The organism is Thermosulfurimonas dismutans, assembly GCF_001652585.1.
Taxonomy (GTDB): domain Bacteria; phylum Desulfobacterota; class Thermodesulfobacteria; order Thermodesulfobacteriales; family Thermodesulfobacteriaceae; genus Thermosulfurimonas; species Thermosulfurimonas dismutans.
Genome location: NZ_LWLG01000013.1, coordinates 1 through 54309, shown reverse-complemented (window position 1 = coordinate 54309; position 54309 = coordinate 1). Strand labels below are relative to the sequence as shown.

Annotated in this window: 62 protein-coding genes and 2 pseudogenes (1 of these 64 only partly in view); 37 read left to right on the top strand and 27 right to left on the bottom strand. The window is 52.0% G+C overall.

The window, feature by feature from the left end:
- The 4 genes and pseudogenes from TDIS_RS08235 to TDIS_RS10875 form a co-directional block, all read left to right on the top strand.
- On the top strand, positions 1-140 hold the 3' portion of the coding sequence (locus tag TDIS_RS08235; RefSeq protein ID WP_068671195.1) for a hypothetical protein. Its footprint begins 97 nt before the window's first position; the window shows 140 of its 237 coding nt (coding positions 98-237); its start codon lies off the left edge, out of view; its stop codon occupies positions 138-140.
- Between the two features lie 27 nt (positions 141-167).
- Entirely contained in the window at positions 168-1331 is a 1164-nt protein-coding gene (locus TDIS_RS08230; RefSeq protein WP_068671193.1) for an IS256 family transposase, read from the top strand.
- Positions 1331-3193: a phospholipase D family protein gene (locus tag TDIS_RS08225; RefSeq protein ID WP_068671191.1), complete on the top strand. Its 1863-nt coding sequence runs from the start codon at positions 1331-1333 to the stop codon at positions 3191-3193. Before TDIS_RS08230 ends, TDIS_RS08225 begins: the two co-directional genes overlap by 1 nt.
- Before the next feature lie 194 nt (positions 3194-3387).
- Positions 3388-3546: pseudogene (locus tag TDIS_RS10875) on the top strand (transposase); the annotation flags it as partial.
- A gap of 38 nt (positions 3547-3584) precedes the next feature.
- On the opposite strand, the pseudogene TDIS_RS08220 reads toward TDIS_RS10875, so the two are convergent.
- Positions 3585-3802: pseudogene (locus tag TDIS_RS08220) on the bottom strand (IS256 family transposase); the annotation flags it as partial.
- Between the two features lie 35 nt (positions 3803-3837).
- On the opposite strand from TDIS_RS08220, the gene TDIS_RS08215 reads away from it, so the two are divergent.
- From TDIS_RS08215 to TDIS_RS08195, 5 genes are all read left to right on the top strand, one after another.
- Positions 3838-4038: a hypothetical protein gene (locus tag TDIS_RS08215; protein ID WP_068671187.1), complete on the top strand. Its 201-nt coding sequence runs from the start codon at positions 3838-3840 to the stop codon at positions 4036-4038.
- A gap of 75 nt (positions 4039-4113) precedes the next feature.
- On the top strand, positions 4114-4332 hold the full coding sequence (locus TDIS_RS08210) for a type II toxin-antitoxin system HicB family antitoxin (protein WP_068671185.1): 219 nt from the start codon (positions 4114-4116) through the stop codon (positions 4330-4332).
- Positions 4313-4543: a type II toxin-antitoxin system HicA family toxin gene (locus tag TDIS_RS08205; RefSeq protein ID WP_068671183.1), complete on the top strand. Its 231-nt coding sequence runs from the start codon at positions 4313-4315 to the stop codon at positions 4541-4543. Before TDIS_RS08210 ends, TDIS_RS08205 begins: the two co-directional genes overlap by 20 nt.
- Positions 4544-4734: 191 nt before the next feature.
- Positions 4735-6099, top strand: coding sequence for a B12-binding domain-containing radical SAM protein (locus TDIS_RS08200; protein ID WP_084271032.1), 1365 nt, complete (start codon positions 4735-4737; stop codon positions 6097-6099).
- Entirely contained in the window at positions 6096-6848 is a 753-nt protein-coding gene (locus tag TDIS_RS08195; protein WP_068671181.1) for a lipopolysaccharide kinase InaA family protein, read from the top strand. Before TDIS_RS08200 ends, TDIS_RS08195 begins: the two co-directional genes overlap by 4 nt.
- A gap of 161 nt (positions 6849-7009) precedes the next feature.
- Here the strand turns inward: TDIS_RS08195 and rsmG are convergent, their stop codons facing one another.
- The 7 genes from rsmG to TDIS_RS08160 are packed head-to-tail and all read right to left on the bottom strand — an operon-like array spanning position 7010 to position 11108.
- Positions 7010-7645 (bottom strand): 16S rRNA (guanine(527)-N(7))-methyltransferase RsmG, encoded by a 636-nt coding sequence (gene rsmG, locus TDIS_RS08190; RefSeq protein WP_068671179.1) that lies wholly within the window; start codon positions 7643-7645, stop codon positions 7010-7012.
- Positions 7642-8637, bottom strand: coding sequence for a galactose-1-phosphate uridylyltransferase (galT, locus tag TDIS_RS08185; protein ID WP_068671177.1), 996 nt, complete (start codon positions 8635-8637; stop codon positions 7642-7644). Before galT ends, rsmG begins: the two co-directional genes overlap by 4 nt.
- Before the next feature lie 6 nt (positions 8638-8643).
- On the bottom strand, positions 8644-9006 hold the full coding sequence (gene dksA, locus TDIS_RS08180; RefSeq protein WP_068671175.1) for an RNA polymerase-binding protein DksA: 363 nt from the start codon (positions 9004-9006) through the stop codon (positions 8644-8646).
- A complete protein-coding gene (gene moaC / locus TDIS_RS08175) occupies positions 8987-9490 on the bottom strand; it encodes a cyclic pyranopterin monophosphate synthase MoaC (protein ID WP_068671173.1) in 504 nt (167 codons plus the stop codon). Before moaC ends, dksA begins: the two co-directional genes overlap by 20 nt.
- Positions 9490-10611, bottom strand: coding sequence for a molecular chaperone DnaJ (gene dnaJ, locus TDIS_RS08170; protein WP_068671171.1), 1122 nt, complete (start codon positions 10609-10611; stop codon positions 9490-9492). Before dnaJ ends, moaC begins: the two co-directional genes overlap by 1 nt.
- Positions 10608-10871 (bottom strand): DNA-directed RNA polymerase subunit omega, encoded by a 264-nt coding sequence (gene rpoZ, locus TDIS_RS08165; protein WP_068671169.1) that lies wholly within the window; start codon positions 10869-10871, stop codon positions 10608-10610. Before rpoZ ends, dnaJ begins: the two co-directional genes overlap by 4 nt.
- Positions 10872-10883: 12 nt before the next feature.
- A complete protein-coding gene (locus tag TDIS_RS08160; protein WP_068671167.1) occupies positions 10884-11108 on the bottom strand; it encodes a NifU family protein in 225 nt (74 codons plus the stop codon).
- A gap of 109 nt (positions 11109-11217) precedes the next feature.
- Here TDIS_RS08160 and ilvD point away from each other — a divergent pair, with 109 nt between their 5' ends.
- From ilvD to TDIS_RS08130, 6 genes are read left to right on the top strand one after another with little or no spacing between them, the layout of a single operon-like run.
- Positions 11218-12876, top strand: coding sequence for a dihydroxy-acid dehydratase (gene ilvD / locus TDIS_RS08155; protein ID WP_068671164.1), 1659 nt, complete (start codon positions 11218-11220; stop codon positions 12874-12876).
- Entirely contained in the window at positions 12877-13725 is an 849-nt protein-coding gene (locus TDIS_RS08150) for a PfkB family carbohydrate kinase (RefSeq protein ID WP_068671162.1), read from the top strand.
- A gap of 31 nt (positions 13726-13756) precedes the next feature.
- Entirely contained in the window at positions 13757-14527 is a 771-nt protein-coding gene (locus TDIS_RS08145) for an MlaE family ABC transporter permease (RefSeq protein WP_068671160.1), read from the top strand.
- Between the two features lie 2 nt (positions 14528-14529).
- The gene (locus tag TDIS_RS08140) at positions 14530-15306 is read left to right on the top strand and encodes an ABC transporter ATP-binding protein (protein WP_068671158.1); all 777 of its coding nucleotides are present in this window, start codon (positions 14530-14532) and stop codon (positions 15304-15306) included.
- Entirely contained in the window at positions 15281-16357 is a 1077-nt protein-coding gene (locus TDIS_RS08135) for an MlaD family protein (protein WP_068671156.1), read from the top strand. The genes TDIS_RS08140 and TDIS_RS08135 overlap by 26 nt, the downstream gene beginning before the upstream one ends.
- Positions 16358-16372: 15 nt before the next feature.
- Entirely contained in the window at positions 16373-17764 is a 1392-nt protein-coding gene (locus TDIS_RS08130) for a hypothetical protein (protein WP_068671154.1), read from the top strand.
- Here TDIS_RS08130 and TDIS_RS08125 read toward each other — a convergent pair.
- From TDIS_RS08125 to TDIS_RS08105, 5 genes are read right to left on the bottom strand one after another with little or no spacing between them, the layout of a single operon-like run.
- The gene (locus TDIS_RS08125) at positions 17756-19108 is read right to left on the bottom strand and encodes a sigma-54-dependent transcriptional regulator (protein WP_068671152.1); all 1353 of its coding nucleotides are present in this window, start codon (positions 19106-19108) and stop codon (positions 17756-17758) included. The two genes, TDIS_RS08130 and TDIS_RS08125, sit on opposite strands and share 9 nt — an antisense overlap.
- Complete coding sequence (locus tag TDIS_RS08120) at positions 19098-20060, bottom strand: sensor histidine kinase (RefSeq protein ID WP_068671150.1); 963 nt, start codon at positions 20058-20060, stop codon at positions 19098-19100. The genes TDIS_RS08125 and TDIS_RS08120 overlap by 11 nt, the downstream gene beginning before the upstream one ends.
- Complete coding sequence (locus tag TDIS_RS08115; protein WP_068671148.1) at positions 20060-20704, bottom strand: histidine phosphatase family protein; 645 nt, start codon at positions 20702-20704, stop codon at positions 20060-20062. Before TDIS_RS08115 ends, TDIS_RS08120 begins: the two co-directional genes overlap by 1 nt.
- Entirely contained in the window at positions 20691-21452 is a 762-nt protein-coding gene (locus TDIS_RS08110) for a YkgJ family cysteine cluster protein (RefSeq protein ID WP_068671146.1), read from the bottom strand. The genes TDIS_RS08115 and TDIS_RS08110 overlap by 14 nt, the downstream gene beginning before the upstream one ends.
- Entirely contained in the window at positions 21449-21745 is a 297-nt protein-coding gene (locus tag TDIS_RS08105) for a LapA family protein (RefSeq protein ID WP_068671224.1), read from the bottom strand. The genes TDIS_RS08110 and TDIS_RS08105 overlap by 4 nt, the downstream gene beginning before the upstream one ends.
- On the opposite strand from TDIS_RS08105, the gene TDIS_RS08100 reads away from it, so the two are divergent.
- The 10 genes from TDIS_RS08100 (at position 21744) to TDIS_RS08060 (ending at position 29570) form a co-directional block, all read left to right on the top strand.
- Positions 21744-22505, top strand: coding sequence for an RluA family pseudouridine synthase (locus TDIS_RS08100; protein WP_084271030.1), 762 nt, complete (start codon positions 21744-21746; stop codon positions 22503-22505). The genes TDIS_RS08105 and TDIS_RS08100 overlap by 2 nt on opposite strands.
- A gap of 36 nt (positions 22506-22541) precedes the next feature.
- Complete coding sequence (locus TDIS_RS08095) at positions 22542-22733, top strand: CooT family nickel-binding protein (protein ID WP_068671141.1); 192 nt, start codon at positions 22542-22544, stop codon at positions 22731-22733.
- Positions 22730-22906 (top strand): hypothetical protein, encoded by a 177-nt coding sequence (locus TDIS_RS11255; RefSeq protein WP_153303809.1) that lies wholly within the window; start codon positions 22730-22732, stop codon positions 22904-22906. Before TDIS_RS08095 ends, TDIS_RS11255 begins: the two co-directional genes overlap by 4 nt.
- Positions 22872-24506, top strand: a complete 1635-nt coding sequence (gene argS / locus TDIS_RS08090) for an arginine--tRNA ligase (protein ID WP_068671139.1) — start codon at positions 22872-22874, stop codon at positions 24504-24506. Before TDIS_RS11255 ends, argS begins: the two co-directional genes overlap by 35 nt.
- Before the next feature lie 3 nt (positions 24507-24509).
- Positions 24510-25145 carry an SPOR domain-containing protein gene (locus tag TDIS_RS08085; protein WP_068671137.1) on the top strand — a complete coding sequence of 212 codons (636 nt, stop codon included), beginning with the start codon at positions 24510-24512 and terminating at the stop codon, positions 25143-25145.
- 6 nt (positions 25146-25151) lie between these two features.
- Positions 25152-25619 (top strand): N-acetyltransferase, encoded by a 468-nt coding sequence (locus TDIS_RS08080; protein ID WP_068671135.1) that lies wholly within the window; start codon positions 25152-25154, stop codon positions 25617-25619.
- Positions 25603-26550 carry a radical SAM protein gene (locus TDIS_RS08075; RefSeq protein ID WP_068671134.1) on the top strand — a complete coding sequence of 316 codons (948 nt, stop codon included), beginning with the start codon at positions 25603-25605 and terminating at the stop codon, positions 26548-26550. Before TDIS_RS08080 ends, TDIS_RS08075 begins: the two co-directional genes overlap by 17 nt.
- 45 nt (positions 26551-26595) lie before the next feature.
- Positions 26596-26916: a TusE/DsrC/DsvC family sulfur relay protein gene (locus tag TDIS_RS08070; protein ID WP_068671132.1), complete on the top strand. Its 321-nt coding sequence runs from the start codon at positions 26596-26598 to the stop codon at positions 26914-26916.
- Positions 26917-27060: 144 nt separating this feature from the next.
- Entirely contained in the window at positions 27061-28578 is a 1518-nt protein-coding gene (locus TDIS_RS08065; RefSeq protein WP_068671130.1) for an alginate export family protein, read from the top strand.
- 122 nt (positions 28579-28700) lie between these two features.
- On the top strand, positions 28701-29570 hold the full coding sequence (locus TDIS_RS08060) for a helix-hairpin-helix domain-containing protein (protein ID WP_068671128.1): 870 nt from the start codon (positions 28701-28703) through the stop codon (positions 29568-29570).
- On the opposite strand, the gene TDIS_RS08055 is transcribed toward TDIS_RS08060, so the two are convergent.
- Genes TDIS_RS08055 through ccsB form a run of 6 tightly spaced genes read right to left on the bottom strand, consistent with a single transcriptional unit; the run spans position 29554 to position 37174 of the window.
- Positions 29554-30630: a pyridoxal phosphate-dependent aminotransferase gene (locus tag TDIS_RS08055; protein ID WP_068671126.1), complete on the bottom strand. Its 1077-nt coding sequence runs from the start codon at positions 30628-30630 to the stop codon at positions 29554-29556. The genes TDIS_RS08060 and TDIS_RS08055 overlap by 17 nt on opposite strands.
- Positions 30627-31418: a phosphoribosylglycinamide formyltransferase gene (purN, locus tag TDIS_RS08050; RefSeq protein WP_068671124.1), complete on the bottom strand. Its 792-nt coding sequence runs from the start codon at positions 31416-31418 to the stop codon at positions 30627-30629. The genes TDIS_RS08055 and purN overlap by 4 nt, the downstream gene beginning before the upstream one ends.
- On the bottom strand, positions 31418-32482 hold the full coding sequence (locus TDIS_RS08045; protein WP_244147503.1) for a deoxyguanosinetriphosphate triphosphohydrolase: 1065 nt from the start codon (positions 32480-32482) through the stop codon (positions 31418-31420). Before TDIS_RS08045 ends, purN begins: the two co-directional genes overlap by 1 nt.
- The gene (gene queA / locus TDIS_RS08040; RefSeq protein WP_084271027.1) at positions 32479-33567 is read right to left on the bottom strand and encodes a tRNA preQ1(34) S-adenosylmethionine ribosyltransferase-isomerase QueA; all 1089 of its coding nucleotides are present in this window, start codon (positions 33565-33567) and stop codon (positions 32479-32481) included. The genes TDIS_RS08045 and queA overlap by 4 nt, the downstream gene beginning before the upstream one ends.
- The gene (locus TDIS_RS08035) at positions 33509-36256 is read right to left on the bottom strand and encodes a [protein-PII] uridylyltransferase family protein (RefSeq protein ID WP_068671120.1); all 2748 of its coding nucleotides are present in this window, start codon (positions 36254-36256) and stop codon (positions 33509-33511) included. The genes queA and TDIS_RS08035 overlap by 59 nt, the downstream gene beginning before the upstream one ends.
- Positions 36257-37174, bottom strand: coding sequence for a c-type cytochrome biogenesis protein CcsB (gene ccsB / locus TDIS_RS08030; protein ID WP_084271026.1), 918 nt, complete (start codon positions 37172-37174; stop codon positions 36257-36259). It abuts the gene before it with no gap.
- A gap of 97 nt (positions 37175-37271) precedes the next feature.
- Between ccsB and TDIS_RS08025 the strand changes: the two genes are divergently transcribed.
- Positions 37272-37769, top strand: a complete 498-nt coding sequence (locus TDIS_RS08025) for an HIT family protein (protein WP_068671218.1) — start codon at positions 37272-37274, stop codon at positions 37767-37769.
- Here the strand turns inward: TDIS_RS08025 and TDIS_RS08020 are convergent.
- On the bottom strand, positions 37766-38287 hold the full coding sequence (locus TDIS_RS08020; protein ID WP_068671117.1) for a DUF488 domain-containing protein: 522 nt from the start codon (positions 38285-38287) through the stop codon (positions 37766-37768). The genes TDIS_RS08025 and TDIS_RS08020 overlap by 4 nt on opposite strands.
- A 9-nt stretch (positions 38288-38296) precedes the next feature.
- Between TDIS_RS08020 and TDIS_RS08015 the strand changes: the two genes are divergently transcribed.
- The 11 genes from TDIS_RS08015 to TDIS_RS07965 all read left to right on the top strand — a co-directional run bounded on the left by TDIS_RS08015 (position 38297) and on the right by TDIS_RS07965 (position 48562).
- Positions 38297-39151 carry an ABC transporter ATP-binding protein gene (locus tag TDIS_RS08015; protein WP_068671115.1) on the top strand — a complete coding sequence of 285 codons (855 nt, stop codon included), beginning with the start codon at positions 38297-38299 and terminating at the stop codon, positions 39149-39151.
- Positions 39148-39882, top strand: a complete 735-nt coding sequence (locus tag TDIS_RS08010; RefSeq protein ID WP_068671113.1) for an ABC transporter permease — start codon at positions 39148-39150, stop codon at positions 39880-39882. Before TDIS_RS08015 ends, TDIS_RS08010 begins: the two co-directional genes overlap by 4 nt.
- A gap of 166 nt (positions 39883-40048) precedes the next feature.
- Positions 40049-41263, top strand: a complete 1215-nt coding sequence (locus TDIS_RS08005) for an ammonium transporter (RefSeq protein WP_068671110.1) — start codon at positions 40049-40051, stop codon at positions 41261-41263.
- Between the two features lie 218 nt (positions 41264-41481).
- Positions 41482-42657, top strand: coding sequence for an ammonium transporter (locus TDIS_RS08000; protein WP_068671108.1), 1176 nt, complete (start codon positions 41482-41484; stop codon positions 42655-42657).
- Positions 42658-42802: 145 nt separating this feature from the next.
- On the top strand, positions 42803-43123 hold the full coding sequence (locus TDIS_RS07995; RefSeq protein ID WP_068671106.1) for an FtsB family cell division protein: 321 nt from the start codon (positions 42803-42805) through the stop codon (positions 43121-43123).
- Between the two features lie 2 nt (positions 43124-43125).
- Positions 43126-43689, top strand: a complete 564-nt coding sequence (efp, locus tag TDIS_RS07990) for an elongation factor P (protein WP_068671104.1) — start codon at positions 43126-43128, stop codon at positions 43687-43689.
- Complete coding sequence (locus TDIS_RS07985) at positions 43690-43899, top strand: hypothetical protein (RefSeq protein ID WP_068671102.1); 210 nt, start codon at positions 43690-43692, stop codon at positions 43897-43899.
- A gap of 6 nt (positions 43900-43905) precedes the next feature.
- Positions 43906-44283: a hypothetical protein gene (locus TDIS_RS07980; protein WP_068671100.1), complete on the top strand. Its 378-nt coding sequence runs from the start codon at positions 43906-43908 to the stop codon at positions 44281-44283.
- Positions 44265-45332, top strand: coding sequence for a tetraacyldisaccharide 4'-kinase (gene lpxK / locus TDIS_RS07975; RefSeq protein WP_068671098.1), 1068 nt, complete (start codon positions 44265-44267; stop codon positions 45330-45332). The genes TDIS_RS07980 and lpxK overlap by 19 nt, the downstream gene beginning before the upstream one ends.
- A gap of 54 nt (positions 45333-45386) precedes the next feature.
- On the top strand, positions 45387-46436 hold the full coding sequence (locus tag TDIS_RS07970) for a glycosyltransferase family 4 protein (protein WP_068671096.1): 1050 nt from the start codon (positions 45387-45389) through the stop codon (positions 46434-46436).
- Positions 46418-48562 (top strand): amylo-alpha-1,6-glucosidase, encoded by a 2145-nt coding sequence (locus TDIS_RS07965; protein ID WP_068671095.1) that lies wholly within the window; start codon positions 46418-46420, stop codon positions 48560-48562. The genes TDIS_RS07970 and TDIS_RS07965 overlap by 19 nt, the downstream gene beginning before the upstream one ends.
- Here TDIS_RS07965 and lpxB read toward each other — a convergent pair.
- The 7 genes from lpxB to TDIS_RS07930 all read right to left on the bottom strand — a co-directional run bounded on the left by lpxB (position 48522) and on the right by TDIS_RS07930 (position 54241).
- Positions 48522-49661: a lipid-A-disaccharide synthase gene (lpxB, locus tag TDIS_RS07960; RefSeq protein ID WP_161939502.1), complete on the bottom strand. Its 1140-nt coding sequence runs from the start codon at positions 49659-49661 to the stop codon at positions 48522-48524. The genes TDIS_RS07965 and lpxB overlap by 41 nt on opposite strands.
- A 39-nt stretch (positions 49662-49700) precedes the next feature.
- Complete coding sequence (locus tag TDIS_RS07955; protein ID WP_068671093.1) at positions 49701-50645, bottom strand: Gfo/Idh/MocA family protein; 945 nt, start codon at positions 50643-50645, stop codon at positions 49701-49703.
- The gene (locus TDIS_RS07950; protein ID WP_068671092.1) at positions 50642-51448 is read right to left on the bottom strand and encodes an LpxI family protein; all 807 of its coding nucleotides are present in this window, start codon (positions 51446-51448) and stop codon (positions 50642-50644) included. Before TDIS_RS07950 ends, TDIS_RS07955 begins: the two co-directional genes overlap by 4 nt.
- Positions 51449-51451: 3 nt before the next feature.
- Positions 51452-52261, bottom strand: coding sequence for an acyl-ACP--UDP-N-acetylglucosamine O-acyltransferase (gene lpxA / locus TDIS_RS07945; RefSeq protein ID WP_068671091.1), 810 nt, complete (start codon positions 52259-52261; stop codon positions 51452-51454).
- A 3-nt stretch (positions 52262-52264) separates the two neighbouring features.
- A complete protein-coding gene (gene fabZ, locus TDIS_RS07940; protein ID WP_068671215.1) occupies positions 52265-52672 on the bottom strand; it encodes a 3-hydroxyacyl-ACP dehydratase FabZ in 408 nt (135 codons plus the stop codon).
- A 29-nt stretch (positions 52673-52701) separates the two neighbouring features.
- Positions 52702-53733: a UDP-3-O-(3-hydroxymyristoyl)glucosamine N-acyltransferase gene (lpxD, locus tag TDIS_RS07935; protein WP_068671090.1), complete on the bottom strand. Its 1032-nt coding sequence runs from the start codon at positions 53731-53733 to the stop codon at positions 52702-52704.
- A 160-nt stretch (positions 53734-53893) separates the two neighbouring features.
- On the bottom strand, positions 53894-54241 hold the full coding sequence (locus TDIS_RS07930) for an endonuclease domain-containing protein (RefSeq protein WP_068671089.1): 348 nt from the start codon (positions 54239-54241) through the stop codon (positions 53894-53896).
- Between the last annotated feature and the right edge of the window lie 68 nt (positions 54242-54309).

Sequence of the window (54309 nt, the reverse complement as noted above, 5' to 3'; positions counted from 1 at the left end):
TGGCAGGCTATCAGGAGGCCCTGGTGCTCACCTATTCGGCCTCCATAAGAAAGGCCTTGGAGTTCTTCCTGAATCTTGGTTTCGAAAAATTGTGTTTCATAGTAGGGAGTGTCCACCCAACTGTGGAGATTTTAGAATAAGCAAATTACAAAAGGAGGGTGGACACTATGGCAAGAGCCAAGAAGGCACCTCAGCCCGAAGAAGTGCAGGCCACCATTAAGGAACTTGTCCGGCGTACTTTGAGGGAAGCCCTTGAGGCCGAACTAGAGGAGTTTTTGGGCTACGGGAGATACGAGCGCTCGGATACCGACAATTCCCGGAACGGCTACAGTTCCAAGACGATTAAGACCTCTTCCGGGGCCCTGGAGATCAAGGTTCCCAGGGATCGGAAGGGCGAATTTGAGCCTCAAATAGTCAGGAAGCGCCAGACTATGCTGGATGAGATCGAAAACCAGATTGTAGCCCTTTACGCCAAAGGTATGAGTACCAGGGATATCCAGGAGATCCTTTCGGAGATGTATGGTTTTGACGTAAGTCCTTCTTTGATTTCCAAGATTACGGATCGGCTACTTCCGGAGATAGAGGAATGGCGTTCGAGGCCGCTCAAGGAGAAGTATTTTTTGATTTGGATAGACTGTATTTTCTATAAAGCCAGGGAGGAGGGGCAGGTAAGGAACAAGGCGGTATATGTGGCGATAGGACTCGATCTTGAGGGTTATAAGGAGATTTTAGGTTTTTGGATAAACGGGACAGAATCGAGCCGATTTTGGCTTGGTGTATTGAACGACCTAAAGTCTCGAGGGGTGAAGGATGTTTTCATTTTCAGCGTGGATGGGCTTTCTGGGCTTGAGAAGGCCATAGGGGCGGTTTACCCGAGGGCGGATATCCAGAGATGCATAGTGCATCAGATCAGGAATTCCTTGAGGTATGTGGCTTGGAAAGAGAGACGTGAAATAGCTCGGGATCTCAAGAGGATCTATGGGGCGGCCACGCTTGAGGCGGCGGAGAGGGAGCTGGAGGCTTTTTCGGAGAAATGGGGGAGTAAATACCCTCACGTAGTGAAGAGCTGGCAGGCGAACTGGGAGGCTCTTACAGCCTTTTTCAGGTATCCTGTGGAGATTAGGCGAGTAATGTACACGACAAATATTATAGAGAGCGTAAATAGTAAATTTCGTAAGGCTACGGCCGGAAGACGGGTATTTCCGACGGAAGAATCCCTGTTAAAGTGCTTGTACATGGCAGCTATGGAGCTTGAGCGGAAATGGGCCCAGATCAAGGGCTGGCCTCAGATATACGGCCAGATAGCAATTCTCTTCGAGGACCGGCTATAATGAAATTTACACAAACGGGTGGACAGTCCCTCATAGTAGGTTTCCCGGAATCGGCGCGAGGACTTGCGGCCTTTTTTGAACCGGAGGAAAATCGCCGACTCTTTGAAGAAGTTTCGGCCAACGCCCAAATTCTCGAAAAACTCTCCAAAGGAGATTACCAAGTATTGGTACCCTTTGAAGCCAGTCATGCCAAAATCTTTCTCTTAAAAGGTGAGACTGGGCGCAGGCTTATCTGGGGAAGCGCCAACCTCACCGAGAGAGCCCTTGGCGGACGCCAATGGGAGATCCTCGAAGTCTTTGATGAAGAAGAGAATCCGTCCAAATTTGCCCTCTTTGAAAAGGTACTAAGACATTTAAAGAAATCTTCTCGTCCCCTATTCCCTAAAGATTTTCTCCAAAAGAAAAAGAAACTCCCTGAAGCCTTATTGGTCAAAGACAAGGAAACCCTGGAGTTTTTTGCCGACCGTATCGGGGAGGTGAAAACCCTCCTTGTGGAAGCTCACTTAAAAGACTCTCTGGAAGAGATGGAAAAGAAGATCAAAGAAAAAGAGGAAAACGTCCGCGAACAAAGAAAGCTCCTTGAGGTTTTTCGGGTCATAACCAAGCGCACGGAATCCGGGGCCATCCTTATCTCCCCCAGAGAGGTTTATGCGAAAAAAGAGGCCCTTTTCCGGGTGCTCAAGCGAACCGTCCAGGAGACCAGGGAATTCGAGGACGATAGGCCTAGATTCCAATGGCGTGAGGAAGGACTTTTCAGAAATGGCGAGCCTCTGGGAAGGGAGCTTCCTCTGGAGAGGCTCCAGACGGTTTTTCAGGGACTTAATGAGTTTTTGAGCTCCTACTCCGAGCTTACCGGCGAAGAGCGGGCTAGCCGCATTGCCTTCGAGGCCGTCCTTTACGCCTTCATGTCGCCCTTTCTGTGGCTCATTCGCAAAGAGGCTTCCCTTCTGGGGGAAGAGTATCTAGCGGAAGTACCCATCTTCCTTTATATCGCAGGGGCGGCCGGCTCCGGAAAGACCTTTCTTCTGCGTGCCATAAGTCGTCTTCTGGGAAACCACGGCCTTCATTACCATTATACTCCCAAGGCCAAATTCCCGGCCGGAAAAATCAACTCGCGCGGTATTTATCTTCTTCTTACCAACGGAAATCTCTTTCCCGTCCTGGTGGACGAGGTTAAACGGCAGTACTTCACCACCACTTCGGAAAGATCATACGAAGGCGTGCAGTTCATCAAAGAGATGGCCAACACCTTCTCCGGCCCCCATGCCTGTTTCCTGGCCACCGGAAACGAGAAGGACTTCCACGCCCCTCCGGAGGTCATGCGCCGAATCTACTATCTTCCACTTTCCGTCCCGTTTCCTCAGAGAGTAAAACGGGAATACCGTCTTGAAGAGGACCTCTTCCGAGATTTCGTTTTCAGACTCGAACGAAGATTCCGGCAGAAAGAAATCTTTTTCCCCGAAGACTTCTTAAAACCTGCCAGGGAAATCTTTCTGGAGTATTTTGAGGAATTGGATCTGGATCGGCCGAGGTGGTTTACGGAGGAAAGGCTTGTAGATCTTTACTATCGGGAGCGAGCCCGCCGGGCCTGGTTTACCTTTTACCACGCCCACCAGGAACTGTTTGCAAAGACTATAAAAATTGACGGTCGGGAGTACTTTGATATCACCCGGGCCTTCTTGGAACATTCCCGGCCGGATAAGGATTCGCTGGTAAACTATCTTCCCTCGGGCGTGGTGGTGGAAACCAAAGGGGTAGTCCTCTTGGACGCCCAAAGATTTAAGAACTTTCTGGATCTGGAGGATGAGAAGAAAGGCTTTCGCTGGTGGAAAAGGCTTACTCAGAGGCTTTCGAGCGGCTAAAAAACGCAAAGCACAATCAATGAGGGTGTTCGAAAAAACTAGATATTGACGTTGGGGGAGCCTAGAATTAACTCCCCCAACATGAGAAGAAGCAAACTGCGTCTCAAGAGAAGTGGACCCCAAATTTTGGACAGCATGGTAAGGTGAAAAAAGTAGACTAAGGAGGGGTCCAAATGTAAAGAAAGAAGCCAAAGAGGTATTCGCCGGAATTTAAAGCCAAGGTAGCCTTAGAAGCTTTGAAGGAAGAGAAAAGTCTTTCGGAGCTTGCGGCCCAGTTTGACCTGCATCCCAATCTTATTCCCTGGTGGAAGAGACAGGCTCTTGAGGGACTGGTTTCCCTTTGGGGCCTATAGGGAATTTTGCATAAAGGTTAGCGAGCTTCTTTTCCATTTTAGGCTACCCCTTCAAGCTCATAGGTCAAGACGAACTTCTGCTGGAGCTCATAGCTTACGGTCTGCACGGTGGACATGGGTTTTTGCCACCATTTGTCCTTGAGATTGGTCATCTGGATGAAAAGGTTCACCTCTAGAGCTCTTTCCGAAGGGAAATAGTTTCCGAGCTCCATAGCCATTTTTCGAGTCCAGCGTTGATGCTTTCCACAGGGAAGGAATTCAAAATGAAACGGATCATCAAGGTCTCAAGCCATGAGTAAGATCGCCCTTTGCATCAAAAACCAGGGCTATGAGCTTTCTCTCGAAAAGTGGAAAGTTTATCCCGTCCTCGGAGAGGAATACGGCCTCCTCAAAGTCATAGACGAAAGTGGAGAACCTTACCTCTACCCAAAAGATTTTTTTGCCTTTATTGACCTGCCTGCGCACTTGCTCCGGGAAATCGATACCGGATGAGCAAATTCAAACTTCAAATCCGTCTGAATTTTATCTAAAATGATAAAACGAATCCCAAAAACAGGAGAAGAGAAGATGACACTTCGTTATAAAATTGTGATCGAGCCCAATGAAGAAGGCGGCTTCACGGTCACGGTCCCGGATCTTCCGGGATGCGTCACTCAGGGAGACACTATCGAAGAAGCCATAGGAAATGCCAAAGAAGCCATCGAAGGACACCTTGAAGCCCTGACAGAACTCAGAAAGTCTTTTCAGGCCGAAATAGAGGTCGAATTTGAGCAGAAAGCTGCCTAGGATCACCGGGAAAGACCTAGTAAAAGCTTTACAGCGAGCAGATTTCCGAATAGTCCGAATCAAAGGAAGCCACTACCATCTCTATCATGACGAGAAAGAAGTCTTGGTTACCATACCGGTTCATAGCGGAAAAATTCTAGCTCCCAAAACCCTCAAATGTATTCTTAAAGCCGCTGGAATAAGCCTTGATGAGCTTGATAACCTTCTATAAAATGTCAAACCAGATTCCGGCCGATTATTTTCGCTTAACTGAAAATCACTTCAAGACCACAAAGCCTTGATACTTAAAAGTTCCGGGCTTGGTGTCCATATTGGTGGCCGTAAAATGGAATTTTATAACCACCATGGCGATTAGCACCCGTTAAAATCGCAAGATTGAATGAGATTGATTAAGATTGAGAAATGCGAATCCTACTCTCACGCCAGAGACCCGGGTTCGAGTCCCGGTGGGGCCGCCAGTGGTTTCCTGTGGATGTTCTGTTAGTCAATCCTTGGATCTATGACTTTGCGGCCTACGATTTCTGGCTGAGACCCTACGGGCTTTTAAGACTTGGTGGTCTTCTCAGGAAAGAAGGGTATCGAGTAGAATTTCTGGATCTTCTGGATCCCTTCCACCCCGAGCTTCCCCGAAAGCCGAAACGCCGGGCCTATGGTACCGGCCATTTCTGGCGAGAGGAGGTCCCCAAGCCGATCTTCTTCGAAGACGTGCCCCGGCGTTTGGCCCGCTACGGGCTTCCCAGAAAATTGGCCGAGAAAGAAGTGGCCGGTCTCAAACCCCCGAAAGTCATCCTCATCACCTGTCTGCTCACCTACTGGTATCCTGGGACCCTTGAGGCCTTCCGGCTGCTCAGGAGCCGTTTCCCAGATACTCCCGTGCTTCTTGGAGGAGTTTACGCTCGCCTCTGCCCGGAACACGCCAGGGAGATCTTTCCCGGGGCTGAGATCATAACCGAGCACGCCGAGGAAAGGATCTTGAAGAGGATCTCTGAACTTTGCGATCCTACAGGTGAGCCTAATTCCCATTCCTTTCCAATCTTTGATCTCCAGCGGCAAATACCCTATGTTGTCCTTCTTACTGGAAGGGGCTGTCCCTTTCGGTGTCCCTATTGTGCCTCGACGAGACTATTTCCGGATTTTGAGAGGCGGTCTCCGGAGGAGGTTGTCTCTGAGATCCTTTACTGGCACGAGCATTACGGGGTAGTGGATTTTGCCTTTTACGACGATGCCCTTCTTCTTGACTTTGAGAACCATCTGGCAGTCATCCTGGAGGGCGTCCTTTCAGCCGGAATTAGAGTCCGCTTCCATACGCCCAATGCCCTGCATGCGCGGTTCATCAACCGAGAGGTGGCGGGGTTTCTCAAGCAGTCCGGATTTGTTACCCTGCGGCTAGGACTTGAGACCGTGGGGCAGAGGCTCGATCGTAAAGTGAACGAGGAGGAGTTTGGGCAGGCGGTGGCCTATTTAAGGGAGGCCGGTTTTACGGCCAGGGAGTTAGGGGCCTATCTCCTCTTCGGTCTTCCGGGGCAAACCCTTGCGGAGGTAAAGAAGGCCGCGGAGTTCGTGGCTCAGGCCGGGGCCAGACCCGTACTTGCGGAATTTTCCCCTATTCCGGGGACACCTCTTTTCGAGGAGACCGAAAGGATTTCGCGATATCCTCTTTCCGAGGACCCTATCTTTCACAATAACTCCGTCTTTCCGGCCTTCAAAAGTCCGGACTGGGAGGCTATAGAGGAGCTCAAAAGATATGTCCGGGAGTTGTCGGCATGACGATATTTGAGATCAGCCCGCGCTGGCAAGAATTACTTAAAGGTCAGGGATTGGTCACCTTTGAAGCTCTCTGGAAGGCTCCCACCAAGCCCTTCAAATCCAAGAAGGATCGGGAGATAGCCCTACTTGAGCTTGGAGACGATCGCTTTTTTTTGAAGCGGTATTTTCGATTTCCACTCTTTGGCTTTCTCAAGAGTGGAGCCGAGAGGGAATGGTGGGCGGCCAGGGAACTTTCTGCCCATGGTTTTCATGTGCCGGAGCCCGTCGCCTTTGGCCTTGAGCGCGGCCTGAGGCGTCATCGGGCCTTGAGCCTGTTTCGCGAGGTCCCCGGAAGACGTCTTGAGGACCTCTTTAAAGAGAGTCCGGAGCTCTTCCGCAAACTCCTTCCGCCCCTGGTGGAGACCGCGGCCCGTTTTCATGCCCTGGGGTTTTCCCACCAAGATTTCTATCTTTGTCATCTGTTTTGGGACGGAAAAAGACTCTTTATGATCGATCTCCAGCGAGTGCGTAGAGCCCGCAAAATCAAACCCTACTGGGTCATTAAGGACCTCGCCGAACTTTTTTATTCTGCCAGGCAGATTCTAGGGCCGGGAACCCGAGAGTTTGAAAAAGCGTTTCTGGAGGCCTATTTTCGTTATCACCCCTGGCTTTCGGAGGAAAAAAGACTTATTAAGTTAGAAAAAAAGATCGCCAAGATTGCGGCTCACGATGCCAAACTCAAAGCCAGGCGCAAAGATGCGAGCCTTTAGAAGGACTAAATACGGGGCTGGGAAATGTGAGTTCTGCGGCCAGGAGATGCCCCTGGTTTGGCGCTGCCGGAAGTGCGGTTTTACGGTTTGTCAGCGATGTCTATCCCAGGATCAGAAGCACTTTTCTTGTAACGCCATCACTTGGGTTTGTCCCAACTGTCTTAACTGGGAGACGATTTGAGCACCTCCACCACCGTTCCGGGTCTTCCGCAAGGGAGCTCGTAGGGATGACTCCGGATGGGAAGCTTCGGATGTCTTTCCTGTAAGGCCTCTACCTCTTCTCTTCCACGCGGGCCCTTTAAGGCCAGAAGTTTTCCTCCGGGTCTCAGGAGGGGGTAGGCCAAATCCCAGAGTTCGGAGAGGGCGGTCACCGCTCGGGAGACCACAGCGGCGAAGTATTCGCGGGGCACCTCGGGGGCCTCGACCCGGGCTTTTAGGATCTCCAATCTTTCGAGACCTAGTCTTGCTGCGGCGTACTCCAAAAAGGACACGGCCTTCCGGCGGGAGTCTACCAGATAGACCTCGGTTTCGGGGCGGACGATCTTTAGGGGTATTCCCGGAAGCCCGGCGCCACTTCCAAGATCACAGAAGGGACCTTCCGGTAGATGGGGAAGTAGCATGAGGCTGTCGAGGAGGTGTTTTTCGAGGATGTCCGCTTCTCGAGACAAATTGCTGAGGCCTAGGGCGTAGGCTACCTCTTGCAGGAGTTCGGCATAAAGGAAGAGCTTCTCTAGTTGAGTCTCGTTAAGCTCGGGGACAATTTTTCGGATTTCGTTTTGGAATAATTTGCGATTCATGGAGAGATATCACGCAAAAAGGCCGCGGCCTCCTCGGGAAGCAAGGGCACGATATAGGCCCCGGTACCCCATTCAAAGCCCGCCACCCGGGTTAGACAAGGAATGATTTCAAAGTGCCAGTGATAGTAGGGCAGGGGAGCGCTTCCGAGGGGGGCAGTGTGCAGTACAAAATTGTAAGGCAACCCCGGAAGAATGGCCTCAAGCTTTCCGAAGACCTTGAGAAAAATATCACACAATGCCTCGAGGTTTTCGTCGAAATGGTCTAGGAAGTCGCTGCGGTGCTTTTTAGGCATAATCCAGGTCTCAAGTGGTTGTCTGGGGGCGTAGGCCATAAAGGCCAAAAAACGTTCGTTTTCGCAAATCCGCCGGGGGCCATTCTGTTCACTTTTGACGAGCTTACAGAAAAGGCATTCTCCATTCCTTTCATGATAGATCCGGCTTCTTTCGAGTTCAATTTTTACCAACTCCGGGATCAGGGGCAGAGCCACGAGCTGGCTGTGATCGTGACTCAGAGAGGCTCCAGCCCGGGCACCTCGATTCTTGAAGATAAGTACATATCGCCATCGCCCGTCTCGAGCCAGCTCCTCAAGTCTCAAACGGTAGGCCTCGAAGACCAGGGCCAGCTCGTTGGGACTGAACCTGACCAGAGACTTTCCGTGTTCCGGGGTTTCTACGATGACCTCGTGAACCCCCGCCCCGGAAAACCTTTCATAAAGCCCCTCCGTTTCTTTTTCTATTTCTCCGGGTATGAGGGCCGGATATTTGTTAGGGACAACCCTTACCTTCCATCCGGGGCTATTAGGTGGGGCTTCTTCAGGTCTTCCAAGGGCTAGCACTTCCGGAGGAGTGAGGTCTTCACTCCCAGGGCATAGAGGACAACGTCCCTCTTTGGTATTTTCTTCAGGGAGAAGGAAATCAGTAGGCCTTTTTCCTCTCTCGGGGGCGATGATGGCCCAGCGACCGCTTACAGGGTCTCGCCGGAATTCCGGCACTTTAGGCTATTCTCCGCGAAGTTTCTCCAGACGCTCCTGCTCTCGTTTGCAGCGGATGCAGAGAGTGGCCTCCGGACGGGCCATGAGACGCTTTTCCTCAATCTCCTCTCCGCAGGCCTCACAGATCCCGTAAGACCCTTCTTCAATCTTCTGCAGGGCCTTGTCTATCTTCCTGATAAGTTTGCGCTCCCGGTCACGAATGCGGAGTTCAAAACCAAGATCACTTTCCTTGGAGGCGATATCCGTAGGATCAGCCAGGCGTTCGCTCCCCCCTTCAAGAGAATGAAAGGTGCGATCGGCTTCCTGAACTAGTTTTTGCCTCTTTTCAAGCAGGAGGTTTTTGAAGTATTCAAGCTTTTTGGGATCCATGAAGTCCTCCTTTTTCCAGAATGATCTCTCCGCTCTTGCCCCCTCTTTTCTCAAGAAGGCGAATATCCGTTATCCGTATCCCTTTGTCAATACCTTTACACATGTCATAGATCGTAAGGGCAGCTACTGATACGGCCGTAAGGGCCTCCATTTCCACTCCGGTCTGGGCTACGGTTTTCACCCGGGCCTCGATTTCAAGACTTTTTTCCGCTTCGTTCAGGGCAAAATGGATTTCGATCTTGCTTATGGGTAGAGGATGACAGAGAGGGATGAGTTCCGGGGTTTTTTTGGCCGCTAGTATTCCGGCGATCCGGGCAGCGCCGAAAAGGTCCCCTTTGGGAAGATTGCGGTCTTTTACTAGAGGAAAAACTTTGTCTCCCAAGATGACCCGTCCCCGAGCCACGGCCTCCCTAGCCGTAGGGACTTTCTCGGAGACATCCACCATCCGGGCTGAACCGTCTTCGGCAAGATGCGTAAATGCCATCAGGCTTCTCCGAAAATTTTTCCTAGAAAGCTCTTCTTGCGTTGCGATTTAATCCTGGGGGCCTTTTCCTTTTCGAGTTCGGCGAACCGTCGGAGAAGCTCTTCCTGCTCCCGATTTACTTTGGAAGGTAGCTTTACTTGAAGATGGACGATAAGGTCTCCGGGAGCCCCCCCGCGGGAATCCGGAAGTCCTTTACCCTTTATAGTGATGCGATCTCCGGGTTGACTTCCCTTGGGAATCTTGATCTTGATCCTTTCCCCGGAAAGATGGGTGACTTCTGTTTCGGCTCCGAGGATGGCGTCCACCACACCGACCACGAGATCAAGATGAAGATCTTTGCCTTCCCGGCGGAAATATTCGTGAGGTTTGATCCTTACCTTAAGATAGAGGTCCCCCGGGGGACCACCATATAGTCCGGCCTCGCCCTCACCGGGAATGCGGATAAGAGAACCTTCTTCTACCCCGGGAGGAATCTTGACTCGGAGTTTTTTACGCCCCCAGATCCGACCTTCACCGTGACACTTGGGGCAGGGATCGGAAACGTAAGTGCCCATCCCGTGACAATGCGGACAAGTGGTGCTCAGCCTAAAAAAGCCCTCCGAATGCACGATATGCCCCCGGCCTTTACAAACCGGGCAATACCGTGGGCCGGCCCCGGGCGCCAATCCTGAACCCGCACATTCCTCGCATTTTTGATAAAGCTCAAGGGTAACCTCGGTTTCCTTGCCTCGATAGACTTCCTCAAGGGTGAGCGAGATCTCGTAGGAGAGATCAGCTCCGGACCTGGGGCGTCGGCCTGGTTTCTCTTTAAAGCCGAAACCGAAGAACTCTTCAAAGAGATCAGAAAAGGCAGAAAAGATGTCCTCTACGTCTTCGAAACCACGAAAACCCGTCCGATGTAGGCCAGAGAATCCCTGAGAATCATAGATGGCCCTTTTCTGAGGATCCGAAAGAACTTCATAGGCCTCGGAGATTTCCTTGAACCGTTCCTCCGCTTCCCGGTCTCCAGGATTGCGGTCGGGATGGTATTTTAACGCCAGACGCCGGTAGGCCTTTTTAATCTCCTCCTGGGTGGCGTTACGTGAAACTCCCAGGATGGCATAGTAGTCTTTTTCCTTCACGACTCTTTACCGGGCCCTTTACCTTCAAGAAGGTCAGAAATGGAGAAGTCTTCGGCTTCCTTGGCCAATTCTTTGATATTTTCGAAGGTTACCTTACCAGCCGCAATTTCCCTGAGAGCGGTCACAATTTCGCGGTTATCACATTCTACCAGGGGTTTGGCCCCCTTGCGCAGTTGTCTTACCCGCTCTACCGTTAAATGAATAAGTCTAAAGCGGCTGGGAACCTTTTCTAGACAATCTTCAACTGTAACGCGGGCCATCCCGCAACCTCCTTACATTACGGCTTCTACAGCCTTGACCTCTGGGACTTCTTTTTTGAGGTAACGTTCAATACCCATCTTAAGGGTCATCTGAGACATGGGACAGGTCCCGCAGGCCCCACGGAGACGAACCTTTACCACCCCATCCTCCGTGATGTCCACCAGCTCCACGTCTCCACCATCGGCCTGAAGCATGGGCCTGACTTTGGCCAGAGCGGCCTCGACCTCTTCTCGCATAATGAACCCCCTTTTCAATTTGGCCTAAAGTTAACCGCTTTTATTGAAAAAGCAAGGGTGTTATAAAGAAGATTATTATAGTGATTGAAACTTGGGAGGAGGTTTAGATATGCGGAGTGATCGTGTCAAGAAGGGGCTGGAAAGGGCCCCTCACCGATCCCTTTTGAAGGCCTTAGGCCTCACGGATGAGGAGCTCAAGAAACCTTTAATAGGGATTGCCAATTCCTTTAATGAAATTGTTCCCGGCCACATGCACCTCCGTCAGATTACCGAAGCCGTTAAGGCCGGGGTACGGATGGCCGGAGGGGTTCCGATTGAGTTTGGGGTTATCGGGGTCTGCGATGGCATTGCCATGAACCACGAAGGCATGCGCTATTCTCTGGTGAGCCGTGAAATAATCGCCGATGCCATAGAGATCATGACTCAGGCCCATGCCTTTGACGCCCTGGTCCTGGTCTCAAGCTGTGACAAGATCACCCCGGGGATGCTCATGGCGGCTTTGAGGCTCAATATCCCGGCTCTTCTCGTCTCCGGCGGCCCCATGCTTACCGGCAGTTTCCGCGGACGCAAGGTCAATCTCATTTCGGTCTTTGAAGGCGTGGGGCGGGTCAAGGCCGGAGAGATGACCGAGGAGGACCTAGCGGAGCTTGAGGAATGTGCCTGTCCTACTTGCGGTTCCTGTGCCGGGATGTTTACGGCCAATTCCATGAACTGCCTTTCCGAGGCTCTAGGTTTGGCGCTTCCCGGAAACGGGACCATACCAGCGGTCACGGCTGAAAGACTACGTCTGGCCAAAAGGACCGGGATGAAGGTGGTCGAACTCCTTAAAAAGAGGATCACCCCCCGTAAGATCGCTACTGCGGAGGCCTTTCGTAATGCCATCGCGGTGGACATGGCCTTGGGCTGTTCCACCAACACCGTCCTTCATGTACCGGCCATCGCTCGGGAGGCGGGTCTTGAGCTCCCTCTTGAGGTCTTTGACGAGATCTCCCGCAAGACGCCAGTTTTGGCGAGCCTTATCCCTTCCGGGCCTTACAGTGTGCCCGAACTTCATGAGGCCGGGGGCATACCGGCGGTCATGGCGGAGCTGACCAAAGTGGGGGTGATAGAGACCGGTGTGCTTACCAGCACAGGTAAAAAACTCAAAGAAATCCTAAAAGAGGCCTGCATCCTCAATCCCGAAGTTATAAGGCCCGTAGAGAAGGCTTATCGAGAGGAAGGGGGTATTGCCATACTTTGGGGAAATCTGGCTCCGGAGGGGGCGGTGGTCAAGACCAGTGCCGTGGTTCCCGAAATGATGAAACATGAGGGGCCAGCCCGAGTTTTTGATTCCGAGGAGGAGGCCTACCGGGCCATTCTTGGTGGAAAGATAAAGCCGGGGGATGTGGTGGTCATTCGTTACGAGGGACCCAAGGGCGGTCCCGGGATGCGGGAAATGCTGTCTCCCACTTCAGCCATCATTGGTATGGGACTCGGTTCCTCAGTGGCTTTGATTACGGACGGACGTTTCAGCGGTGGTACTCAGGGGGCCTGTATCGGGCATGTTTCTCCTGAGGCCGCCGAAGGTGGCCCCATCGCCTTGGTAAAAGATGGAGATCGTATCCGGATAGATATTCCGGAGAGGAAACTAGAGCTCTTGGTCTCGGAGGATGAACTTTCTACTCGGCGCAAGGCCTGGAGGCCCAAAAAGAAAAAGGTTTCCGGAGTCCTTGCCCGATACGCAAAACTGGTAAGTTCAGGGGCCAAAGGAGCAGTTTTCGAAGACTAAATGGCCCGCTATCTCCTATTGGGGCACATTACCCGGGACCTAGTACCGAAAGGCGGTTTTCGTTTCGGTGGGGCCGTACTTTACGCCGGTCTCATGGTAAGAAGGTTGGGTTTCGAGACCCACGTTATTACGGCCTCGGCCGAAGACCCTGAAGAACTAAAGAACCTTTTTCCGGAGCTCTTCATTCATAATCAAATTTCACCGGAGACTACGGTTTTCGAAAATCAAGAAACCCCCTATGGACGAAGACAAAAGGTACATGCCAGAGCCAAACCTCTTGATTTTTCTTTGCTAAATAGACCTATTGAAACGGATGTCCTACATCTGGCTCCGATCTTGGACGAAGTTCCGATAGAGGGAAAGGTTTATGTTGAGCTTTTTCGTTTTCGTTTTTTGGTAGGCAATCCTCAGGGTTGGTTTCGGAGAGTGGCCCCTGACGGGGCCGTCATTCATGCTCGTCCGGATCTATCAAAGGCTCCCCATTTTCACGCTTTGGTACTAAGTGAGGAGGATCTTTCTGCGGATCCGGAGGGGTTACTAAAAGAACTAAAAAATATTTCGGAAATACTTGTGTTGACCAGGGGCGCGGAAGGTGCAAGTCTCTTTATAAATTCAAATTCAAAAGAAAAATTTGTTCCGGCCCGAAAGGTGGAAGTCGTAGATCCTACTGGGGCCGGAGATATCTTGGCAGGGGCCTTTTTTGCCTTTCTCTATAGAGGGAAAAGTCCGGAAGAAGCCTTAGAAAAGGCCATAAGAATGGCCGCTATCGGGGTTAGCCGGCCAGGGTTATCTGGAGTACCAAATTTTAATGAAATAGGAAGCTTGCTTAGTAGTTTGGATCAGGTATAAAATAATGCTAGCCAGGAGAAGGTGGATCGTAATGCTCAACTTTTTGTCTTATTTAGGGCGGGTGGGGTTAGATTTTATCTCTCAAGCCGGGGGGATGGCCCTTCTTTTTCTGACTACTCTGGTTTATACCTTTAGGCCTCCCTTTAGGTTGAGGCTCTTTTTTAAACAGATGGAGTTTGTTGGTGTCAATTCCCTTTTGGTGGTGGTTCTTACAGCCCTTTTTTCCGGAATGGTAATGGCCTTTCAGGGGTATCATGCCCTCTCCAAATTCGGAGGGGAAAGCCTTCTCGGAGGTTTGGTAGCTTTGAGTCTTGTGCGGGAGCTGGGGCCGGTGCTTACTAGTCTTATGGTTACGGCCCGTGCTGGCTCTGCCATGGCGGCCGAGCTGGGCTCTATGCGGGTTACCGAACAGATCGATGCCTTGGAGGTGATGGCTGTAAACCCGGTTCACTATTTGGTGGTGCCCCGTTTCTGGGCGGCCGTGATTATGGTGCCTCTTCTTACTATCATTGCTGATCTGGTGGGGATCGCCGGTGGCTACCTGGTTGGGGTCATGCTCTTGAATGTGGATGCCGGAATCTTTATTCGAAAGATGCAGGAAATGGTGGAATGGCTGGATCTTTCGAGCGGTATATACAAGGCCTTCGTGTTCGGAGGTTTGTTGTCTATAATTGGTTGCTATAAAGGTTATAACGCCTCCGGGGGAGCAGAAGGGGTAGGACGGGCCACCACCGAGGCCGTGGTCATTGCTTCGGTAAGTATCCTGGTGGGAGACTATATCCTGACCTCGCTTCTTTTTTAGTCATGGTGAAATTGGTCGATTTATACAAGAGTTTTGGGGAACAGACGGTCCTAAACGGGATCAATCTAGAGATCCCTCGGGGAAAGCTCACTTTTATAATGGGCCGCAGCGGAACCGGAAAGAGCGTGCTCCTCAAACATATCATAGGTCTTCTCAAACCGGACCGAGGGCAAATCCTGATTGACGGTCAGGATGTGACCCACCTTTCAGAAAAGGAGTGGCAGAGACTTAGGCGTAAGTTCGGATTCCTCTTCCAGGAGGGGGCTCTCTTTGATTCTATGACGGTGGCGGAAAACGTAGCTTTTCCTTTGATAGAACATACCAAGCTTTCCAAAAAAGAAATCCAAAGAAAGGTGGAGGAGAAACTTTCTCAAGTGGGTTTGCTTGAGGCCCGGAACAAATATCCGGCTGAGCTTTCTGGAGGTATGAAGAAACGAGCGGCTCTTGCCCGGGCCTTGGCTCTTGAGCCCGAAATTATTCTTTTTGATGAGCCTACTACCGGTCTTGATCCCATGCTTCAGGTCGCCACCATGAAACTTATCCGGAAGACTCAACAGCAGTATGGTCTTACCGGAGTAGTTGTTACCCACGATGTCCCTATAGCTCTCATGGCGGCGGATTATATCGCGTTCCTAAATGAAGGAAGGGTGGTAGCCGAGGGAACTCCGGAAGAGATCAAAAAGAGCGAGCATCCCTTTGTGAGGGAATTCTTGAAAAGTGCTTTTGAGGGATGCTATCCCGAGGAGGGTAGAGATGTACAAGAAAAGCACGGAGATTAAAGTTGGCGTTTTTGTTTTGGTGGCCCTTTTGGCTTTAGCTTATCTCACAGTCAAACTTGCGGAAGAATCCTTGGTTCCCCGAGGAACTTATCCGGTCTATGCGGTATTCGATAACGTTTCGGGACTCGTGCGGGGAGCCCGGGTGGAGATGGCTGGGGTAGAGATTGGAAAGGTGGGGGCCATTTCGCTTCTTCCCGAAGGCCGGGCCAAGGTCGAACTCCTGATCTACAAGGACTTCAAGCTAACCCGGGACGCCGAGGCCCTTATCCGGACGGCTGGGGTTCTTGGAGATCGTTTTGTAGAGGTTAGACAGGGAAAATCTTCGGAATTTCTTGTGGCTGGAGCTACCCTAGCCCACACACAAAGTCCTATGGATCTCAGTCAGGTAATTGCGGAGGTTGGCCCGGCTATCAAAGATTTGAAGAAGGTGGCCGAGGGGTTGAGTGAGATTCTGGGAAGCGAGGAGGGACGTAATAACCTCAAGGAATTGATCGTTAATCTTAGGGATGCCAGTGCGGCCTTTAAAGAGGTGGGCGAAAAGGTAGTCCGGGGTGAGGGCACTTTGGGTAAACTCCTAGTAGATGAGACCCTTTACACAGATATTAGACGCAGCTTTGCAGACTTTAAAGTCACTATGGCCAATTTAAAAGAGGTCTCCGAAAAGATGCGGCGAGGAGAAGGTACTTTAGGCAAACTCCTTACGGATGAAGAGCTTTACCTCAGCTTTAAGGAAGCCATGAAGAGCGTGGAGAGGGGGTCCACGGCCATTGCAGAAGTAGCGGATAGAATAAACAAAGGGGAAGGTACTCTTGGCAAGCTTTTGACGGATGACGAACTTTATGAAGAGCTCAAGGACACGGCGGCCTCCCTGAATCGGATCGTAAAGAAGGTTGAACGAGGTGAAGGTACCTTGGGTAAACTCATCAACGATGATTCTCTCTACATCGAGGCCAAGAAGACCCTTCAAAACGTGAACAGAGCCAGCACCGGGATTCAGGAACAGGTACCTATTTCTATCCTAGGCACTATTGCCGGGGCAGCTATGCAATAAGGGTAGTTGGACAAGATGAAGAGATCGGTTTTTGTGGGCCTTTTGCTCTGTCTTCTGCTTCCGGGCCTCGGTTGGGGAGATAGTTTTCGTATCAATCTCTGGCCCCTTCTTTTCTATGCCAAAGAAAAGGAAAGGTCCCGTCTTGAGCTCTTGGGGCCTTTTATTTATCGTTATCGTAACACCAAAGAGGATTCTTTCTCTTTAAGACCCATCTTTACGGAGGTCACCAACAAAGAGGAAAAAACCGAGGATCTCTATTTTCTCTCTCCTCTCGGGCATTATCATAAAGAGAAAGATTTCCGAAGGTTTCGTTTGGTCCCTCTATTTTCTTACGACTGGGTAGAGGGAGAGAAAACTTCGGGGGCCCACCACACCTATTTTCCGGTTTTCTGGGGAAGGACTGAGAGCGGGGAGAAGTACTGGGGGCTCTTTCCTATTTACGGCCGCATGAAGGAACGTTTCGGATACGACGAGATCAGATTCGTACTATGGCCGATCTACTCCCAGGCCAGAGAGGGTTCCAATCGATCCACCAATATTCTCTGGCCCATCTTTAACTACAGCCGTGGTCCAGAACTCTCGGGGTTCAAAGTCTGGCCTATATGGGGTTATCGCGAAAGGAAGGGCCAATTTCGGCGTTCTTTTTTCCTCTGGCCATTTTTTATCTCGGAAGAAAGGTATTACGATGATGGTCCTCCGGCCCGCAAGAGGATGTTTTTCCCTTTGTGGGTAAGAGAGGAAGGACCTCGTTATCGCAAAACTATCTATTTCTGGCCTTTCTTTCAGCATTTGGAGACCACTGACCAGCGATTTAAACAGTGGGATCTTCCCTGGCCCATTTTTCAGATTCAGAAAGGCGAAGATAAAGAAGGATTCCGAATCTTTCCCCTTTTCGGATACCGCAAGACTTCGGATAAAGAGAGTAACTTTGTTCTTTGGCCTATTTTCCAGGGAGAACATCTTGTGAGGGGGAAGGAAGAGGAAACCTCCGCCAGGATTCTCCTCCTATCGAGATATCGTAAGGTTTATCGGGAGGGAGAGGAGAAAGAAAGTTTTATTCGTTTCTGGCCTTTGTTTGTACGATATAGGAGCTCCGAGGGAGAAAGTCTTTTTTACTTTCCGGCCATATTGCCTTTCTATGATGAAGGTGTTGAAAGAAATTGGGGTCCTTTTCTAAAGTTGCTTGAATATTACCGGTTTCCCGATGGAAAACGGTACTTCAAACTTTTATGGGGGCTTTATCGTTATGAGGCTGGACCTTCTAAAAGCGTACAAGAAATAGCATTTTTGTTATCTCTGCGCCGATCACCTTCGGAATTTGAATTTTCATTGTTTCATGGCTTGTTTGCTATTGGGAAGGAAGGGGGAAGGTTTCGACTCAAGGTGTTCTGGTATCCTTTATTTTGAAATTCCCCAGCGTTTTAATTTTTCCCTCAAGGTCTTGCGATCGATGCCCAGTCGTTTGGCAGCTAGGGTCTTGTTGCCACCACAGCTTCGAAGCACCTTGAGGATATAACGTTTTTCTACTTCTTCAAGCGGTAGATCATCCTCTAGCTTGAATTCTAATTTTTCACTCTCGAAACCAGCAAAATAAAGGTCTTCCGGGGTAATGATATCCTTGCGAGCGAATACTACCAGTCTTTCGATGGTATTTTCGAGTTCTCGCACGTTACCCGGCCAGGTGTAGCTTTGAAAGGCTTCAATGACTTCTGGGGACAGAGCTTCTACCGGTTTGCCATGTTTTCTCGCATACCGTTTAAGGAAATATTCGGCTAGCAGGGGAATATCTTCTCTTCTTTCCCTCAAGGGTGGTAGCTGGATGGAAATTACGTTTAAACGGAAAAAAAGGTCTTCGCGAAAATTTCCTTTACGGACCTCTTCCTTCAGATTTTTATTGGTGGCGGCTATGATTCTTACATCCACTCTTATCAGACGATGACTGCCTACCGGCGAGATTTCCTTTTCTTCAACGGCCTTAAGGAGTTTGGCCTGAATATCAGGCGATATATTGCCAATTTCATCGAAAAAGATGGTACCATTGTTTGCCAACTCGAACTTTCCGATCTTGTGAGAGGTAGCTCCGGTAAAAGCGCCCTTTACGTGTCCGAAGAGCTCGGATTCGAAAAGGGTAGGTACTAGGGTGCCGCAGTCTACGGCTACAAAGGGGCCTTCCCGTCGGGGACTCATTTCATGGATCTTCCGAGCCAAGAGGCCTTTGCCGGTTCCGGATTCTCCAGTGAGGAGTACGGTGGAATCGGTTTGGGCCGCAAGCGCCGCTCTCTCAAGGACGCGCTTTATAGCCGGACTCTGACCTATGAATTCGATAGTGCCTTCCTTTTCGGCTAGAGTGCGTTTGAGGTAGAGGTTTTCAAGAGTCAACCGTCGTTTCTCTAGGGCCTTTTCTACGGCCAGCCTTAATTCCTGAGGGCTGAAGGGTTTCTGCAAGAAGTCGGTGGCCCCCAATTTCATGGCCGAAACTGCTACCTGTACCGTCCCATAAGCCGTGATGACAATGACTTGGGCCTGGGGATCTTCTTCTCTGATTTCTTTTAGGAGTTCTAATCCTTCCACACCTGGGAGCTTTAGATCCAGGAGGACAACATCGAACTCAAAGTCCGAGATAAGCTTGCGAGCCTCTTCCGCAGTACCGGCCAGTTCTATCTCGTAGCCTTCACGGCTTAACACCTGAAAACAGGCATCTCTAATTCCAGGGTCGTCATCTACAATGAGGATCCGAGCTTTAGTCTTCATAGGTCTTCAGAGGTAAAAACACCCTAAAAGCTGCCCCCTGGGGTTTGACGTTTCTTACCTCTATTCGGCCCCCATGTTGTCTAACTATACCGTGACATATGGAAAGCCCAAGCCCTGTGCCCTTTCCGCTCTTTTTGGTGGTGAAAAAGGGTTCGAAGATAAGGGGGAGGAGATCTTCCGGTATCCCCGGACCGGTATCGCGAATCTCGAAGAAGACCTCGGTTTCCGTTTGGCCGGTCTTAAAATGGATCTCACCTTGACCTTCCATGGCTTCCCCGGCATTGATGATAAGGTTTAGAACTACCTGCTCTAGTTGGGGTCTTACGGCTTCCACGGGAGGGAGATCTGGTTGGAGTTGCCAATAGGGTTTTACACGGCGAAGGATTCTATAGTCTGAGACCAGCTCATACATTTCTTTCAGGAGAGAATTTAGATTTAGAGGCTCCTTGTGAACGTCCTCTGGACGTCCAAAATTGAGGAGGGCTTTGGCAATTATGCGACAGCGGGTGGCCAGCTTGATGATCTTTTCCACGTGAGTGTGAAGGGGGCTTTCCGGTGGCAGATCTTCTTTAAGGAGATTGCTATAGAGAAGGATACCTCCCAAGGGATTGTTTATCTCGTGAGCGATTTCTCCGGCCAGTTTGCCCATGGCGGCCAGCCTTTCTTCTCGTAACCAGGCTCCTTCTTCTTTTTCCCAGAGGATAACCAAGTTTTGGTCTTTCCCAAAGGGAAGCAGAAGCCCAGAAAGATTAATGACCGGTTCAAGGGGTTTTAACCTCTGGGCCTCGAATAACCCAGGATCGTTCGGAAGCGGAAAGAAGAGCTCCGAAAGGGAGAAGTCACTTCCTTCTTTGAGAGCGAAAAGCTTACGGAACGCCCGGTTTATGAAAACCGGGCGTTCACCTTTAAAAATACCGGCAGCTTCCTTTAATCCCTCGATTACTTTTCTCACTATATTCCATAATACTCAAGGTAAGGCCGGAGGTCTATCTCTGGCGGAGCGTTGAAAAGGGCCAATAGGGGAGGGGAGTCCGGGAAGAAGACCAGGAGATTTATGGCCCCGGGACGTTGTTCCAGGGCAAAAAAGCGATTAAGAGGGATATCCAGGAGACGGGCTATCAAGACACGGTTGAGGCCTCCGTGTGAGAAGATAACCACCAGTCCTTCCGGGAAGTGATATTTAATCTCGGATACTACCCGTAGAGCCCGTTCGGAAAGATCCTTTAGACTTTCTCCTCCGGGGGGTTTTATTTTTTCGGGATGCTCCAATCGCTCCCGGAATTCCGGGATCTTCAAGAGTTCCTTGAAAGTGAGACCGGTCCACTTTCCGAAATCGATCTCCCTTAAAAGAGGGGTTAGAGTTAGAGGCACGCCAGACCTTTCGGCAAGGAGTTTGGCTCCGTAACTTGAGCGGGAGAGATCGCTTCCGTAAACGGCCTTTATTTGAAAACGTGAGAGTTTTTCTACCAGTTCTTCAGTTTTTTTGCGCCCAACGGGGCTCAGTGGGACATCCGTTTGGCCATAGAGAATCCCTCTGGGATTTTCAGTTTCCTCGTGTCGCAAAAGTAGGAGAACAAGCGGTTTAGAGGATCTCATCCAAGAACGAAAGGGCTTCTCTTTGTCCGAAACCTTCCTTGATCTCGTCGAGGTGTTCCTTGAAAGTTTTCCCCGAAGGCAACTTCAGGCGATAAAGCCTGGAGAGGGCCTTTCGCAGGTATTCTTCTTCTGGGGAGTAGGCCAGATCAGGGGCCTCGCGGTTCCCTAGAAGCCATTCCGGTACTTCTTGCGCGCCGGCTTCAAGATCCCTCAGAAATTTTATCTGATCTATGAGATGCCCATAAACTCCGCCTACATCCAGTTCTTCAATGAGTTGAAAGAGGAGGCTTGAGAGCCCGAGAAATTCCGGGGGCATTATGGCTTCTCCTGAGAGTTCGCATTTCGTTTTGGAAAACATTACCCGGCAGGTTAGGGGCCGCCTTTCATAGGCCAGACAAAGGTTCTCGGAAGAGAGAAGAGGGCAGGGCCCGAGGTTGGCCATCTGATCTTCGGGGGGGTTTTTCCCCTGCATGAGAAGGAAAGCCATGGTGTTGGGTGTGCTCCCAGGACGGGGGTATTCTTTAAGGGCCAGCAATCGGGCTTCAAGTTCCGGAGTCAAAACTTCTTTGAGATACCGGGCCTCGAGGGAGGTGGTCCAAAGGTAAGTGGTGCAGCAGGAGTTACATCCCGGGCTACATACGAATCCGAAGTTCTTGGCCTCGTTTTCTATAAAGTGATAGAGGCCCTTTAAGAGTTCTAGTTTTTCGGCATAGGCATAATCCGGTTTTACGGTTATAAAAGCAGTCATGACGAGGAGCTTTCCGAACCGCCTATTTTCTGTTTCAACTCGTTTAGCTGTTTCTCTAGTTCGTTTATTTTCCGGTTTTTGTCAAAGAGTTCTTTGCGGCGTTTGAGTCTTCCAGGGAGAGATATCAGAAAGATAAGGATCATGCCTGCCAGAAGCGAGAGAATGATGACCACCGCTAGAGAGCTCTCAAACTGCCAGACCAAAAACTTGACCGCTACCGGCGAGGCGTTCTGGATGGCAAAGGCCGCAAACAAGACGCCAATTATGGCTGCTAGGATCAGGTAAAATTCCATGAAAATGAATATGGAACAAAAGCCTGCGGGTGTCAAGGAGAGCTTGAAAATCCTTTACGAGGACAATCATCTCCTGGCTATAGAAAAGCCGGGCGGCCTTTTGATTCAGGGAGACCGTACCGGAGACCCTACTCTTCTTGAGGCCGCCAAAGCTTACTTGAAAGAGAAATACCGGAAACCTGGAGGGGTTTATCTCGGTCTGGTTCACCGGCTGGATCGGGTAACCTCAGGGGTAGTTCTTTTGGCCAAAACTTCCAAGGCTGCGGCCCGACTGAGCGAGGTCTTCAGGGAAGGAGGGGTACGGAAGGCCTATCTGGCGGTGGTGGAAGGGCATCTGTCTGAAGAAGCCGGAATTATGAAAGCTTATCTCCGATGGGATGCCCGTCTAGGAAGAACTCTGGTCTCGGAAACTCCTCGTGAGGGTTTTCGGAAAGCGGTAACCGGATTTAAGGTGGTGGGACGTTTTAAGGGAAGCACAGCCCTTTTACTTTTCCCGGAGACCGGAAGGAAACACCAGCTTCGGGCCCAACTTGCGCATATAGGCCATCCTGTAATGGGGGATCGACGCTACGGTTCCCGTCGGCGAGTGCTTTCCGGTAAAGCCATTCTCCTTCACGCCCTGGCTTTGGCCTTGATGCACCCCATTAAAAGATTTCCTCTTTTTCTCTTTGCTCCTCTTCCGTCCTATTTTCCGTCTATTCCGTGCGAGTCCAAAGACCTCAAAGCCTTTCTTCTGCCGGATGGACAAAACAATTTTTAAGGTATAGGTTTTGAATAGAAACTAGGAGGTGATCTTATGTGTCAGACGCGGGTTTTTGTGCGTCGGGGAGATACAGAGGAAGAAATCATGAAGGATGTGGTGGCCTTGGAGGTTAAGCCGGATGGTGTCGTTCTTCGGGCTTTTTTTGAGCCCCCCAAGGAGATCAAAGGACGGATTCGGGAGATAGACTTCTTGAAACACCGGGTGATAGTGGAGGAGGAGGCGTGAAAAAAGAGGAAGAGGTAGTTATTTGTGCCCGTTGCGCCTGGCGGGAGCATTGTGTAAAACGTTTTTCCTTTGATAATACCAAACCCATCAAGTGCCCGGATTTTAGCCTCGACGTCACTTTGAAACACGAGGGTGAAGATGATCGTAAAGAAGATTCGGGAGGAACTACTTAAACATCTTCCGGAGGATCTTCCTTTCAAAGTGGAACCTCCTCGGGAGGAAGCCTTTGGCGACTACGCTACCAATGCCGCCTTGGTGCTGGCCGGAAGGCTCAAACGTCCTCCCCGCGAACTTGCGGATGAGCTTGCGGGCAAGCTTTCCGCTCGCGCGGACCTCTTTTCGAAGGTGGAGGTGGCCGGGCCGGGGTTTATCAACTTTTTTGTGGCTCCGGGATATTGGCAGTCGGTAGTAAAAGAAGTCCTTTCTCGGGGCGAGGACTATGGGCGCAGCGAACTAGGCCGTGGCCGTAAGGTTCAGGTGGAATTTGTTTCGGCCAATCCCACCGGTCCGCTCCATATCGGTCACGGCCGGGGAGCGGCTGTAGGCGACACCTTGGCTCGTATCCTTTCCTTTGCCGGTTACGAAGTCGTCAAGGAATACTATGTAAACGACCGCGGCCGGCAAATGGAGATCCTGGGGCGCTCCGTGTGGCTCAGGGCCCGGGAGCTTTCCGGTGAAAAGATAGATTTTCCCGAGGATCACTATCGAGGGGACTATATCAAGGACCTTGCCCGTAAGCTTTTGGCGGAAAGGCCGAATTTACTTACCTTGCCAGAAGAAGAAGCCGTAGCCATTGCTCGCGATTTTGCCCTCAGAGAGATTCTAGAAGAGATCAAACAGGATCTCATTGATTTCGGAGTTTCTTACGATGTCTGGTATTCGGAGAGGGGGCTTTACGAACGGGGCGAGGTGGAGGAGGCCTTGCGAGCCCTTTCCGAGGCTGGCCATCTTTACGAAAAGGAAGGGGCCCTTTGGTTCCGGGCTTCGGCCTTTGGCGATGAGAAGGACCGGGTGGTCCGACGTTCAAATGGCGAGCCCACCTATTTTGCCTCGGATATCGCCTACCATCGGGAAAAGTTTCTGAAACGGGGATTTGACCTCGTAGTGGATGTCTGGGGGGCCGACCATCACGGTTATGTGCCCCGGTTAAAGGCCGTACTTTCCGCTCTGGAGATCGATCCTGAAAGGTTGCAGGTCCTCCTTATTCAAATGGTTAATCTCATCGAGGGAGGAAAGCTCAAGAGTATGTCCACCCGGGCTGGAGAATTTGTAACTCTGCGGGAGCTTATGGACGAGGTGGGCCGGGACGCCGTGCGTTTCACCTTTCTGACCCGAAAGTGTGACGCTCCTCTGGAGTTCGATGTGGAGCTTGCCAAGCGTCAGAGCCAGGAGAATCCCGTTTACTACGTGCAATATGCCCATGCGCGCCTGAGCAGTGTCTTCCGCAAGACCGAAGAGGCTGGTCTGAAACTCGAGACTTTTGGAGATGCGGATTACACTCGCCTAGATACCCCGGAGGATTTCAAGCTCTTTAAGCTCTTGGATGCCTTTCCGCAGGTGGTGGAGGATTCCGCAAGGAGTCTTGAGCCCCACCGTCTGACTTATTTCCTTCTGGATTTGGCCACGGCCTTCCACGATTACTACACCAAACACCGCTTTCTTTCCGAGGACGAGGAACTTTCTCGGGCCAGACTGGCCCTGGCTCGGGCGGTGAAACAGGTCCTCAAGACCGGCCTGAATCTTCTCGGGGTCTCGGCCCCGGAAAGGATGTAAGCCATGGCCAAGAGATTTCGTATAGAACTGGGGTTTCTAGGCTTAACTTTCGTATTTGTGCTTTTGATCTGTCTCTTTCTCTGGATGTTTATCCTCGGGGTCTGGTTTGGGCAAAAGATGGTGGGCAAAGGTCCCTCGCCGGTGGCGGAGAAGACCCTCAAGGAAAAGGTGCCCGAAGAACTCCCCTCAGCCGAAGAAGTTCAGCCTCCCAAGGTGATGGGGGCGGAGGAAACTACGAGGCCTTCCGGTTCGTCTTCAGCCAACCTTTCCGGGCCAGAATCTCCTAAAGGGGCCTCTTCGGAGACTCGAACCGTTACGAGTTCGAAATCCGAACCAGAGGTCAAGGTCCCATCCCCAACCAAATCGGCTTCCCCTTCTCAAAAAAAGCTCTCCTCCGAACCTTACTATACCCTTCAAGTGGCCTCTTTTAAGGATTCCCTGGAAGCCGAGCGTTATGCCCGATTTTTCAGGGATCGTGGGTATTTCTCGCAGGTGGTGAAGGTCGAGCTTCCGCGAAAGGGGATTTGGTATCGGGTGTATGTGGGGAAGTTTAGGAGCCTTTCGGAGGCCAAAGAGGCCTATACTTATCTCAAGCAAAAAAAGCTTATCAAACAGGCCTACATTAAACGCGTGGATTAGGTATCCGTGATAAGGAAAGCCCGTCTCAGGGACGTAAAGGACATCCATCGTCTGGTTTCTCATTTTGCCAAAACTGGCCAGGTAATTCCTCGGCCTCTTGGAGAACTTTATGAGGCCGTGAGGGAATTTTTCGTTTACGAAGTCCCGGAAAAGGATCTCATTGCCGGGGCCTGTGCCCTGCATATTTCCTGGGAGGATTTGGGAGAGATCCGTTCGTTGGTGGTAAGTGAAGAGTTTCAGGGTACGGGTATCGGGGCGGAGTTGGTAAAGGCTTGTCTTTCCGAAGCTAGGGATCTAGGTCTTTCCCGGGTATTCGTGCTTACGGTGGCCCCGGATTTCTTTGAAAAGCTAGGCTTCAAATTGATCGAGAAATCCGAACTGCCACACAAGGTCTGGGCGGACTGCATCCGATGCCCCAAGTTTCCGGAATGCGACGAAGTGGCCATGGTGAAGGATCTTGAGACCGGAGACTGATAAGAAACTTTCTGCGGTAAGGAAAGCCCTTGGGGCCCTCCGGGAAGCCCTATCCGACTGTAAGCTTTGTCCCTGGTGCTGTGGAGTCGATCGTTCCGCTGGGGAGAGGGGGAAATGCGGTCTTCCGGCCGGGCCCGTGGTCTCCGGTTACGAGCCCCATTTCGGCGAGGAAGCCTGTCTGGTGGGCGAAGGGGGTTCCGGAGCGGTCTTTTTTACGGGTTGTAACCTCTTCTGCGTCTTTTGCCAGACTTGGGAGATAAGTCGCGAAGGACGGGGACGTGAGGTCACCGTGGAGGAGCTTGCGAAGATTTTCCTTGAGCTAAAGGCCCAAGGATGCGAGAACCTCAACCTTATAACCCCCACCCCTCAGATCCCGGTCATTTTGGAGGCCCTGGAGAGGGCTTTGTTCGAAGGTTTTGACCTTCCGGTGATCTATAATACCGGGGGCTACGAGAGGGTAGAGGTTCTGAAGGCCCTCTCAGGGGTGGTGGACATTTATCTTCCGGACTTCAAGGTTTGGAATCCAGAGGTAGCCGAACGGTTCCTTGGGGCCAAGGACTATCCAGAGGTGGCCCGCAAGGCCATCAAGGAAATGCACCGCCAAGTGGGAAATCTCCAGCTTGATGAAAGGGGGAAGGCTAGAAGTGGACTTTTGGTTAGACATTTAGTTTTGCCGGAAGGGCTTTCCGGGACTGCGGAAGTAATGCGTTTTCTGGTTCAGGAGATCTCACCGTATATTACGGTAAACCTTATGGGTCACTACCATCCCGAAGGTGAGGCTTACCGCCACCCTCCTCTTGATAGGCCTCTTTTTGAAAGAGAGTGGCAGAAGGCTATCGAAGAGGCTCAAAAGGCAGGCATTTTTAATTTTGACCGGACTCATTGGCCTTTACTTCCCTTAATTCTTCTTGACAATTCGAATGAGAGATAGTAATTAACTTGCCGTGCAAAGAATTCAGGAAAGGAGGAGGTAGTCATGCCTACAGTCGAGTACAAAGGAAAGACCTTCGAAGTTGACGAAGACGGGTTTCTCCAGGGAGGTATGGATGCTTGGTGCATGGAGTGGGTTGAGTACGTAAAGGAGCAAGAGGGTATTCAGGAGCTTACCGATGAGCACTGGAAGGTGATCAAGGTGCTTCAGGATTATTTCAAGAAGAACGGCGTGGCTCCCATGGTGCGGATCCTCTCTAAGGTTACCGGTTATCCCCTCAAGAAGATCTACGAGCTTTTCCCCTCCGGTCCGGGTAAAGGTGCCTGTAAGATGGCGGGTCTCCCCAAGCCTACTGGTTGTGTGTAGTCTTTTGGTCTGGCTCAAAAAGGCGACTCCTTGGTGTTGGGAGTCGCCTTAATTTTTTTGGGGGAGTATGGGCTTGATTTTGTATGGGCTTAGTTTTAATAATCTGATAAAATAATGTTAAAATTTGCTTAGGGAGGTAAAACGATGAGGAAGGTGTGGGGTTTGTTTTTGGTGTTTGTTTTAAGTTTGGGTTTGGTTGGTTTGGCGCAAGCGGCTAGCCTTGAGTTTCATGGTGAGTTTGGGGTTAAGGTTCAGACTACCAACAATGCGGGGATTTTAACGAACTTTGATGATCTAGAGACCTGGAACTCCAATGCCATGATGGGATTCCTTATGACCGATTGGGACACTATCGGTGGGAAGAGGGCCTGGTTTGCTTCCACTAATAGGGCGGCTTTGGGAGATGCCCATGATGCGGGCATCACGGTGGACGAGTTTAACGGAAAGGATCTAGATGATACCTGGGCCTCGCTTCAGTTCCGGCTCTGGGCCGTGGCGAGCAGCGACGACGGCAAGATCAAGGGCGTGTGGGCCATGGAGGTGGGTTCGGCCCGTTTTGGAGAAAATGATCAGTTGGATCTCCATAACGAGTCCACTAACATTGAGTCTCGGATGCTTTACCTGGACTTCGCCCTGCCCTGGTTCGAGAATGTGCGGGCTAAGGTGGGATTGGCTCCTTATTATGTGAACCGTTTCCTCTGGAACGAGACCGCCCCGGGTATTGCCCTTTACGGCAACACCGATCTTGGCTTCGGAAACCTTGACTACGCCCTGGTCTGGGTCAGGGCCCGAGATAAGTGGGGCAGCAATAATGACAAGAGCGATAATAACGACGCCGATGCCTACGCCATCGTGTTGGGTTACGATGCTACCAAGATGAGCGGTCTCGATAAGGCTAAAGTTCTGGGTTACTTCATCTATCTCAACGACCAGACCCGCAGCTACAACTATTATTACAACGGTCTTTCCTCCGACAATCAGCCTTGGTATTTGGGCCTGGATTTGGATCTGGCTAGCGGTCTCTGGAGTTTGAATACCGGGTTCATTTATGAGGGTGGTGATTTTGATCTTCATGGGAATGTTCCTGCCGGCATGGACGATAACATGGATCACGATGCCTATCTGCTTTATGCCGAGTTGGGCTACCGGGTGAACGAGCAGATCAAGGCCTCCTTCCTCTGGTGGTGGGCCACGGGTGATGACGACCCCTATGATGGCGACGTGGAGAACTTTAACGCCATCGACACTCACACCTTTGGAAGTGTGGTCCTTTTTGAGGACGCCGCTTTCGACGACGGCTATGTGGTGTCCCGGCACCCTTATCTCAACAACCTCGGGTTCCAGATGTATCGCCTGCGGGTGGACTATCAGGCCACGCCGAGGCTCGCCCTGGCTGCGGCCGTGAACTACATGAAGTTTGACGAGGACGCCTACTGGGTTGATGAAGCCGGTAATGTTAAGAATGACGACGATATCGGTTGGGAGCTCGACGTCTATGCCAAGTACGAGCTCTACAAAGATCTCACTCTGGATGTGGCTGCCGGTTATCTCTGGGCTGGGGATGGTCTGGATGCCTGGGCGGATAAGGACGGCAACGGCTATGTGGATAGCGATGCCGATGATATGTATCGGATCTCCGTGGGTGTGACCTATTCCTTCTAAACTGCTCCCGCGATCCACTGAATGCAAAGGGGGGCGGGGCAAACCCGCCCCTTTTTTTATTTTTGGTCCTTTACTTTCCCCGCCTCCCCAGCTATGAATAACTTTAAGAGGGGAGAGCGGTTTTGGAGATCAGACTTTTCGGATTTCGGATTTTGGTCTTTTGGGCCTGTTTTCTGGTTGCGCTTCCTCTTTATGCACAATCCCTAAACCTAAACACGGCCACGGTGGAGGAGCTGGAGAGTCTTCCGGGGATCGGGCCAGCGCTAGCCCGCCGGATCGTGGCATACCGCCGGGAACATGGTTCCTTCCACTCAGTAGAAGAACTTTTAAAGGTCAAGGGTATCGGTTCCAAAAGGCTTAATACCTTGAGGGCTTATCTTACCGTGGGGGCGTCTACTTATTCAGCCTCCGGGATGATGGTGGCCGAAGAGGACATCGGGGTTATCTATCAATGGGTAGATGATAAAGGGGTGCTTCATTTCACCCAATTCCCGGACGAGATTCCTTCTCGCTACCGTTCACGGGCTAAACCCCTTCCCTTTAGGGGGCCAAACGGAATTTCTCCTCCTCCTCCTCCTCCTCCCACTCCGTCGAAGCCTCCTTCTTCAGTTCGTCCCCTTCGGACCCGACCTACCCGCAAAACCGACGTCTTGGGGCGGGATCTGGCTTGGTACATGAAAGAAAAGGAGAGACTAATAAACCGTATAAGAAAGCTCAAGGCCCAGATTGAGGAGAATAAACAGGTCATGCGAGCCCTTCACGGTGGGGCCTATCAGGCCAGACGGGGAACCAGAACCAAATACGGTTTGAAACTTGGAGAAGGGCCTATTATTCGCCGGTGGGCGGAATACAAGCGGCTTCGACGTATAAACCAGGAATTGGAAAAGGAGCTTGCCGAATTGGAATACCGTCTCAAAAAGGGCCTTTACAAGGAAGCTGCCAAGGCCCAAGCTCCTCCAGAGGTGCTTGAGTTTCTCAAGAAAGATCCCTGAGGGTGTCAGCTAAGGCTTGAAGCAATTTCTGATTTTCTTTGGTGTCCTTCAAAGCGATCCTTATGAAGCCATCGTCAAGACCATAGAAGTTGTAACAGGCACGGATGAGAATATGGTGTCCATGAAGTAGTTTGTCCTTCAATCTGCGTCCAGAGAGACCTCCTGGAACTCTGAGGAGCAAGAAGTGTACTTGAGAGGGAAACGGATGGAAGCCCAAGGCCTGTAGTTCTAAAACCAACTTCCGGGCCTCCTCTTTCACGAAGGCCCGAACTTTGTTTTCGTAAGCTTTCTGTTTAAGGAGGAACTCACCGGCTATTTGGGCCAGGCGATTCACCGCCCAGGGCGTTTCCTTTTCAGAAACCTTCTCCTTCCACTTTTCGCCTGTGGCCAGCAGCCCCAATCTTAGGCCCGGAATGCGATAGATCTTAGAGAACGAGAAGAATACCATTACGTGTTCGGGAAAAGGGCGAGCCGTCAGCAGACTTTCTTGGTCCCCGGCAACGAAGGGGAGATAGGACTCGTCTACTACGAAATGAGTTTTGGGATGGGCGGCAATGAGATCCAAAAGTTTCTTTCGGGGGATGAATCGTCCGGTGGGGTTGTTAGGGTTGCAAATGAAGACTAGATCCCCCGGCTTGATGGTTTCCGATAGTTTGGAAAGAGGGGGTTCGAATTCCGTATTCTCCTCGGCCAGGACGTAGATTACTGGAAGGCCGGCCCTTCGGGCGGCGTCTTCGTAATCGGCATAGGTGGGCCCCAAGATGACTACCCGGTCGGGTTTTATGATTGAGGGCAGGGCGAAGATCCATTCCGTGGTCCCGGAGGAAGGAAAGAAACTTTCCGGAGAGAGCCCGAATCTTTCCGCTAGGGCCTTGCGCAAGGAAAAACTATCCACCTCGGGCAGACTCTCTATCTCGTGAAGTTTGGCCCTCAGGATTTCGTACAGACCTTCCGGAGGCGGAAGAGGACTCACGTTGCTGCTAAAATCGGATATTTCTCCGGGCTTGAGCCCAAGTTTGCGGGCCAGGTGGTAGATCTCTCCCCCGTGTCCTAAAATCACGCCCAGCTCCCGGTTTCGAGATGTTTTTCGATACGGAGGGAAAGATCAAGCGGTAGTTCAGGGGCTTGCCAGTCAATCTCTCCTTCGGCAAAGGCCTTGAGAGTATAGACTATGAGGGGTAATTCCCGTTTGACCCCTTCTTCCCGGATCTTGCGGAAAAGGGGTTCGTTTTCCCCTTCCGTTTGAAGGATAGCTGACAGTCCGTGTTTGAGTAGTTTTTTTTCGCAGGCTTCCCAAAGAGAGCGGAAGGAATCTGTGCGGATGGAGAAACGGCAAAAGGTAGCCGCCGGGCCTTCGTCAAGCACTGGGGTTACCCGATGCATCATGACGCCGGTTTCGGCGGCGCGGGCCGAGATTAGCTGCCAGATGACCTCCTGCCAGGTGCCCTTGGGCCCTCCGGGAAGCGCCGGGTGAAGGTTTAACATCGGAAGCTCACGGCACATTTCTTCGGATACCACCCACATGTACCCCGCAAGGACGACCAGGTCTACCTCTTCCGGTAGCTTGTCGAGAACCATACGATGATATTCGTTGCGCCAGGCCTCACGATCTTGGATCCTCAAGTCGGGCTTGAATTCTCTGGCCGAGAGATAAATGGTTTGGAGTCCTAGGTCCTCACAGAGTTTAAAAAAGAGATCCGATTCAGCACTTTCTCCGGGTCTGCGGCTTACAAAGACATAGGCCATTTTGGCCGGAATAAAGCCCTCGGCTATACGATCGAAGACCGTTTGCAGGAGCAACCTTGCAGCCTCGTCCCTTCCCGTGGAAAACCACCCCAGTTTGAACATCACAGACCTCCGGCAAAGGGTTTGGGTATAAAAAGTTTTTCGTAAAGGTACAAGGCGTAACGGTCGGTCATCCCCGCGATGAAATCGCACACTATCCGTTCCTTGGGAGTGCCTTCCTCATAGCAGGACATCTCTTTTTCCCATACCGTTTCCTGTTGGAGATAATATTCGAAAAGGTCGGTCAATATCCTTCGAGCCTTTTCGAATTCCCGTCTGACAGCCGGCGAGCGATAGACCTTTTCGAAGAGAAAGCTCCGTAGATCTTCCAGGGCCTTTAGAACCGGTGCCGAAAGATGCAGAGTTCGGTCTTCGGCTGCCAGGGTTTCCCTTATCACATCGCTCACCATGGTATTGATGCGCTCGGCATGGCGTCGGCCTAGTATCCGGAGACAGTTTTCCGGGATATCCTTCTCACGGATGAGACCCGCCCTGAGGGCGTCGTCCAGATCGTGATTTACGTAAGCGATGATGTCCGCCAGCCGTACCACTTCACCCTCAAGGGTGGCCGGCCCATCCTCATCCGGGGTGAGAATGGGCCCAAGACCTTTGGAGTGTTTCAGGATGCCATCCCGAACCTCGAAGGTGAGGTTGAGGCCTCGGCCTTCTTTCTCAAGGAAATCTACCACGCGTAGGCTCTGTTCATAGTGCCGAAAGCCGCCCGGCACCAGTTCGTTTAGGACCTCTTCGCCGGCGTGGCCGAAAGGCGTATGTCCCAAATCGTGTCCCAGGGCAATGGCCTCGGTGAGATCCTCGTTGAGGCGCAAGGCCCGAGCGATGGTGCGTGCGATTTGGGCTACCTCCAGGGTGTGGGTGAGACGGGTGCGGTAGTGGTCCCCGGTGGGAGCCAAGAAGACTTGGGTCTTGTGTTTGAGACGTCGGAAGGCCTTGCTGTGGATGATGCGATCTCGGTCTCGCTGAAAACAGGTCCGGAGAGGACACTCGGGTTCGGAGACTAGACGACCCTTGGAATGATGGGCTTTGGCTGCCCACGGGGAAAGGATTTCTTCCTCAAGTTTTTCAAGACTTTCGCGAATGGTCACGTGGTAATTTATACCACATTTCACAGAATAAACATGGCGTCACCGTAAGAGAAAAAGCGATAACGTCGCCGGATGGCCTCTTGGTAGGCCGAAAGAATTAGCTTGCGGCCGGCAAAGGCCGAAACCAGGATGAGAAGACTTGAGCCCGGTAGATGGAAATTGGTCACCATGGACGAGATCACCCGGAACTCAAAACCAGGGTAAATGTAGAGATCGCACCAACCGGAACGGGGTTCGAGTTTTCCTGAAAGGGCTCCCCACTCTAAAGCCCTTACCGTGGTGGTGCCCACTGCGATCACCCGTCTACCATGTTTCTTGGTTTCCTCCACCGCTATTACGGTTTCTTCGGGAATCTCCACGTATTCCTCATGAATACGGTGATCCCGTATGTCCGGGGTCTTGACCGGGGAAAAGGTTCCGTAACCCACATGCAGGGTGATGAAGGCCAGACGTACACCCTGGGCCTCAAGCTTTGCAAGCAGGGCTTCAGAGAAATGGAAGCCAGCCGTGGGAGCCGCCACCGAGCCGTTCTTGCGGGCATAGACCGTCTGGTAACGGAAAAGGTCTTCGGCTTGTGGGTCCCGCTTGATATAAGGAGGCAGGGGGACTTTACCCACTTCCTTTAGGGCCGAAAGGAGGTCGTCCGGGCCTTCAAGGAGGATTTCGATTTTACCGTCCGGGTCCTTGGAAAGAACCCTTCCGGAAAGCCTTTCGGAAAAGATTACACGGTAGCCCGGAAAGAGTTTTTTACCCCGGTAAAGGGCGGGGACCGGTTTTCCGGCCTCGGGCAGCCTCAACAAAAGGATCTCCACCCGTCCACCGCTTTCCTTCCTTCCGAGAAGCCTCGCCGGAAAGACCCTAGTGTCGTTTAGGACCAGTAGATCTCCTGGGCGTAAATATTCTACGATTTCACTAAAACGCTTGCGATGTTCTATTTTTTTACTCTGCCGATGTAAGACCAGCAGGCGAGACTCCTCCCGCTTGGGAGAGGGATAGTAGGCGATGAGTTCCTCGGGAAGATCATAATGATAGGCCTTAAGCCGAAAATCTTCAGGTATTTCTTCTATGGAAGTAGGCTTCAAAGATTTTTCGATTTTCCCGGACGACATTTTCGTACCGTTCCCTTACCTCTTTACCCAACCAGGGTTCTAAAGACCCAAGAAGTTTTTTCGGATAGCATGGATCCTCCTCTTTGGGGTCGTAGAGAAGAATAAGCTTTTGTTCCACCTCTCGCAAGAAGAGATAATTTTGGACCAGTACCCGGTTTTCCGACATGGTTTGAAGGATCGCAAGGGTATTAGTTTCTTCGAGTTCGGGTTGCTCTTTTAGGAGCTGTATGGCCTGGATGGCAGCCAGAAATTCGAGATCTGCAAGGCCACCGTAGCCCAGTTTAGGGTTTAGGTGTTCACTATCCTCTCGCCCTCTTTCTTTTTCCATATAGAGCCGCATTCGGTAGAGCTCTTGCAGAAATTGATGATCAATGGCCTTGCGGGCGATAATTTTTCGGACCTCACTCGTGACTTTTTTCCCTAAAGCGGTATCTCCGCAGAGGAAACGGAGACGGGTGGCTGCCACGAGTTCCCACAGGTCGGCTTCCTCTCGGTAGTAGTGGAGAAATCCCGAAAGAGGCACTGTAAGGGGGCCCTTGCGTCCTTCGGGACGCAGACGAGCATCTACGGGATAACCCTCTCCTCCGGGAAGTCTTAGCGAAAGGTAGGAGAGGAAACGCTGGGCCAGTTTGGCGGAAAGGGCGGTGGCTTCTGGAGGCCCTTCATAGACGAATACTAGGTCTAGGTCCGAACGGTAACCCATCTCCCGGGCCCCGAGCTTGCCCAGTCCGAAAATGGCAAATGCTCCAGGGAAGCTTCGCCCCCATTCCTCGGATAGCCTGTGTAAAGTGATCTGGTGGGTAAAATGGACGAAAAGTTCTGCGGTGACGGTAAGCCTTGAGAGGACGGTTTCTATGGGTATCCGGCCCTCAAGATCAAGTAAAGCGGTCTCGACCAGGAGCTCGTTTTTTAGAGTTCGCAAGGTAGAAAGGGCTTCGTCGTAAGGAAGGTGATTCAGCCTTCTTAGGAAAAGATCCTCTTGGGGCTCAATTTGGGGTTCAAACAACGTTTCTGCAAGTTCGGGATGAGCTTCCAGAAGACGCCACAAGAATTCAGAAATGGAGATTAGTTTTATCAAACGATCCAGCATCGAGGGTTTTTCCTTGAAGGCCTGCAGGAGGGAAAGTCGACCTCCCAGTCTTTCGAAGAAGGTGATGAGGCGAGAGAGGGCTTTGTCTTTTTCTGGAAGCCCGAGCAAAGTGTCTAAAATCTGCGGAAGAAGATCCTTTAGAAGGGCGGTTTTTTTGGTAGAGAGAGGGCCTTTCGCCTTAATAAGGCTCCGGAGGTCTTCAAGAAGGTTTTCTGGAACCCCGGTGCATTGAGAAGTTTCCTTTAAGGGCTCATCGGAGAGCAGGCTTTCTTCTAACCGTTTTACCAATTCTGATTTTTCTTTTGGACAAGCCGGGGAAAGAAAGGCCTCAAATTTGGAGGAGACCCTTTTCCGAGTGGTCTCGAGATGATTCAGAAAACTTTCCGAATTTTCGAACCTCAGACTGCGAGCAATGACGGTTATGGCCAAGGGTTCTCTAGGAAGCCGGGCAGTTTGCTGAAAATAGCGACTCTGGATGCGATGTTCTACCATGCGGAGAAAGACATAGGCTTCTTCCAGTTCTCGGGCTTCGGAGGCGGGAATAACGTTCAGACGGGCGAGTCTCCTGAGGTTTGGGATTACTCCACGCCCCCTCAGACCAGGATGTTTACCGCCATAAATGCTCTGTAAGGCCTGAACCAGGAATTCCACCTCTCTGATGCCGCCCTTTCCGATCTTGAGGTCGTCCTCAATTCCCCGTCGGACGGTTTCCTTACGGATGCGTTCCTTGAGGTCACGAACGTGTTCCAGATAGGAGTAATCTAGGTACTGGGGAAAAACTACCGGACGAAGGCTTCGCAAAAGGGCGTAGCCAAGGGGAATATTCCCGGCCACGGGGCGAGCCCGAATGAGGGCCAGGCGTTCAAAAGGATGGATATGATAGAGATAATATTCCCGGGCTGCCGGCAGGCTTAAACTGATCTCTCCTTCCTTACCTCCCGGTCTTAACCGCAAATCTACCCGCCATACCCTTTCGCCCTCAAAAAGGCCATCCATCAGACGGGTAAAGGTCTCCAGGAGTTTTATGACCCGGACCTTTTCGACTCCTGGAACGTGGAAGTAAGCCAAATCAATGTCGGAAGCGTAATTCAGTTCCCGTCCGCCGAATTTCCCGAAGGCCAGCACCAGGATGTCTCTTTCGGGAACTCCGAAAAGTTTGACACAAAAAGAGAGCCCAGCTCTTACCAGGACTTCGGCCAGATGGGTGAGACGTCTCACCGTTCTAGTGAAAGATTCTCCTGAAAGATCCAAAGCTAAAATCTTTAGGACTTCCCTTTGTTTGACCGCCCTTAAAATCAGGGCCGCGTTTCGAAAATCTCTGTCTTTTTGGAGAGCGAGATTTAACTCTTTTAAAAGGCCTTTTGGGTTTGGAGGCCTTAGAGGCTCTTTTTCCAAGAAAGGTTGTAAGGCCTCCGTGTTACGGATGAGAACGCTCGCCGCATAGGGCGAGAATCCCAAAACTCGGATGAGCTCCTTGAGGTTCGGGGAAGACAGTAGTTTTCTGAACGTAGACTCCCCATAGGTCTCCTTTAAGGCCTCTAGATACCTTTCGGCGGCCTTGGAATCCGGGGCTGTAGCTATGAGTTCTTTAAGATCCACTTAGGAACTGGCGTAGCTGTGAAGCCCCGAGAGCCAGAAGTTTACTCCGAAATAGGTAAATAGCACGGCCCCGAAGCCCACTACTGAAAGGAAGGCCATGCGTTTGCCGGTCCAGCCCCGGGTGATGCGGGCGTGGATGGCCGCGGCGTAAATGAACCAGGTAATGAGGGACCAGGTCTCCTTCGGGTCCCAACTCCAGTAGGAACCCCAGGCCTGATCCGCCCAGACTGCTCCGGTAATGATACCTACCGTGAGCCAGAAGAATCCAAAGAGTATGATCTTGTACATAAGGTTATCCAGGGTTTCTTGTTCTGGGAGATACTGCCAAATAGAGCTCGGGGCCACCGTCCGAGGACGGAAAAGATAAACCAACCCCAACCCGAAGGCCACCGCAAAGGCCCCGTAGCCCAGAAAACAGGTGATGACGTGGGCCGTAAGCCAGTTGCTCTGTAAGGCGGGGACCAGAGGTTCGATCTCGGTGCTGGTTCCAAAGGAGGCGTAGGCCATAATGAGGGAGGCTACCGGAGCTACAAAGGCCCCCAAGGCTTTACGCCGGAGCTTGAGCTCGAGAAAGAGATAAACCGCCATGACAGCCCAGGCAAAGAAGATCAAGGATTCATAGAGGTTTGAGAGGGGAATGTGTCCATAACCCAGTTCATGAGACTCCCACCAGCGGATTCCCCAGCCTGCGGTATGCAAAAGGATGCCGGCCCAGGCTATAGCTGAGGAAGCCAGCCCCATACCCTCCCACTTAAAGATCCAGTGAAGGAGATATCCGGCCGCCGCGGCCAGGTAAATAAAAGTTACCAGGCTTAAAAGGTAGGCATGACTTACCAGGACAGTATGATTTTTAGCGGCTAGAAGCAGATATATCAAAAGTGCTCCTAAAAGACCTCCCGCGATTTCTTTTATCCGCATACTCGTAATCCTCCTTCCTGGTTTGAAAGCATTCTAACCACATCGAACGAACTTCGCAATTTGTATAAAAATTAACTTTGTGTTAATTTTTCTTGCTATGGAACGGAAGAACCTCTGGGCACCCTGGCGGGCAGAATACGTAGGGGGCAAGAAGGATCCGGGATGTATCTTTTGCCCCCCCGAGGGGCCGCTTCCTGACGAGGAACGTCTGATTCTCTACCGGGACGAAAAGGTCCTGGTGATCATGAACAAGTTTCCTTACAACACCGGACATCTATTAGTTTCACCCCGACGGCACGTGGCCGAACTAGAGGACCTCTCCCGGGAAGAGGTCACCGACCTCATGGTCATGGCCCAGCACTGTCTGAGGATTTTAAGAAAGGTGCTCAGGCCCGATGGCTTTAATGTGGGCTTCAATCTGGGGAAGGTGGCCGGGGCCGGTTATCCCGATCATCTCCATCTTCAGATCGTGCCTCGCTGGGAGGGGGACGCCAATTTCATGGCCGTGCTGGCGGACATCCGGGTGGTACCGGAGCATATTCTGGCTACCTACCGCAAACTCTTCCCCCACTTTGAGGCTTTGCGTAAGGCCTAACGATACACCAAAAAATCCCCTACTTTTCTAGCCCGGGGATTCAACCGATGTAGATAGATTTTCCCGTCTGGAAGAATATGTTTGACCTCAAAGCCGTTTATTAATAGAAGATCCGCCAAGAACCAGCGATGACATCGCCAGGGGAACCCCTCGGCACACATTATGGCCGTGGTCCAACGGCGAGCTTCTTCGAGGAGTCTTTTGAAGGCCGCTTGGAAGGCCTCGGTCTGCATGTGGTCGGCATAACCTCTGAATCCGGGGTTTTCTATACCGGTATTTACAGAGTCTGGTTTGGGTTTGCGATAACCCCCGAGATCGGGCAGAGCTAGATACCCTACGCCACAACGGTCCTCAAGAAAGGTGGCCAAGGCCTTGCCTGCAAAATGCGGAAATTTCTTTGAACTCGCAAATCGCCTTACGTCCACCAGAAGCTCGATATGGTGAGCTTTGAGCAAATGCTCAAAGACTTCCCGCGGATGGTTTGAATGGCCTAGGGTGTAAATTTGTGGTTTAATCATACTACAATTATGGCAGGCCTGGCGGTAAGAATCGAGTCGCTAGTCAAGGAATATGGTCGGCTTCGGGCCCTAGATGGGGTCTCCTTTGAGATCAGGGAGGGAGAACTTTTCGCCCTTCTCGGCCCGAATGGGGCAGGAAAGACCACCACCATTCGTATCCTTTCTGGGCTTACCCGTCCCACCGCCGGACGGGTCTGGTTTTTCGAGAAAGATATTTTTAGGGAGTCGCTAGCGGCCAAGAGGATGGTAGGGCTTGTGCCTCAGGCTGTGAACTTGGATCTAGAACTTACCCTCTGGGAGAATCTTCTCATTCACGGTCTCCTTTTCGGCATGTCCCGCAGGGCCATAGCCCAGAGGGCTGAGGAACTCCTACGATTTGCCGAGCTTTGGGAGAGACGAAACCAGAGGGTACGGACCCTTTCAGGTGGCATGAAACGGCGTCTTCTTATCATTAGGGCTCTGCTCCATGCGCCGCGTATTCTTTTTATGGACGAACCCACCGTGGGGCTCGATCCTCACATTCGACGTCGACTCTGGGGGCTCATCAAGCAGATCCAGACTAAGGGAACTACTATTCTCCTCACCACGCATTACATCGAGGAGGCCGAGTTTCTGGCCGATAGGGTGGCCTTTCTTGACCGGGGACGGATCGTGGCCCTTGATACCCCCCAAAACTTTATCCAAACCCTTGGGGAAGTGGCTGTGGATGTGGTGACTTCTGAAGGCCTCAAAACCTACTACTTCCGGAATCGCGGGGAGGCTGAAAGGGAAGCTATGAAGTTGTCTAAACAGGGCGAGTCCGTAACCTTGAGGCGGATTAACCTGGAGGACGCCTTCATTCACTTTACCGGGAGAAAGGTGTGAGAGGGTTTCTGGCTGTCTATCTCCGGGAACTGCTTATTATCTGGCACCGGTTGCCGCGGATGCTTCTTTCCTTTTCGGTTTCACCCACTCTATATCTAGTTGCCTTTGGCTTCGGTTTGGGCAAAGACCTGACGGTGGAAGGAAGACCTTACCTTGAGTTCCTGGTTCCGGGGGTGGTGGCAGCCGCCTCCATGATGCAGGGGTTCGGTATCAACGTGGAGATCAACGTAGCCCGTTTTTATCTCCGCATTTTCGAAGAGTTTCAAGCCGCTCCCATCTCGAATTGGGCCTATGTCTTGGGAGAGATCTTGGGAGGGGTCACCCGGGCTTTGCTTTCCACCTTGGTGATCTTGGCCATTACAGCTTTGGCCGGAGTCAAACTCCATTTAGGGCCCGCGTTCTTCCTGGGCGTTTTTCTGAACGCTTTCGTCTTCGCCTCCCTGGGAGTGGCCTCGGCCATGTTGATCCGCTCGCACGCCGACCAGGCCTTGGTCACCAACTTCATCATTACTCCTATGGTCTTCTTAGGAGGGACCTTTTTCCCGGTGGAAGGCCTGCCTGCTTGGGCTAGGTTGCCCTTAAAACTACTTCCTTTGACCCACGCCTCACACCTTATTCGTAACGCCGCCTACGGAAATCCCGTGCCCCTGACCTCCTTATATATACTTCTCATCATCGCTGGCTTGGGCTTCTTTTTGGCCTACCACTCCGTCGACCGCGCCCGAGACTAATTTTTTACGTTTTTGTATTAATTCAGAATAGAAAATTTACTTGATTGTTATAGTTTGCAAAAATGGACGAGATAGTTGTGTTTGTAGATCCTTAGTTTCGGTATGCTTTACGATTTTGGCATAAAATTTGTAGGCACAAAATGTAAAAAAGGTAGGAGGTGCGGGTATGGTAAAGGCGGATGTGGTTTGGATGCTGGTGGCCACGGCCCTGGTGATGTTGATGACTCCGGGGCTTGCGCTTTTTTATGGGGGGCTGGTGCGTGCCAAAAATGTGCTTTCTATCTCGCTTCAGGTTTTTATCTGTTTGGGGTTGATCAGTTTATTGTGGTTTCTCTATGGTTATAGTTTGGCTTTTGGTCCGGATCACGGGAAGGTTATCGGGGGGTTGGAGTATCTCTTCTTTAAAGGGGTAGGGACGGGGCCCGCCCCTGCGGCTGAGAATATTCCCCATCTTCTTTTCGCTGCTTTTCAGCTTATGTTTGCGGTTATCACGCCGGCCCTGATCACCGGGGCCTTTGCCGAAAGGATGCGGTTTTCGGCTTATCTCCTGTTCGTGGCCCTATGGTTTACGTTGGTCTACGCCCCGCTGTGTCACTGGGTCTGGGGTGGTGGCTGGCTGGGTGAGATGGGGGCGCTGGACTTTGCCGGGGGCACGGTCATTCACATCGCCTCCGGAGCCTCGGCGCTGGCGGCTGCACTGGTTGTTGGTCCACGTTTGGGGTATCGCCGGGACCCACTTCATCCTCACAATTTGCCGCTCACCCTCTTGGGGGCCGGGTTGCTTTGGTTTGGCTGGTTTGGATTCAACGCCGGAAGTGCGCTAGCAGCCGATGAGGTAGCGGTACTGGCCTTTATGAATACCCAGATTGCAGCTGGGCTGGCAGCCCTTTCCTGGGTGATAGCGGAATGGATCCTTCAGGGGGCTCCTACGACTTTGGGAGCGGCCTCCGGGGCAGTGGCTGGTCTGGTGGCCATTACGCCGGCGGCTGGTTTTGTGCCCCTCTGGGCGGCGGTGGTTATAGGGTTGCTGGCTGGTTTGATCTGTTACCTGGCGGTGCTGGCCAAAAATCGGTTGGGTTACGATGACGCCCTGGATGTGGTAGGGGTGCATGGCGTGGGCGGCTTCTGGGGGGCGCTGGCCACTGGGCTTTTTGCCTCCAAGGCGGTAAATCCCGCTGGGGCCGATGGCCTACTTTTCGGAAATGTAAAGCAATTTGGTATTCAGTTCCTCGGGGCCGCGGCCGGGGCGGTGTTCTGTTTCGTGGCTTCTTTGATTCTGTTCAAGGTAGTAGACGCAATCTTGGGCGTCCGGGTATCTCGAGAAGAAGAAATTCAGGGGCTCGATCTTACTCAGCACCGTGAAACCGGGTACAGTTTTTAACAAAATGGGAAATTGTGTCTAAGTGCTTTTGGAAAAGTCCAAAAATGCTCTTGTCTACAAAGTAAATAAACAGAGGTTGCTACAAAAATGTAAATAACAAAATTGTCTAAAAGGTAAATTGGTGGCGGATAGGGTAATTGGAGCCATAGATTGCGGAGGCTTTAGGGTGGCATACTTCTTGATTAAGGGCCGGGAAAAACGAGGAGGTGAATTGCGACATGATAGACAAGACAGATACGGCCTTCCTTTTGTTTTCGGCAGCTCTGGTCCTTCTCATGACCCCGGCCCTGGCAGTCTTTTACGGTGGATTGGTGAGACGAAAGAACGTGCTCTCGGTAGTCATTCAAAGCCTTATCATGATTTCCATCGTAACTCTGGAGTGGATTTATGTAGGCTATAGTCTATCTTTTGGTCCGGATTTGCACGGAATTATTGGAAGCCTCAAATACTTTGCCTTGCGGGGGGTAGGGCTCGAACCCAGTCCGGACTATGCCTCTACGGTGCCGCATATGGTTTTCATGATCTATCAGTGCATGTTTGCGGTTATCACACCGGCCCTGATTACCGGGGCCTTTGCCGAGAGGGTTCGTTTCCGAGGCTTTGTGATCTTCAGCTTGCTCTGGGCCCTTGTGGTCTATAACCCACTCTGTCACTGGATCTGGGGCGGAGGTTGGCTCGGTAAACTAGGGGTGCTTGATTTTGCCGGGGGACTGGTGGTGCATGCCAGCTGCGGAGCCGCAGCCTTAGTAACGGCCCTAGTGATTGGCCCTCGTAAAGGCTACGGACGGGAACCCTTCATCCCGCACAACTTGCTCCTTACGGTTATCGGCACCGGATTGCTGTGGTTCGGCTGGTTCGGGTTCAACGCCGGAAGCGCCCTTGAGGTGAACGGCACGGCGGTGCAGGCTTTTGTGAATACCCACGTGGCGGCCATGACTGCCATGGCGGTCTGGGTACTGGTGGAGAGATTTCACCAGGGCAAACCCACTACTCTCGGAGCCTGCAGTGGTGCCATTGCAGGGCTGGCTACTATTACACCGGCCGCAGGATTTGTGGAGGTGAACGCCGCCGTCCTCATAGGAGTCCTGGCCGGTTTGATCTGTTACCTGGCGGTGCTGGCCAAGAATCGGCTGGGTTACGATGACGCCCTGGATGTAGTGGGAATTCACGGGGTAGGAGGGGTGATTGGTACCCTCTGTGTGGGGCTCCTCTCTGAGGAGGGCAAGTTTGTTCCTCAGCTCATCGGAGTAGCGGCTACGGTAGTCTATACCCTGGTGGCCACTTTTATTCTGGCCAAGGTGGTGGATGTCGTCTTCGGGTTCCGTGCGGATAGCGAGGCTGAGGTTAACGGCTTGGATATTGCCGAACACGGCGAGGAAGCTTATGCCTTCTAATATGTAATATGTGGTTATAATTGTGGGGCGGCCTTTGGAGGGCCGCCCTTTTTATTTTTGCGGAATGGGGCTACTGATAAGCCTTCCGGTCTAGTATAAGGTGCCTCTTGAATCCCGGGCGGGTTTGATTTAAGGTTGTTCCAAGATGGCAGTGACATTCAATCCTAAGGGCTATGTGCCCGGAAAGGCCCGTTCGCGTTCAAAGTCTAAAAGGAACTTTAATATTTGGCTTGGAGGGTTGCTGGGAGTTCTTTTTGTGGCAGGTCTTTTGAGCGGATTTTACTTTGACTGGCGTTATCGATCCAGTCTGAAAGAGCTTTCGAAGCTGCGGACAGAAAATGCGGATATTTCTCGGAGGATAAAGGCCCTTGAGAAAGATCCGCAACTCTACGAAGAGATCGCCCGTAAAAAATATGGTTATGTCAAAAAGGGTGAAAGATTAATCATCTTCAGAAAGAGGAGGTAAATATGGCCTACACCACTTCGGATTTTAGAAGAGGTCTCAAGATCGAGTGGGAAGGGAAGCCCTACGAGGTTCTTGAATACCAGCACTCCAAGGTAGCCAAGGGACAGGCCACCGTAAGGACCAAGCTTCGAGACCTCACTACAGGAAGGGTATTGGAGGTCAATTTTCGCTCTGGAGAGCGTTTTGAAAGACCGGATCTCGAGGAAAAGGAAATGCAGTACCTTTACCAGGAGGGGGATCGTTACGTATTCATGGATCTTGAGGACTACGATCAGGTATATTTGGACAAAGATCAGTTAGGTGAGGCCTGGAAGTTCTTGCAGGAAAATGTCAACGTCTTTGTGCTTTATTACAAGGGAAAACCTATTGGGGTAGAACTTCCGAATACGGTGGAGCTCAAAGTGGTGGAGACAGAGCCTGGAGTGCGTGGAGATACGGTTTCCGGAGGTTCTAAACCAGCTAAGCTTGAGACTGGAGCCGTAGTCCAGGTACCTCTTTTTATAAATGAGGGGGATCTCATCAAGGTGGACACCCGTACCGGTGAGTATGTGGAAAGGGTGGGGTAAATGTTAACGCTCAAGAAGTTGCGGGAGTTTAAGGAGTATTTGGAAAGTGGGGCCTTTATTGAGGACTTTGATATGCGTCCTCCGGATGGCCAGGCAGAGATGTTGGACATGATTGATATCCTCTTTGAGATCTGTGAGAAAGCCGACGAGGTCATGACCGAACACTTTTATCGGCGGCTAAGGGAAAAGAGCGAGGGAGAAGGTTCTTAAAATTAAATGCCTTTTTACATTCGGGCCAAAACCTACCTGCGGTATGCCGAAGAGGAATACCAGAAGGCCCTTACGCGATTAAACGAAGACCAGGAAGCGGCCCTTTTGGCTTTTAAAGACAGTTTTTTGTTCTCTACTAAAGCTATCTGGGCCGTTTCTCGGATAGAGGCTCCTAAAGAGAAGCCATCACCGGAAAAGCTTCTTGAGGAGCTTTCCCGAGCCGTGGAGCCGGAGATGGCGACTTTCTTTAAAGACGCCTGGGAAAAATTTAGAACCGGAACTTCCTTGGAGGAAGCCAGAGCCCTAGCCTCTCAAGCCCTTAACTACGCCCGGGAGGTGCTGGCTCCTATTCTAGGTCCTGCGGCATGGTCCCGAAACTTCTAGTTTTTTTCTGGGAGAAGACCAAGCCGCTATATTTACCCCTTTCCTGGTTGTATGGCCTCGGGGTGCGGGTGAGGCGGAAGGCCTACGAGGCCGGCTGGCTTACTCGCCGGAAGCCGGCAGTGCCTTCTGTAGTGGTAGGGAACCTCTCCTTAGGAGGGGAGGGCAAAACGCCTTTCACCCTAGCCTTGGCGGAACTATTGAAAGGCCTTGATCTTAGGCCGGTGGTGATACTTAGAGGCTATGGCGGGAGAGGACAGGGACCACGGGTGGTCTCGGAGGGCCAGGGACCGATTTTGGGTTCGGAGGAGGCGGGAGAAGAAGCCCTGCTTTATGCCTTTAGGCTTCCCGGGATACCGGTGGTAGTGGGGAAAGACCGGCTGGCTGCGGCTGAGCTTGCTTGTGAAAGATTCCGGCCCGGGGTACTTCTTTTCGACGACGCCTTTCAACACCTGAGGCTTTCTGCAGACCTTTATCTCCTGGTTGTTTCTGCGGGGAGGGATCCCTTTGTCGAAAGGCTCTTCCCAGCTGGCCGCCTGCGGGAGCCGCTTTCGGTAGCCCGGAAGGCCCAGGCAGTTTTCGTTACCCGGACCAACCTCTTCCCTGAACGGGCGGAGGACCTTTCTCGTCGGTTTGCTTCTATGGGACTCCCGGTCCTCAGGACGGCCTTCGAGCCCGGACCTCTAGTCACCCTTACTCCATCGGGCTTTATGCCTTATACCGGCCGAAAGCCTCGCCGGGTGGTAGCCTTTTGCGGCCTAGGAGACCCGGACAACTTTCGGAAGACCCTTGAGGAAGAGGGCTTTGAGGTCCTCTTTTTCAAGGCCTATCCCGACCACTACCATTATCGGGAAAGGGATATTCGCAGACTCTCAGAAAAGGCTGCTTCCCTCGGCGCTGAGGCCCTGATTACCACGGAGAAAGACTTGGTAAAGATTCCCATAGGGGTCTCTTTCCTCCCTGTGCTGGCTTTATCCCTTTTGTTAAGATTCCCCCGAGAAACCCTCGAGTATTTGCTTTCCTTGTTTCGATCTTATTCCCTTTGCAAATAGACTTCTGGTTCTTACTTTTTAATCCAGGGAGATTCGGAAGCGGAGGTGGCGGCCATGAGAATTGCGCAGGTGGCGCCGCTTTTTGAGGCCGTACCACCCAAGCTTTATGGGGGCACGGAACGGGTAGTCTCTTGGCTTACCGAGGAGTTGGTACGTCAAGGGCACGAGGTTACGCTTTTTGCAAGCGGTGATTCTAAGACCTCGGCCCGCCTGATTCCCTGTGCACCCCAGGCCCTGAGGCTTGCCGGGGTGAAGGATACCCTGGCTCCACATGTCTTTATGGTGGAAAGGGTGCTGCGAATGGCCTCGGAGTTCGATGTTATCCATTTTCACATTGATTACCTGCACTTGCCCCTTATGCGTAGAACGAAGATTTCTTATCTCACTACGCTTCACGGGCGCCTGGATCTCCCGGAGATGTTTCCCTTTTACAAGGAGTTCCGGGAAGCCCCCTTCGTTTCTATCTCAAACGCCCAGCGCAGACCTCTTCCCTTTCTTAACTGGATCGGCACGGTCTATCACGGTCTGCCAGCGGATCTTTACCGACCGGTCTATGAACCCGGGAAATATCTGGCCTTTCTGGGAAGAATATCTCCAGAGAAGCGCCCAGACCGGGCTATAGAACTCGCCGAAAGAGTAGGGATAAAGCTTCTTATAGCGGCCAAGGTGGACAAAGCCGATGAGGAATATTTTAAAGAAGTTATCAAGCCCAGGCTTAAAAGTCCCTGGGTAGAATTCATCGGCGAGATTACCGAGAAGGAAAAACAGGAATTTTTGGGAGAGGCCCTGGCCCTCCTCATGCTCATCGACTGGCCGGAGCCCTTCGGGCTGGTGATGATCGAGGCCAACGCCTGCGGGACGCCGGTTATCGCTTGGCGGTGCGGTTCAGTGCCGGAAATCATTGAGGATGGCCGAAACGGTTTCATCGTGGAGAGCATGGAGGAGGCCGAAAGGGCGGTGGAAGGACTTTCCGGGCTTTCTCGTCGGGAATGTCGGCGGGTTTTTGAGGAACACTTTACCGCCGAAAGAATGGCCCGGGAATATTTGGCCCTCTATGAATCTTTGCGCATGAGGGAAGTCCCCCTATGGCGGAAGGCGGCCTGAAGTTCTACATCCTGGCTACTAACCCCGGGCTTTCTCCCCGTAACCTTGCCTTCAAGCACGGGGACACCTTTGCCCTCTTCAATGCCGAGGGGGACATTGTCCCTGGTGGGCTCGGAGAGCTCGGTCTCTATCATAGGGGGACCCGTTTCCTTTCTCGCCTGGAACTTTTTTGTTGTCATACCAAGCCCTTTCTATTAAGCTCCTCCCTTTCCCAGGACGGTCTACTTATCCAGGTAAATCTTACTAATCCGGATCTTTTTTGGGGAAGGGATCTTTTTATCCCGCGTGGAGGGCTTCATATTCGGCGCACCAAGGTCCTTTACGAAGGAGACTATTATGAGGAGTTGGTGTTTACCAACTATTCGCTTTTCACCCTGGATATTCCGGTAACCATATCTTTCGCCGCAGACTTTGCGGATATCTTTGAGGTCCGGGGAGTTAAGAGGGAAAAAAAGGGCCACATTCTTCCCCCGGTGGTGGAGGAGGATAGGGTCCTTATTCGCTATCACGGGCTGGACGGTCTTACGCGGTTGCTTGAAATCGTCTTTTCGGACCTCCCCGGTATGCTTCGCCCGGATCAGGCCCAGTTTTTACTGAAGCTCGCTCCTAAGGAGCGTGTCAACCTGGGGATAAAGATCCGGTGCCTTTCGGGAGAAGAGAGGCTCCGCAGGGACTTTAAGGCCGCCCTTTTCTTGCGTCGCAAAGAGCGCAAGGCCCTCCTAAAGAAAAGTGTGCAGGTGGAAACCTCAAATGAACATTTCAATTTCTGGCTTGAGCGTTCGACCAATGACCTTTTCATGATGCTTACGCACACACCTTACGGCCTTTATCCCTACGCCGGTATCCCCTGGTTTAACACCGTTTTTGGACGGGATGGTCTCATCGTGGGGCTCCAGACCCTCTGGTTCAATCCGGATATCGCCCGGGGGGTGTTAGAGGTCCTGGCCAGGACTCAGGCCCAGGAGAAAGACCCTGCCAGGGATGCCGAGCCGGGGAAAATTCTGCACGAAATGCGTTTTGGCGAGATGGCTGCTACCGGGGAGGTACCCTTCGGAAGATACTACGGTTCGGTGGACGCTACACCTCTATTTATCATCCTGGCTGGGGCCTATTACGAGAGGACTCAGGATCTGGAGTTCATCCGCAAGCTTTGGCCTCACCTTGAACTGGCCCTTCACTGGATTGAGGACTATGGGGATCAAGATCGCGATGGCCTGGTGGAATATGCACCTTCCGAGGAAGGCCTGGTCAACAAGGGCTGGAAGGACTCCCATGATAGCGTTTTTCACCGGGACGGACGGTTCCCGGAGCCGCCCATAGCCCTGGTGGAGGTCCAGGGCTATGTTTATCGGGCCTATCTGGAGATGGCCAAGCTCGCCCGGGCTCTCGGAAAACACGATCTGGTTCTGCCCCTTCTTTCTAAGGCCGAAACCATGCGGAATAGAATCAAAGAGCGTTTCTGGGATGAAGATTCTGGCTTTTTGGCCCTAGCCCTCGATGGTCGCAAGGCGCCATGCTGGGTGAAGACCTCCAATCCTGGCCATCTGTTTTTTGCGGAGGCGTTGCGGGAAGAGGAGGCCCAGAGACTAGTGGAGGGCCTTTTTGCACCGGATATGTTTTCCGGATGGGGGATAAGGACCGTTTCCCGAAAGGAGGTGCTTTACAATCCTGTTTCATACCACAACGGCTCCGTATGGCCCCATGATAACGCCCTCATTGCTGAGGGACTTGCTCGCTACGGATTCAAGGATCACCTAGAGCGGGTCTTTAAAGGGCTCTTTGAGGCTAGCCATTATTTTCCCCACCACCGGCTACCGGAACTCTTTTGTGGTTTTACCCGGAGGGCCGGGGAGGGGCCGGTGCCTTATCCTGTGGCCTGCAGTCCCCAAGCCTGGTCCTCGGGAGTGATCTTCATGTTGCTTGCGGCCTCTCTGGGATTGCGTTTTACCGGAAAGGGGCTCTGCTTTTTTAAACCGAGATTGCCCTCTTTTCTTTCTTGGGTGCGTTTTAAAGGCCTTAGGGTGGGAGAGTCCACCATTGATCTAGAACTTATCCGATACGAAAAGGATGTGGTGGTAAATGTCCTCAGGAAGCCGAAGGTGGTAGAGGTGATGGTGATAAAGTAGAACGCAAGAAGCTCGCCAGTAGGTCCGCTACCCGCCAGGAGGCTCCGGGGCCGCCGAGACGTTTTTTTACCTGCTTTAATTTTTCGCGCGTTTCTTCTCGGAATCTGGTCTCGAAAAGATAGGGCCTTAAGACTTCGGCTAGCTTTTCCGGACGGGCCTCGTCTTGGAGGATTTCGGGAACTACCGGTTCGTCCAAAATCAGGTTGGGCAGGGTGATATAAGGGACCCGTACCAATCTCTTGGCCAGAAAAAAGGAAAATTTTGGGAGCCGATAGGCTGCTACCATAGGGGTTCCAAGAATTGCGGCTTCAAGGGTTACCGTACCGGAAACCAAAAGGGCGGCGGTGGCCTGTTTTAGGACTTCGTACTGATAGCCTACAAGGACCTTTACCTTTTTCCTGGCCTCTTCCCATAGAAGGGTTTCGGAAAGTCCCTGGGCCTTGACTATTACTCCTTGAAGTCGCGGATGCTCCTTTTTTAAGATTTCATAGGTCGCTAGAAACACGGGTAGCAAGCGATTGACCTCGGATTCCCGACTACCGGGGAAGATGCCCAAAATCGGATGGACCGGCGAAAGCCCCGCAATTTCACAGAAGGTTTCCCTAGAAAGAGAGGGCCTTACCAGATCTACCAAGGGATGTCCGACAAACTCCACGTTGATACCTTCTTTTTTGAAAAATTCCTTTTCGAAAGGTAGGATAACTGCCAGCAGATCTACGCAATTCTTTAGAATTTTTACCCGTCGGCGGTGCCAAGCCCAGACCTGGGGGGCGATATAGTAGAAGACCGGGATTTCGAGTTTCTTACATATCTTGGCCAGCCTCAAGTTGAAACCCGGAAAGTCTATGAGAACGGCTATTTGAGGGCGATTGTTGATGAGAAAGTTCTTGAGCCGGGACCAGGCCTGACGAATGATCTTGAGCTGGGAAAGAGTAGGTAGCCCTACTACCGAAATGGGTTCAGCCGGGAAGAGACATTCGAGGCCGGCTGCGCGCATCCGTCGGCCTCCGATACCGTAAAAGATCAGCCCCGGAAGTATCTCCCGCACCTTGCGTATGAGTTCCGCTCCGTAGAGATCCCCGGATTCCTCTCCGGCCACGATGAGAATCCTGTGCGAAAAACCCGTGTGCACCGTGACTTAACCCGCAGAGAATTTTTGAAGGTTTTCCTCAATATCCCGCTTGATGCGGAAGGCTAGCTCCAGGGCCGAGAGGGCCTCCTTTCCGCTGACTGGCGGAGACGCCCCTTCGGCTACAGCCCGGACGAAGGCCTGCAATTCTTCCAAAAGAGGGTCCGCTGAGGGGAAGCTTTCCTCTTCAGGTATAAGCCTTTTGTCCTCCCCGAGCCGAACTTCAAAGTATTTGCGGTTCAAAGTGTCGGCCGAAAAATAGGCCCCTTTCTCAAACACTCGAAAGCGCCTCTGGGGGGTCAGCGAGATTCGGCTGGCGGTGAGATTGGCCGAACAGCCGTTTTCGAAGACTATTCGAACGCTGGCGATGTCGATCTTGTCCGAAAGAACCGGGGCCCCAGCCGAAAGCAGGGCCTTTAGTTTTACTTTCGGATTCAAGGCCAAGACCAGGTCCAGATCGTGAATCATGAGATCTAGGATGACGTCCACATCCAGAGCCCTTTCGGTGAAACCGGAAAGCCGGTGAGCCTCAATGAAAAGGGGACGCTTGACTTCGGAAAGAAGCCTCTTCATAGAAGGCTGAAAGCGTTCGATGTGCCCTACCTGCAGGATGAGGCCCTGTCTTTCTGCCAGGCTTACCAGCTCTTCAGCCGTTTCCAGCCGGTCGGTGATGGGTTTTTCTATGAAAAGATGCTTGCCGGCCAAGAGACATTCTTTGGCGATCTCAAAATGGGTGACCGTAGGGGTTACGATAGAGAGGGCCTCAACCTCGGGCAAAAGCTTCCGAAAATCCGTAAACCAGGCGGTGCCGTATTTTTCGGCGATCTCCTTGGCTCGTTCTTCCCTGATGTCCACCACGCCGCAGAGTTCGGCCTCCTCCATGCGGGCGAATTTTTCGGCATGGAATCTTCCCAGGTGACCTACGCCGATGACCCCCACTTTGATCTTTTTCATTTTATCCCCACCACTATTAATCCGTGTCGATTGGCGAAATCAAGGGCCTCTTCCCTTTCAAAGAAAAGGGTCTTGCCGGCCTCAAGGGCCAGTACCCGGGCGCCGGCCGAAAGCATGGTCTCAAGAGTTTTGAGACCCGCGGCCGGTAGATCAAGGCGAGGGTCCTGGTTGGGTTTTAGGACCTTGACCACTACGGCTCCTTTTCGAAAGTTTCCGGCCCGGCGAATGGTCTCGTCCGTGCCCTCTACGGCCTCTACGGCTAGCACCATCCGGTCCTTCACTACCACACATTGACCAATATCCATAGCCCCTATCTTTCTGGCTATCTCGTAGCCGAACCGGATGTCTTCCCATTGAGACGAAGAGGGTTCCTTGCGGGTAAGGACACCTTCAGGTGTGAGAAGTTCGGGCACGAAGTCCGCCGGAGAGACTATACGAAAACCTTCCTTTTCGAGCTCTTCAGCCACCGCTCTCAGGATGGCGTCATCATTGCGACTAAGCAATCGTTTCCACAAAAGAAGGGCTCGAAGGTCAGGAATGGCTTCTTTCAGGGCCTTGGGTTTCTCGATCTTTCCGAGAAAGGTGATCTCTTTGACGCCCTCTTTTTTGAAGGCTTTGATCAGTTTTCCGAACTGGCCCAATTTTATTCGAACGGCTTTGGCTCCGGCGGAGGCCAGTCTTTTGGCCTGGGCCTCCGAAAAGGTTATCACCACTACTGGCTTTTGGGTGGCGGTAAGTTTTTCGACCAGCACCAGAGGGGCCTTCCCTTCACCGGCAATGAGCCCGAGAGGTTGCGGAGGCATGGATTAGAAGGCTTCCTCTCCCTCAAAGGGTTTGCGTCTCATGATACCCTGGCGGGAGGGATTCTCAATGAAATTGATGAATTCTTGTACATGGGGATCTTCTGGAAAGGCGTCTCGGAGTTCCTCAATAGTTTCTTGGATGCGTCCCGGACCATCCAGGAAGATTCCTAAGGCCTGGGAGATGTGTCTTATAGTTTCTTTGCCGAACCCGGCTCGTCTCAAGCCTATCAGGTTTACTCCCTGGATCTTGGCCGGAATGCCGAAGACCTTTACGAAGGGAGGAACGTCTTTGTCTACGCCGCTCATGCCGCTGACGAAGGCGTAAGAGCCAATGCGGCAGAACTGATGCACGGCCGAAAGTCCTCCAAAGACCACCCGGTTGCCCACTCGAACATGGCCTCCCAGGGTGGCTCCGTTGGCCATAATGATTTCGTCCCCCAGAAAGCAATCGTGGGCAATGTGGACATAAGCCATCAGTAAACAACGATTGCCGATTCTGGTAAGACTCTGGTCAAGGGCTGTTCCTCGGTGAATGGTCACGAATTCCCGAATGACGTTTTCGTCCCCAATCTCCACCCAGGACTCTTCTCCTTTGTAGGCTAGATGTTGGGGGTCGGATCCGATGACCACATGGTGATGGATGAAGTTGTTTTTCCCGATTCGGGTGTTTTTCTCTATGATGACATGGGAACCTATACGAGTGCCTTGACCGATGTAAACCTGCGGACCTATGACCGTATAAGGTCCAATTTCGACCTCATCCTCAATTTCTGCCGAAGGGTGAATTTCAGCTGTGGGATGGATTTTTCGCATATTTTACCTCACGGCAGCCATGATTTCAGCCTCGGCCACTACCTTTCCGTCTACGGTAGCTCGTACGAGCGTCTTAACAACAGGGCCCTTACATTTGAAGCCCTGAGCCTCGAAGATGATGGTGTCTCCTGGAAGGACCGGGCGGCGAAAGCGAACCTTGTCCAACCCGGCCAGCACAAAGGGCTTTTCTCGAGCTTCGGGGAAACATACCTTTACGAAAAGACCCCCAACCTGGGCCATAGCTTCTACCATCATTACCCCAGGCATAAGGGGGTCTTCCGGAAAGTGGCCCTGAAAGAAAGGTTCGTTGTGGGTGACGTTTTTGAGGGCCTTGATGTACTGTTTTTCGCAGTCAACCTCAAGTACCTTATCCACCATCAAGAAAGGGTAACGGTGAGGAAGCAACTCCATGATTTCTTTGGGGCCGAGGCTTTTGGTACTCACTTCTTTCCTCCGAGAAGGGCTTTCAACTTTCGTAACTCCTTTACCATATCCGGAAGCTTTGCAAAAGCCACTACGGCCTTTCGCCAGACCCTTACCGGGATGGCCGGAATGCCAGCCACTTCTTCTCCGGGCGCGATCTTACCAGATACTCCAGATTTGGCCGCGATTTTGGCCCCTTCTCCTATCTGGGCCCCGGGAGCTAGACCAACCTGCCCCCCCATCATCACGAAACGTCCGACGCGGGCATGGCCGCTTACGCCACACTGGGCCACAATAATGGCTCCCTCACCGATTTCCACGTTGTGGCCTATCTGGGTGAGGTTGTCTATCTTGGTTCCGGCCCCGATGCGGGTGACCCCGAAGGTGGCCCGATCCACGCAGGCGTTGGCTCCGATCTCCACCTCTTCGCCGATTTCGACCGTTCCAAAATGGGGAATCTTGAGGTGCTTAAGACCTTCCCTGGTCCATTCTTGGGCGTAGCCGAAACCGTCGGCCCCGATGACCGTACCGGCGTGAAGCACCACCTCATCCCCGAGGCGCACTCCCGGATAAAGCACCACGTAGGGATAGAGCACACACCGCCGCCCCACCTCCGCCCCAGCACCCACGAAGACCCCGGGGTAAAGCATGCTTCCCTCCCCGATGCGGGCTCCGGCTCCCACATACACCCAGGGCCCCACCGAGACTCCTTCGCCGAGCTCCGCTCCCTCCTCGATCACCGCAAGGGGGCTTATACCAGGGGCGGGATGAGAGGGCTTCCAGAAGAGCTGGGCCACCCGCGCCAGTGCCACCCGCACGTTCGGGCACACCAGAAGGCTCCTTTCCGGAAACTCCCCGGCGAGCTCAGGTGGGACTAGAAGAGCCGCGGCCCTGGTCTTTCGCGCCGTCGAAAGCCAGGCCCGGGATTCCACGAAGCTGAGCTCCCTCTCCCGGGCCAGCTCAAGCGCCGAAACTCCCTCTACCTCAAGGTCCTCTCCCCGGAGCTCTGCCCCGATCCTTTCGCTCAATTCCGAAAGACGGTACCCCATTTCCCTCCAGTATACCCATCTTTTCCACCTTCCTCAAACCGAAAGTCCGATTTCCCTCTCCTAGGAGGGGATGTCCAGGGAGGGGTGCCACTTCCCTCCCCTTGTAGGGGAGGGTTAGGGAGGGGTCCCTAGAACCCCCCTTTGTCCCCTATCTCTTTCCTCAGATATTCAAGCACTCCCTCCACATTCCCAACACTTCCGAATTCGTAAAACGAAAAACCCTGAAACCCAAGCTCACCAAATAACGATCCCGCTTCTCGTCGTTTTTACGGGCCAGAGGTGTATAATGGGAGTCCCCGTCTATATCTATCACCACTTTTGGGTTAAAGGCCACAAAGTCCACAATATACCGCCCTATGGGTAGCTGCCGATGGAACTTAATTCCCAGAAACTGACGCTTCCGCAAAAAGGCCCAGAGCTTTCTTTCGGCGGGAGTAAGCTCGCGCCTGAGCCTCCGGGCTTTTTCCTTAAGTCGTGAATTGTAAAGATATTTCCTTTTTGGTTTCATACTCCAACTATTAGCATTTTTCAGAAACCTTTGTGAACCCCCTACCCCCCCTTACGAAGGGGTATGGA

Excerpts from the sequence above, each read along its gene's own strand:
- TDIS_RS08085 (WP_068671137.1), top strand. The coding sequence starts at position 24,510 with ATGGCCAAGAGATTTCGTATAGAACTGGGGTTTCTAGGCTTAACTTTC.
- ccsB (WP_084271026.1), bottom strand. The coding sequence starts at position 37,174 with ATGCGGATAAAAGAAATCGCGGGAGGTCTTTTAGGAGCACTTTTGATA.
- lpxK (WP_068671098.1), top strand. The coding sequence starts at position 44,265 with ATGGTCCCGAAACTTCTAGTTTTTTTCTGGGAGAAGACCAAGCCGCTA.
- lpxD (WP_068671090.1), bottom strand. The coding sequence starts at position 53,733 with ATGGGGTACCGTCTTTCGGAATTGAGCGAAAGGATCGGGGCAGAGCTC.
- TDIS_RS07930 (WP_068671089.1), bottom strand. The coding sequence starts at position 54,241 with ATGAAACCAAAAAGGAAATATCTTTACAATTCACGACTTAAGGAAAAA.
- TDIS_RS08130 (WP_068671154.1), top strand. The coding sequence starts at position 16,373 with ATGAAGAGATCGGTTTTTGTGGGCCTTTTGCTCTGTCTTCTGCTTCCG.
- TDIS_RS08070 (WP_068671132.1), top strand. The coding sequence starts at position 26,596 with ATGCCTACAGTCGAGTACAAAGGAAAGACCTTCGAAGTTGACGAAGAC.
- TDIS_RS07955 (WP_068671093.1), bottom strand. The coding sequence starts at position 50,645 with ATGAAAAAGATCAAAGTGGGGGTCATCGGCGTAGGTCACCTGGGAAGA.
- moaC (WP_068671173.1), bottom strand. The coding sequence starts at position 9,490 with ATGGCATTTACGCATCTTGCCGAAGACGGTTCAGCCCGGATGGTGGAT.
- TDIS_RS08015 (WP_068671115.1), top strand. The coding sequence starts at position 38,297 with ATGGCAGGCCTGGCGGTAAGAATCGAGTCGCTAGTCAAGGAATATGGT.
- TDIS_RS08135 (WP_068671156.1), top strand. The coding sequence starts at position 15,281 with ATGTACAAGAAAAGCACGGAGATTAAAGTTGGCGTTTTTGTTTTGGTG.
- TDIS_RS08225 (WP_068671191.1), top strand. The coding sequence starts at position 1,331 with ATGAAATTTACACAAACGGGTGGACAGTCCCTCATAGTAGGTTTCCCG.
- TDIS_RS07985 (WP_068671102.1), top strand. The coding sequence starts at position 43,690 with ATGTTAACGCTCAAGAAGTTGCGGGAGTTTAAGGAGTATTTGGAAAGT.
- TDIS_RS08025 (WP_068671218.1), top strand. The coding sequence starts at position 37,272 with ATGGAACGGAAGAACCTCTGGGCACCCTGGCGGGCAGAATACGTAGGG.
- TDIS_RS08195 (WP_068671181.1), top strand. The coding sequence starts at position 6,096 with ATGACGATATTTGAGATCAGCCCGCGCTGGCAAGAATTACTTAAAGGT.
- TDIS_RS08215 (WP_068671187.1), top strand. The coding sequence starts at position 3,838 with ATGAGTAAGATCGCCCTTTGCATCAAAAACCAGGGCTATGAGCTTTCT.
- rpoZ (WP_068671169.1), bottom strand. The coding sequence starts at position 10,871 with ATGGCCCGCGTTACAGTTGAAGATTGTCTAGAAAAGGTTCCCAGCCGC.
- TDIS_RS08110 (WP_068671146.1), bottom strand. The coding sequence starts at position 21,452 with ATGACTGCTTTTATAACCGTAAAACCGGATTATGCCTATGCCGAAAAA.
- purN (WP_068671124.1), bottom strand. The coding sequence starts at position 31,418 with ATGTTCAAACTGGGGTGGTTTTCCACGGGAAGGGACGAGGCTGCAAGG.
- TDIS_RS08230 (WP_068671193.1), top strand. The coding sequence starts at position 168 with ATGGCAAGAGCCAAGAAGGCACCTCAGCCCGAAGAAGTGCAGGCCACC.
- fabZ (WP_068671215.1), bottom strand. The coding sequence starts at position 52,672 with ATGGAGTTGCTTCCTCACCGTTACCCTTTCTTGATGGTGGATAAGGTA.
- TDIS_RS08095 (WP_068671141.1), top strand. The coding sequence starts at position 22,542 with ATGTGTCAGACGCGGGTTTTTGTGCGTCGGGGAGATACAGAGGAAGAA.
- TDIS_RS08145 (WP_068671160.1), top strand. The coding sequence starts at position 13,757 with ATGCTCAACTTTTTGTCTTATTTAGGGCGGGTGGGGTTAGATTTTATC.
- dksA (WP_068671175.1), bottom strand. The coding sequence starts at position 9,006 with ATGGATCCCAAAAAGCTTGAATACTTCAAAAACCTCCTGCTTGAAAAG.
- TDIS_RS07950 (WP_068671092.1), bottom strand. The coding sequence starts at position 51,448 with ATGCCTCCGCAACCTCTCGGGCTCATTGCCGGTGAAGGGAAGGCCCCT.
- TDIS_RS08140 (WP_068671158.1), top strand. The coding sequence starts at position 14,530 with ATGGTGAAATTGGTCGATTTATACAAGAGTTTTGGGGAACAGACGGTC.
- TDIS_RS08160 (WP_068671167.1), bottom strand. The coding sequence starts at position 11,108 with ATGCGAGAAGAGGTCGAGGCCGCTCTGGCCAAAGTCAGGCCCATGCTT.
- TDIS_RS08210 (WP_068671185.1), top strand. The coding sequence starts at position 4,114 with ATGACACTTCGTTATAAAATTGTGATCGAGCCCAATGAAGAAGGCGGC.
- TDIS_RS07980 (WP_068671100.1), top strand. The coding sequence starts at position 43,906 with ATGCCTTTTTACATTCGGGCCAAAACCTACCTGCGGTATGCCGAAGAG.
- TDIS_RS08100 (WP_084271030.1), top strand. The coding sequence starts at position 21,744 with ATGAAAATGAATATGGAACAAAAGCCTGCGGGTGTCAAGGAGAGCTTG.
- TDIS_RS08125 (WP_068671152.1), bottom strand. The coding sequence starts at position 19,108 with ATGAAGACTAAAGCTCGGATCCTCATTGTAGATGACGACCCTGGAATT.
- TDIS_RS08200 (WP_084271032.1), top strand. The coding sequence starts at position 4,735 with ATGCGAATCCTACTCTCACGCCAGAGACCCGGGTTCGAGTCCCGGTGG.
- argS (WP_068671139.1), top strand. The coding sequence starts at position 22,872 with ATGATCGTAAAGAAGATTCGGGAGGAACTACTTAAACATCTTCCGGAG.
- TDIS_RS08115 (WP_068671148.1), bottom strand. The coding sequence starts at position 20,704 with ATGAGATCCTCTAAACCGCTTGTTCTCCTACTTTTGCGACACGAGGAA.
- TDIS_RS07970 (WP_068671096.1), top strand. The coding sequence starts at position 45,387 with ATGAGAATTGCGCAGGTGGCGCCGCTTTTTGAGGCCGTACCACCCAAG.
- queA (WP_084271027.1), bottom strand. The coding sequence starts at position 33,567 with ATGTCGTCCGGGAAAATCGAAAAATCTTTGAAGCCTACTTCCATAGAA.
- TDIS_RS08005 (WP_068671110.1), top strand. The coding sequence starts at position 40,049 with ATGGTAAAGGCGGATGTGGTTTGGATGCTGGTGGCCACGGCCCTGGTG.
- TDIS_RS08020 (WP_068671117.1), bottom strand. The coding sequence starts at position 38,287 with ATGATTAAACCACAAATTTACACCCTAGGCCATTCAAACCATCCGCGG.
- TDIS_RS07995 (WP_068671106.1), top strand. The coding sequence starts at position 42,803 with ATGGCAGTGACATTCAATCCTAAGGGCTATGTGCCCGGAAAGGCCCGT.
- TDIS_RS07965 (WP_068671095.1), top strand. The coding sequence starts at position 46,418 with ATGGCGGAAGGCGGCCTGAAGTTCTACATCCTGGCTACTAACCCCGGG.
- ilvD (WP_068671164.1), top strand. The coding sequence starts at position 11,218 with ATGCGGAGTGATCGTGTCAAGAAGGGGCTGGAAAGGGCCCCTCACCGA.
- rsmG (WP_068671179.1), bottom strand. The coding sequence starts at position 7,645 with ATGAATCGCAAATTATTCCAAAACGAAATCCGAAAAATTGTCCCCGAG.
- TDIS_RS08150 (WP_068671162.1), top strand. The coding sequence starts at position 12,877 with ATGGCCCGCTATCTCCTATTGGGGCACATTACCCGGGACCTAGTACCG.
- TDIS_RS08000 (WP_068671108.1), top strand. The coding sequence starts at position 41,482 with ATGATAGACAAGACAGATACGGCCTTCCTTTTGTTTTCGGCAGCTCTG.
- efp (WP_068671104.1), top strand. The coding sequence starts at position 43,126 with ATGGCCTACACCACTTCGGATTTTAGAAGAGGTCTCAAGATCGAGTGG.
- TDIS_RS08105 (WP_068671224.1), bottom strand. The coding sequence starts at position 21,745 with ATGGAATTTTACCTGATCCTAGCAGCCATAATTGGCGTCTTGTTTGCG.
- TDIS_RS08065 (WP_068671130.1), top strand. The coding sequence starts at position 27,061 with ATGAGGAAGGTGTGGGGTTTGTTTTTGGTGTTTGTTTTAAGTTTGGGT.
- lpxA (WP_068671091.1), bottom strand. The coding sequence starts at position 52,261 with ATGCGAAAAATCCATCCCACAGCTGAAATTCACCCTTCGGCAGAAATT.